Origin of the sequence: Pseudomonas syringae (assembly GCF_001698815.1) — a bacterium.
Lineage (GTDB): Bacteria > Pseudomonadota > Gammaproteobacteria > Pseudomonadales > Pseudomonadaceae > Aquipseudomonas > Aquipseudomonas syringae_A.
Window position 1 is genome coordinate 111,300 of sequence record NZ_LGSI01000073.1, and the last position, 57,671, is coordinate 168,970.

Consider the following 57,671-nt stretch of genomic DNA (forward strand, 5'->3'; position numbering starts at 1 on the left):
GTTGCGGTCGTGGTGGTCGAAGGTGAATTCCACCAGACGCTGGATGGCCTGCATGGGTTCCAGTGCATCCAGATTCAGCCCGGTTTCGGTGCGGCGAATATCGCCGTAGAGCTTCTCCAGCACTTCAGCGTAAAGCTGCTCTTTGCTGTTGAAGTAGTAATAGATCATCCGTTTCGAGGTATGCGTGCGTTCGGCGATGGCATCGACACGCGCGCCGGACAGTCCTTGCGCGACAAACTCGACAATGGCGGCTTGCAGGATGTTGTCACGGGTCTTTTCCGGGTTGTTCTTGCGGCCCTTGACGGGTACCGGCAAAGGCGCCTCGGCGAGACTGTCTTCGGTAGTTTTCATTATTGATTCACGGTTCGGATAAACGATTGGCCGCGTGCATTATGCAGGCGACTGCGCCAAAGATCCCGTCCCTGACGCAGCCGTTCAATCAGCTACTCAATCAAAGTCGGGCTTGCCGTGCCGCGCCGCTGCGAGCCTTGGCCATCGCCGCCAGCCGCACGGCCACGTTTGCGGCGCCATAACCGACATATCCGTTCTTGCGCTGCAGGATTTCGAAGAAGAATCGATCATCGAATGACTCGGTGTACACATGAAACAATTCGCCACCTTGGGCATCACGGTCGTACAGCACGTTGTAATACGCCAATTCGCTGAGAAATTCGTCGTCGAAATCGAAACGCGCGGCCAGATCGTCGTAGTAATTGAGCGGGATATCCAGCAATTGCACGCCCGCCTCTTTCGCGCGGCTGACCTGGACGAAGATGTCCTCGCAGTCAAAAGCGATGTGGTGCACACCGGAGCCGCGATAACTCGACAACGCGTGGGAAATCGCCGTGTTGCGGTTTTCCGAAATGTTCAGCGGCAAGCGCACCGTGCTGCACCGGCTGCGCAGCGCCCGGCTTTTCACCAGCCCGTAAGGGTCCGGCAGCACCACTTCGTCGTCGGCCTCGAAATCCAGCACGGTTTTATAGAACAGCACCCAGCTGTCCAGGCTGTCAGCCGGCAGGGCCATGGCCATGTGGTCGATGCGCTGCAAGCCACCGCCCTGTTCAGCGTCAGGGTTGATGATGAAATCGCTGTCGTAGATCGACTGGCCCGGTTGAGCCGGCTCGACAAGATAAATCAGGCTGCCATCAGGTGCGCGCACGGCGAGAATTTCCCGCTCATTGGGCCCGACCAGACCGCGATAGGGCTGACCTTTGTAGACCCTGGCCCGCTCCAGCGCCGAAGCGCCGTCGTCGACCCGTAATGCGGTGGCGCACAACGAAGGACCGTGGGCTTCGAAGAAACTGTGGGCAAACGAATAGGGCTCAGCGTTGAGCACGATTTTGATATCGCCCTGCCCCAGCAGGCTGACGGCTTTGGAGCGGTGCTGGCCCAGTTTGGCGAACCCGAGGTTTTCCAGCCAGCCGGAGAGTTTCGCGCCCTGGGCGTCGTCCACGGCGAACTCCAGGAACTCGACGCCGTTGTAGGTACTGGCGGGCGGCGGACTGAACAGCAGGCCCTGAGGTATCGCCTGTTCTTGTTGCAGCTGCTGCTCAAGCAACAAGCGGGTCTTCTCTTCCAGGTACAGCAATGAGCGCAGACCATCGGCGGCGTTGGCCCGAGGCGGTGCGGCGCGGAAACCGTCGTTGAAAATTTCCAGGGACAGCGGGCCCGTGTAACCACTTTGCAGGATAGGCGCGAGAAAACCCGGCAGATCGAATTCGCCCTGACCGGGGAAGCAGCGGAAATGCCGGCTCCACTCCAGGACATCCATGGCCAGTAACGGCGCGTCGGCCATCTGCACGAAGAAAATCTTCTCGCCGGGGATTTGCGCAATGCCGCTCGGATCGCCCTTGAGCGACAAGGTGTGGAAACTGTCGAGCAATACGCCGAGTGCCGGATGATCGACCTGACGCACCAGATTCCACACCTGTTGCCAGGTATTCACATGGCGACCCCAGGCCAGCGCTTCATAGCCGATGCGCAACTGTCGGGCACCGGCACGTTCGGCCAACAGGCTCAGGTCATCACGCAGAATGTTTTCATCGCCAAGGGAATCAGCGGCGGCGTTGCTGCACACCAGCACCAGATCGGTGCCCAGTTCCTGCATCAGATCGAACTTGCGCTCGGCGCGGTCGAGATTGCGTTGCAGACGTTCCCGGCGACAGCCTTCAAAGTCGCGAAATGGCTGGAACAAGGTGATGGCAATGCCCAGATCGGCACACAGCTGCCGAACATGGCGCGGGCTGCCGTCGTAATACAAAAGATCGTTCTCGAAAATCTCCACCCCGTCGAAACCGGCGGCAGCAATGGCTTCAAGTTTTTCCGGCAGGGTTCCGCTCAAGGAAACGGTGGCAATCGAACGTTGCATGCTTGCACTCCTTTGAGGTCGCGACCTCTGCGGATCGCGTGTTGATGCTTCTGAGCGAATTATTCGCCTCGCAAACCGCTACCGCAAATAAAATGTACCAACTGGTTAGTTTTGCGTTCGATAATCGCCCAAAACCCTTTTCAGCCAATTGACGGTGCTGGCCGTGATGCCCAAGATCAGCTCCACATTGTCGGACAAGGTTAATCCTGACGTCGTAACCGCTCATGTAGGCAACGTTGCAAGCTGCCTCAAATGCTTGGTTCAAGCAGTCCCATAACAATTTCAATAAGACGGTCAATCGCCATGAACGCTCAACACAACAGCACTATTTGCCCTTGCGGCCCCCCGCCCCGATCATCGGCCTCGTCGACCCAATCCGTTGAATGCGCTTTTATTACCCGCCCGACGGGTATCGGATCGCGCTTCGCCTGATTAAAATCCAGCGCCCTCGAAGAGTGGCCCTTGCAGGATTGACGCCTGCGGGATCGCCCACGGCCCGTCAACGGCCCTGATTCGAGTCGCCTTTTCAGTTCGATCGTGGCCCATGCCGCGGTCCTTGAACGGATGGCCAGACCATGCTTTCGACACATTCCTCTGCAACGGCGGCCAAGACCGCGCACCCTCACGCCGGTATCGGCGAGAAAATCCGTGGCGCCATGGCCGTGGGCAAAACCCGCTGGGGCATGCTCGCCCTGGTGTTCTTCGCCACGACGCTGAACTACATCGACCGCGCCGCGCTGGGCGTCATGCAGCCCGTACTTGCCAAGGAGATGGGCTGGACGGCGATGGACTACGCCAACATCAACTTCTGGTTCCAGGTCGGCTACGCTGCAGGTTTCCTGTTGCAAGGCCGCTTTATCGACAAGGTCGGCGTCAAACGCGCGTTCTTCCTGGCGGTATTACTCTGGAGTGTTGCCACTGGCGCCCACGGCCTGGCGACTTCGGCAGCCGGATTCATGGTCTGTCGCTTCATTCTCGGCCTGACCGAAGCCGCCAACTATCCGGCCTGCGTGAAGACCACCCGGCTGTGGTTCCCCGCTGGCGAACGCGCCATTGCGACTGGCATCTTCAACGCCGGCACCAACGTCGGCGCCATGGTGACCCCGGCCCTGCTGCCAATCATCCTGACCGTTTGGGGCTGGCAGGCCGCGTTTCTGTGCATGGGACTTCTCGGTTTGAGCTGGGTGGTGATCTGGCGTCTGAAGTATTTCAATCCGGACGAGCATCCAACCGTCAGCCAGGCTGAACTGGACTACATCCACAAGGCCGTCGAACCCGAGCCGGTCAAGGTTCCGTTCACACACATCCTGAAAATGCGCGGCACCTGGGCCTTCGCCCTGGCGTACTCGCTGACCGCTCCGGTGTTCTGGTTTTACCTGTACTGGCTGCCGCCCTTCCTCAATCAGCAATACAACCTGGGGATCAGCGTCACACAGATGGGTATTCCGTTGATCCTTATCTGGCTGACGGCGGACTTCGGCAGCATCGGCGGCGGGATTCTTTCGTCCTGGCTGATCGGCCGTGGCATGCGCCCGATTACCGCGCGATTGCTGTCCATGCTGGTATTTGCGATCACCATCATCAGCGTGATCTTCGCTGCCAACGCCAGCGGCCTCTGGGTCGCGGTACTGGCTATCGCCCTGGCAGTGGGTGCGCATCAAGCCTGGACCGCGAACATCTGGAGCCTGGTGATGGACTACACGCCCAAGCATCTGATCAGCACGGTATTCGGCTTCGGCGGCATGTGCGCAGCGATTGGCGGCATGTTCATGACTCAGATCGTCGGAGCCGTCCTGACGGCGACCAACAACAATTACAACGTGCTCTTCACCATGATCCCGGCCATGTACTTCATCGCCTTGATCTGGATGTACTTCATGGCACCGCGCCAGGTACCGACCATCAAGGAATAAATCGCTGCACCTTAAACAAGGCCGCTTATTGCAAGCGGCCTTGTTTATGGCAAAAAAACATCACAGGGAAATATCCGACAAACATTTCTCTCAGAAAAAACTGACAAACAACTGGAAATTTTCCTTGCCGATCAGTGAAGCTTGGCGCCGGTATCTGCCCCTCGCTTCGAGCGTGGGCATCTGCGCCCAAGCCTCGACTGAATGGACTCAAGGAACTCCACATGTTTGCCACGCGCTGGACCAGCCTGACGCTACTGACCCTGGGCTACGGCCTCGCCATTGCCTATGGTCATTTCAGCCTGCCGGTCGTCGTCACCTTTGCGCTGTTGATCATGGCCGGGATCTGCGTTACGCAGTTCAAACAGCGCGCGGTGATGGGCTTTGGTCATTGTCTGTTCATCGCGCTGGCGATAGCACTGGCCAGCCACTGGCTGCCGGGTTTCTTCAGTGAACGGGTAATAGCGGCGCAACGACTGACGCCACAGTCCGCACCTTTTTCCATGTACCTGAATCTGGATAAACCGCTGATCGGATTCTGGATCCTGCTGGCCTGCCCCTGGCTGCTGCGCAACGTTGCCATCGGGCAAATTGTCAAGACGACATCATTGACGCTGCCGGGCACCGCGTTCGCCTGTTTGAGCACCGCAATGGCATTGGGGCTTATCGGCTGGGACCCTAGCTGGCCAGCGAAAAGCTCACTGTGGCTGGCGAACAATCTGTTACTGGTGACCCTGACCGAAGAACTGCTGTTTCGCGCTTATATTCAGGGCGGCCTGCAACGGTTGTTCAAACCGCTGCGTTATGGGAGCACACTGGCGCTCGGCTGCGCAGCACTGCTTTTCGGAGTGGCGCATTTTGGCAGCGGTTGGCAATGGGTCCTGCTCGCTGGCCTGGCGGGCGTTGGCTACGGCCTGGCCTTTCGCTTCGGTGGATTGCCGGCAGCGGTCATTACCCACTTCGGCGTCAATCTCGTGCATTTCAGCTTTTTCACTTACCCCATGTTTGATCGGTAGGCTGCCTGTTAGCGCAAGTGGCTCAGGTGACTCGTCGGTCATTTTGTCGATCAGCTCAATATATCGGTACCAGTGCCGATAGTATCCCAAAGCCTAGCGGATCGAAGCTCATGCGTAATAACCAGCCCATCACTCAACGTGAACGGACCTTTCCGGCCAATCAGCGGTTGATCTCAACCACTGACGCCCGTGGTGTCATCACCTATTGCAACGACGCTTTCGTTGAGATCAGTGGCTTCTCCCGGGAAGAACTGCTCAAGTCGCCACACAATACCGTTCGCCATCCCGACGTGCCTGCCGCCGTTTTCGAACATATGTGGACGACACTGAAAAGCGGTCAACCGTGGATGGGCATCGTCAAGAATCGCAGCAAAAATGGCGACCATTACTGGGTCAACGCTTATGTCACACCCATGTTCGAGAATCAGCAGGTGGTCGGCTTCGAATCGGTTCGGGTCAAACCCACCACCGAGCAGGTTCAACGCGCCGAGTCGCTGTATGGCCGTCTGAACAACGGCAAGTCGGCGATTCCAGGTCGGGATAAGTGGCTGCCGGTGCTACAGGACTGGCTGCCGTTCATCATGGTCAGCCAGCTGAGTTTCCTGATCGGCGTGTGGCTCAATTCCCACTGGGGTTTCGCCTTGGCCGCCGGGCTGTCGGTACCGCTGGGCCTGCTGGGCCTGACCTGGCAACAGCGGGGCATCAAGCGCTTGCTGCGTCTGGCGGAACAAACCACATCCGACCCGCTGATCGCGCAAATGTACACCGACAGCCGTGGCCCGCAGGCGCGTCTGGAAATGTCGATCCTCAGCCAGGAGGCGCGGATGAAAACCTGCCTGACGCGCCTGCAGGACACCGCCGAACAACTCAACGGCCAGGCACGTCAGTCCAATACCCTGGCCCACGCCAGCTCCTCCGGCCTGGAGCGTCAGCGGATCGAAACCGAGCAAGTGGCCACCGCCATCAACCAGATGGCCGCCACCACTCAGGAAGTCGCCAGCCATGTACAGCGCACCGCTGACGCCACGCAGCAAGCCAACGAGCTGACGCGTCGCGGCAGAGACATCGCCGGGGAAACCCGCGAAGCCATTCAGCGCCTGTCCACTTCCGTGGGCGAAACCGGCCTGACCGTGACCCAACTGGCTAAAGACAGCGACGAGATCGGCGGCGTGGTCGACGTCATCAAAGGCATCGCCGACCAAACCAACCTGCTGGCCCTCAACGCTGCCATCGAAGCTGCACGCGCCGGGGAAATGGGCCGTGGCTTTGCGGTCGTCGCCGACGAAGTCCGTCAACTGGCGCAACGCACCACCGAGTCCACAGGCCAGATCCACGGCCTCATCGCCAAGCTGCAACAGACCGCCAACGCCGCCGTGCAAACCATGAACTCCGGCCATCGCCAGGCCGAAGAAGGTGTCGCCAAGGTTCTCGAAGCGGATCAGGCATTGATCGGCATCAGCGAAGCCGTGGCCCACATCACCGACATGACCACCCAGATCGCAGCCGCGACCGAAGAGCAAAGCTCGGTGGCCGAAGAAATTAGCCGCAACATCGCCACCATCTCCCACCTGGCCGACCAAACCTCCGAAGAAGCACTACGCTCGGCAACCCTGAGCGGCGAACTGACCAGCACTGCCCATTCGCAGTATTCGTTGGTGGAGCGGTTTAATAGGTAGTTTCCGCACGCAATAAAAGAACCCCAATGAACCTGGTTTATTGGGGTTTTTTGTTGGGTTTTTTTGAGTTGCAGTTTGATTAATTAAGTGTGGACTACACGATTGAGGAAGTGAGTTGTAGGGCTGTTCTGAAAGTAAATAGTTAGTGGGTTTTTGGGTGAGTCGGGTGTTGACGGCTAGTGCTGATTGATATTAGTTGGATTTCAGGTTGAGTGATTGGTGACTGCCTGAGGGTGGAACGCTTGACCTTTGAATCTAATTAATTGTGCAGACATTACTGCGCACGATGGAGAACGACATGAACAAAAACAACGAACTTCTCGCACCTAATGTACCCGCCGCAGAGACCGACGGACTTATCAAATTAAGCGATCTCACTAGCGACTTGATTGTCACTCTACCGGTGTGGCCTTTCGCGATGCCCGACGATGGATTTCAACTGACTCTGGATGAAACGCCTGTGGGTACGAAGATCGTACTCCCTGATCCAGTACCTGATGAGGGGACTGTACTGACGGCGGCAATTCCCCTCACAAATCTGGACCAAGATAAGAGCTATGCGGTTGGCTACTTAGTGATTGCATCACCTGGAGGTGGTGGCCGGCCTTCTGAGCAAACTTCGATTCGTATTGATCGCACGCCAGCCGGCGGACCGCTGCTCGCCCCCCTACTTCTGCCGAGTATTTCGCTGGCGAATGTCACCGGTAAAATCCCCGGCTATATCGGCATGGAAGTGGGTGACACCATTCAGACCCTCTGCAATACAGCCGAAGGCCCCGCCTACATTATCATCGCCGAAAATCTGACCACGCTACCCATCGAGATCACCTTTACCCGTGAATTCCTCGAAAGCCTTCAAAGCAACAAGGTCAACATTACCTATCACGTCACAGACCGAGCGGGTAATCAGTCGATGTTCGCGCAATCTGTAGAACTGACTTTAGGGGGCGACGATGCAACACACCTAAACCGACATTCGAATCAAAACGATAAAACCACCGCACATACCTATGCCCTTGATGCCCCCAGCATTCCAGTCGCACAAGCTGATGGCTTGATCGCCGTCGACGATTTGAACAGCAACATCATTATCTATTTCCCCGTCTGGCTCGGGGCACACCTCGGCATCGACACCAATCAACTGATGATCAACGGAGTGTTGGTGGGCGACCCGGTAACGGTTCCCGATGAGGCCACCGAGTTTTCGCTCACTATCCCGCTGGCGACCCAACTCAAGGAGGATGGCAACTACGATATCGGCTACCGGGCGACCAGCGTCATCGGTGGGACGCCCAACGACTCAGAAGTCACCACCATCCGCATTGACCGCACCGCCCCCGGCGCTGCAATGCTCGCGGCCTTGGTATTCCCCCAGGTCAACTTCGGCGACAGGTTGATCGGCCGGATGCCGGGTTACGCTGGCATGGAGGTAGGCGATCTTATTCAGACTATTTGCAATGGTGCCAATGGTCCTTCTTATCTGATTCAGACCGAGGACCTGACCAAGTCCATGGAAATCTCCTTCCCTCGGGAATTCTTGCAAAGTCTCGAAAGCGACGAGGTCAACATCACCTACCAGATCACCGACCGTGCCGGTAATCGCTCCATTCTGGCGGAGCCAGTTGATTTAATACTGCAATCTTAATCAAGATAAACACCCATATGTATTAAATCTTGCTGATCCTGCACGCGCTTGCGTGCAGGATCAGTATTAATCCGTTGAATGAAATTTCCTAGGACCATAAAACACCAAAATTCGGCCATCAGCATTAGTTCGTCTCCGGCAACAATTGTAGTACTTGACCTACAGATATACCTCTTAGGCTCCTACAACTACTTTCAAGACAACAGATTTACCCCCTGTAATTCCTGCACTATACCTAAAACTCACAACTGAAAGAATCGCCCTTTTATGTCGTTCAAGGAAACAATAAAAAAGTCAGCAGCGCGAGTTTTCGGAGAAACATCCTGACTTGACGACCGAGCGCTGAAGCAATGTAATGCGCCAAAAAAAACCGCCACGAGCGGCACTGATGAGTTTCATTACCGGACCATAGCCAATAACAAATTAAGGATTATCATATGGATGAAACGCCTCCAACCAATAACACCGACAAGAACAAGCAGCAGGAAACACCCAGCGCCAATGTCGATAAACCACAAGCCCAGCCAACATTTGGGGATATCTCAGATAGTCTGAAAGCGCCTTTTCTGCCGCATGTAAAACCCGACGCAATCAGTTATGAGGAAGTGCACACGGGTGTCTGCGTCCATATTCCAGGATCAGCGAAGATGTTGTTCGGCGACGAGCTGGTGTTCTACTGGGGCGTCAACAGTTCCTCGACCCCCATATTGCTCAAGCACGTGAACTCAAACAGCGTGGTGCGCGTGCTGTGCATCAGTTATCACTTTATTGAGTGCGTGCAATACGGGTTGGTGGATCTGTACTTCGAGGTTTATCGAGATCAGCAGTTGATCGGCACCTCGCCAGCACTGGTGGTCACGGTCAACCGCAACTCACCGGTGACTCCCAGGCAACGGCAACGCAAGCGCAATATGATCCGCAGGTACGCAAAAAAACCTGATAAAAACCGCTTCTGAAAAAAAGAACCCCGGTGTGAAACGCACCGGGGTTCTGGAGGAAGAAATACCGTCCCGTAGGACTTATGAAAACCAAGCGATGCCGCCGTCTCAAAGAAACGGCGGCATCCTTTTCCAGCGCCTAATACAGCGCGACTGCCTAGAACGCCAACTTCAACCCGACATTCGCCCCCCATGGCTGCTCGACGTTTTTGCCTTTCATGTAATCAAAGTCGGCATGCAGTTGCAGCCGCTCCGACAGCGATACGGAAACCCCCGCGCCCAACTCGGCACGCGAGCCAGACAAATCATTGCCGAAGCGCTTGTCGTTGACCTTGACGTCATTGCTGCGCGAAAACTCCTGCGCCATGGCCACCCGAAGATAAGGTGTCAGCACGCCGCCATCCTTAAGGGTGATGCTGCGTCCGGCCGAAGTCCCGACTTTGCCCAACGTTGATTGCGTACGCTCGTTGTTGGCCTGCATGCCGTTGTCCAGCGTGTAGCTGTCGCCTTGCACCCACACGCTGGACAGCTGCGCGTAAGGTTCGAGGAAATAGCCATCGGCAAAGTTGATGTGCCTGCCAAACTCCAGCGAGCCACCAACAGCGCTGCTTTCATAGTCGCCCTTGGCCTTGGTGCCATCGCTCATGGCCACTTTCGACTCGTTGCGAAAGCGGTTGAGCTTGAGCACGCCGTCCAGGTAGTAGCCAGCGTCAAGCAGCCAGGTGCCGTAACCGCCGACGTAGTAGCTGTCGACATTGCCGGTGGTGCCGCGACTCAGGTCCAGGTCGTTTTTGCTGTAACCAGCCATGACGCCCAGCGACAACTCGCCGATGCCCACTTGCAGCGGCGCATCAACACCCAGGGTCAAACCGCTTTGCTTCTGCTGGTAATCCACACCATCGCCGGTCGAGGCATTGAACCGACTGCCATAGCTGCGCATCCATGCGCCGCCCAGTGGCTTGCCGCGCACCTCGCCCATGCGACTGCGCAAGGTAGTCAGCTCGCTGTTCCAGATGTTCGGCGCCGCGTTGAACAGCGCCAACACACTTTGCGTCGACGGGCTGATGGTCTTGCCGGAACCGACAATGAACCAGTCATCGCCGCGTTGCTCCAGCTCGTAGGAATACACCCCAAGATCCGCCTTGCCACCCAGCAGACCAAACTGCGCATCCCCGCCCGCAGTATCCACCACCATCAAGGGCTCAACTTCAGGCGTCACCAACTCCAGCCCGGTGTTTTGCACCTTCAACGTGTGATTACCGTTGGCCTGACCGTTCACCTTGAGCAAATCCCCGGAATGGTTATCCAGGTTTATGCGCATATCGAACGTGCCACTGCCGGACAACTCGCCAAGGGTCAAGGTCTTGAAAGCCCCCTCGCCAAAACTCACCCGCCCGCCATTCATGGACAAAGCCTTGACGCTGCTGTCATCCACCATCTGCCAACTCGCCCCGGAATTAATTGCCAACGTGTTGCTGTTGATAATATTGCCGGTGAGTTGCGCGTAGTTTTGCAGGGCGACGTTTAGGGTGCTGGTGTCATCGGCGATGAGGTTGCCGTTTAGGCGACTGTCGTCGACTGTAAAGTTGGCGGTGCTCCGGTCTTCCACTTCCAGTAGATTGCCGTTCCCGGCTATCAGCGTTGTATTGTTCTTAATATTGATGTTGGCGGTATAGGGAACAGTAAAACTGGCTGAAGTATCGACTTTGATGGCAGCTCCAATTTTAGACTCCACAATGGAGTCATCCACGGTCAACCAGCCGGTATGTGATGACGCAGAGTTACCGTCCGCATAATTCAGATAGGCGCCATTTTCCCTGCCTACGATGTGACTTTTTCCGACTATATTCATAGTCGCACCAAAGACACCAACCCCCCACCCTCCCCTTGATACCGTAGCCTCCAGGGACTCCACCTGGGTATCGACAATATCTAGATTCCCACCGTTAGTAACGCTAACCGCCATTCCCGAACCACTGATCAAGCTGTTGGAAATATTGCCTCGTGCGCCATTTCCAACTACGACAGCCGGCAATTGAGTTGAATTCACGACAACAGAGTTCGCAATACTGAGCACTCCACCATGCTGAAGCCTCACTGACCCTTCCACCCTGGTATTATTCTCCAACGATACATTAGACCCCCAACTTTCAACCGTATAAACGGTTGCGCCATCGGCGTTCAGTTCGCTGCCATTGATTAACTTGTAATACTGCTCAGCGACGCTTGTAGAATCCAGATTCACTACGCCGTGATCGATGGTTTCTTTTGTTTGCATTTCCGCTTTCACGGCAGTATTAAGCGAGCAAATAACAACACCCAAACCCACGGACTTTAAAGCACTCGTTCCAATAGAAATCCTCACCACCACTCTCCTTTCAATTGAGCGGCAATTATCAGGCAAGAAAAATCTTACGACGTCTTAGGACCAATGCCAACTCGTAGGACATTTCCTAAAGAAACATCAAATGAGTCCTACATACCTTTACAAGACACTGACATTGACGAAACCATCACCACCCAAACTACAAGAACATGCTTTTTCCTACCAGAAAAAATGGTGAAAATTATTTACCCAAAAAACCCTTGACGACGTCGGCAATTTCCTATTAGTTAGTTTTAGATAGTCACAGACTATCAATACGACAAACTATCAACACGGCGTAAATACACTTGCGTGGTTATCTACGTAGATGCCTTACAGTCGTGGCGACCATAAATCAATAGTTGGAGATTCATCATGTGTAATTCACATCGCCGCTCAGTAACCCGCAGTGCCAGAAAAGCGGATCCGGTTCTTGCGCAGCCAATTGTGCCTGTTGCAGATGAAGTCGACGGGCTCATCAAGACGGCAGATCTTGACCGCGACGTTGTCGTCAACTTTCCGGTGTGGGATGGCGCGGATTTCATGGACAGATATGTACTGGCTCGAGACGGCGCTGAAATTGGTACGCCTAAAAACCTGGATCCAGTGCCTCCAGTTGGGACCATCCTCACGTTAGAAATACCCGTAGCAACCGAACTGACTGAGGATGGCCTGCATTCTTATACTTATCTTGTATCCAGCTTTCCGGGGGGAAACGGTTCACACTCCCCAGAAGTAACGGTATTAATTGACCGTACCCCGCCTGGCGCGCATCAACTGGGGCATATGGATTTCCCCGATGAAGCCAAGGATGGTCTGACTGCTGCAGAACTCAACGACATGGGCAACGTACTGACTGGCCAGATCCTCGGTTATACGGGACTTAGCCGTGGCGACGTGATCAAGACCTATTGGGGTGACGTCGCTGGGCCTGAGGTCGAATTACAAGGCGACGAGGATGGCAGCCAGCCGATCGAAGTACTTTTTGACAAGGCGTTCCTGACATCGTTGGGTAATTCTGCGGGAGCCACTTTTTACCGAGTGATGGATCGTGCCGGTAATCTTTCTGGAGAATCGCGAAAGCTGACTATCCCGCTGTTCCTGACGGAAATCACCCCCGACCTGCCACCACCTGTTATCGACGCTTTTGATGGCACGATTGATTACAACGAAGCCAAGGCTGGCGTGGAAGTCAAAATCCCCACTTCAGATGTGCTTGAAGAAGGGGATGAGATTGTACTCAACTGGGGCTCCCAAGCTATCGGCCCATACCCAATAGCTCCGGGAGATATTGGAGAACCTTTCGTACTGATTTTCGATGTAGCTTACGAGACCATTGAACTGGCTGGTGATGGTTTGCGCCAACTCAAGTATGACGTTGTACGAAACAGCCAGATTGTGGGTTTTTCGGAACAACTCGAAGTGAACGTCAATGTGGAGCTGCCCGTTCCTGGCAACCTCGACAAACCTACCATCCGAGGTGCCAGCAGCATCCCGAGCAATGAAGATAACTTCATTGACGTTGAAGATTTCGAGCTTAATGCAACAATTATTATCAATTGGAACAGCGGCTTCAAAGCGGCTCAGATCATCAACATTTACTGGGGTGGGCAGGAGGTTCTTGCTGCGCCGTATGTAATCACCAATACCGATGTTGCAGCGGGGCGGTCGTTATTGTTGACTGCGTTGAACAGCAAATTCAAACCAGTCGGCGCAGGCAACGATATCAGAGTTTTTTACACCGTTGCCAGCACAGGAAACCCAAACGCCTCCACATCCCCAGAACAAAGCATTATCGTTCAATCCAAGGATGAGTTGCCAGGCGGACCAGATGGCCCAGACGCACCCGAGTTCACAGCACTTAATGAAAACGGCGCAATTAACGTCGAGTTATCAGTCAACGGAGCGCCAGTTTTTATTAAACCTTACACCAACATCGCGTCAGGCCAAACGATTGTATTCACATACGAAGCCTACAACAAACTCGTGGGAGGCGAACAGAAATTTATCTGGACACACACCTCACTACCACTGAGTGAGGAGGAAGCAACCGCGGGCTACAACTTCGCTGTTCCGCTCGCTCAACTGACTAACCATTGCTATGGTCACGCGGAAGCATTTTTCCAAGTACAAAGCGATAAGGGTCAAGGTAATTCGAAACGAGCCAGCGTATTTGTTGACCTACGCGTTGCAGGTGTTTGCTCTTAAAGTTCTTATATCAATCACCTCAAACAACCAGGAAAACACATGAATCACGCACCCGTATTTACTTCAACTAATCAAAATGGCGCCATCAATCAAAAGCTTTCCCTTCAAGGAGCCCCCGTCTTCATCAAGCCCGTTAAAGGCATGAGACTTGGTCAAAGAATTGAGTTCACTTACGAGGCGTATGACAAATTAGACGAAGGCAATAAAAAATTCGTATGGACCTTCCTCTCTCAGGGACTGACCGAAAGAGAACTGCGTGGAGGCTATCACTTGAATCTACCTCGAGAACAGCTTATCAAACACTGTTTCGGCCACGGCGAAGCGTTTTACGTAATCCATGACGAGCAGCAACCCTCCCACCGCAGCCATATATGGGTTGACTTGCGCCACGGCGGCTCTTGCGAATAACCACATCTGACGAGACGGGATTCACCCGTCTCACTAAAACAATAAGGAAACAACATGAACACAGTCAAAATGCTAAATTCACTCCCAAAACCTACCATCCGCAGCCACAACGAAAGTGGCGTAGGTGATGTTGACGTTGCCGATCCAACCAAGCCATTGGAAGTTCTTATCGGCCCATTGGACATGAACCCCAAAGACCGTATTGATCTGTTCTGGGGCGCTAATGAGGAGCCTGTCGATAGCTACATACACTCACCCGATGCCCCGAATACCAATGGTATTTTCTCTCTCTATGTCGATACTCACTGGATACAGCCAGGCGTAGCAGAAGTATTTTATAGTTACACGCCATTCCCTTCTGGTATTCCGGACACATCCGAATCAACCTCAGTCATCGTCAAATTGTCGATCCCTGGCGGGCGTGATCCTGACCCCGAAAGTCCCTACCAAAACGAAGCCCTCCTAAAACCCAGCATTTTCCCCGCTGGCATCATCACCTCCCCGGATGGGGTGAGTGTGATTCTCATGCCCTATCTGAACATGGAAACAGGCGACAAGGTGACGGTGTCGTGGAACGGTGAGTTTGTCCCGCACACCATTGAGTCCGAGGATCAAGTCGGCCATCCCGTGGTGGTGCCAGTGCCGAGGACGATTATCGAAATGGCCGGGGATTCGGACATGCTGGAGGTCCGGTACGAAGTGCGCGACATCGTTAATAACTGGTCGCGCTGGTCGCTGCCGACCTTTGTTGAAGTGGAAGCCGGCAATTCCAGCTTGCCAGCAGTGATTACCCCGCAGGCGCCAAATTCGGTGCTGGATCTGGACCGGCTGGCTGGCAATCCGGTTCAGGCATTGGTTGTGGCGTATCCGGAAATGGCGGGCAGTGACGAGATCACATTGGTCGTGGAGCGCAATACCGCCGAAGGCATGGCGCTGGAGCCTTTCGTGATCACCAAGACGGTGCAGAACCCATCGAGTTTCGTGGAGTTCTTCGTGCCGTTCGAGCAGTTCGTGCCGATTACCCAAGGCCGGGCGCGCCTGAAATATACGGTGGAGAAAGCCAGCGGCGCGATGTTGCGCTCCAAGAGTCTGTCGCTGACGGTTATCGGCGAGGTCCAGGAGCTGCAAGCACCGAAGGTCCCGGCAGCACAAGACGGTGTGCTTGACCCGGCTTCGCAAAATGTCGTCTCACTGGTGCCGCCGTATTACTTCATGGCGGATGGCAATGACGTGACCTTGGTGTGGTCCGGCAAAACGGCCAGCGGTGCGAATGTGTTGCACGAGGAACTGAGGACGTTGAGCCGCGACGATGTCGGTAAGACCCTTGAATATCGTATCCCTCAGGACAAGGTCAGCGTGCTGGCCGGAGGCACGGTGCAGGTCTATTACACGGTCAACACCTTCACCCGCGCGTTCTTCAAATCGCCGGTACTGGACTTGAAAGTGAGTCAAGACACCAGCGTGCCATTGCCCGCGCCGAGCGTGGATCACGTCAGTGCCGACGGCGTGCTCGACCCGGCGAACATCGGCCCGGAAGCCATCGTGCGTATCCAGCCTTACACCGGGATGGCGATCCGCGACAAAGTCATCCTGCATTGGGAAGGCCGCGCGCCTGATGGTGTGTACAGCACTTATACGGTGCTCAATAGCGGCACGGTAGACCGCGAAGTGGTGTTCCGTGTGCTGAAAAGTATTGTCGTCGCCAGCCTCGATGCGCGGGTCAACGTCTGGTATGAAGTCGAGCGCAACGGCCAGACCTATCGCTCCACCAGGCTGGCGTTTGTTGTGCAGGAAACCGTGGTGACGCCGCTTCCTGTACCCCACGTCAAGGAAGCAAGGGGCGACACTCTTTACCTTGCCGACACTGCAAATGGGGCGACTGTGGTCGTTCAAACCAGTGCGAATCTGAAGCGAAATGATTGGGTGCGGGTCGACGTCAAGGGCACCAACGCCAGCGACAGCAAGGAAAAAGTCATTCAGGAGGGTGATGTCGGCAAAGAGCTGTCGCTGGTATTTGCCGGTGCGGTGATCGCCGCCAACGTTGGCCAGACCATTGAGGTGGCTTACAGCGTGCAGCGCGCGTCAGGCGTTGTGCAGACTTCGCCCTCGCTGCTGCTGAAAGTGGTGGGCAGCCTTAGTAACCTTTCCGCTCCGCTCATGGATGGTGTCGGGCCAGACGGTATTCTCGTGCCCTCTAAAATCCCCGAATCCGGCGCAACCGTGCGGGTTGCCTATCAAGACATGCAGCCCACGGACAGCGTAATCGTCAGCTGGAAAGGCGTGAGCGCACACGACACCCCGCCACAGGTGGTGGGCAGTGCAGCGCAACTGCAATTCAACCTATCCAAATCCCTCATCACTGCCACCGCCGGCCACCCTGCAACAGTCACTTACACCGCGACCCGCGCCTCCACAGCGGTGGTTTCCACTCCGTTGCAGCTGAGCGTCAGCCCGTTGCTGGAGTTCGATGCTTCGCCCGTCACGCTGCCCGGCAAAATCTATTTGCTCCCCGGTGCGCCCGATCTGCTTCCCGCTTTTCCGGACGGCACAACGGTGCAGCGGGTTGCCAGTGGCGGTCAGGCGCCTTATGTGTACAGTTCAAGTGACCCATTGGTGGCCGTGGTTGACCAAACCGGGCTGACTTCGGTGCGCGGAAGGGGTGAAGCAATCATTTCGGTAACGGATTCGCTGGGCATAACCGCGAGCTACACGGTTACGGTAACCGGCGTGATTCACTGCATCGGCCTGGGCAACGGAACCTCCAACCCTATCTTCATCGCCGCCGCCAATGCCGGTGCACGGATTCCCTCCATCGAGGAACTGCGGGAGATATTCCACGCTTACGGCAGTCGCTGGCCGATGGGCAATAACACGTACTGGTCTTCGAGCATCACTTCCCAGAGTTTGCTGGGAACCTGGTATTGGGTGAAAAACCTGGTGTTGGGGCAGGAAGTCCAGACCAAGCACTCGCAGTACAGTAATGGTGTTGGCCTGCGCTAGCATGACCCAAGCTCAATCCTGAATTACATGGGGCGTCATTCATGAATGGTGACGCCCTTTTAGATAACGTCAATCCAGTGCGTCAAGAGCATGATCATGAGCAACCCTGCAAAGCCAGCCAAGCGTTCCATTCCGCCCGCCCACTGCACGGGAAGTTTCGCGGCGGCTGTCAATCAGCGGCCCATGGTCATCAAGTCTTTACGCGCCCGGCTGACACTTCGGCCTGAATTGGCCGAAGCGCCGAGGCACTGGATCTGGAAGATCATCGCCGAAGGCAAGGTGGGTCAGAAGCGAACAAGTATCGGTTTGTTCTTCGACCGGGATTTGCCCGCCGGCACTTATGATCTTGTCGTCAATGAGCACATCAAGATTGTCTATAACGAGAGTCCTGGCAGGCGCAACGTGGTCTATCACTCGGCCAACTTGCAGACCGGTCAGTTCACCCTTCTCGAAACCGACGTAGCACGGCAGCAGATCAAAGGGCTTTTCAGTTTCGGCATGTCCGCCATTGACTTTGAAGTCAGCGACGGTGTGTTCGATCTGCGATGCCGGTGAGTCATTCAGCCAGCAGGAACTGCCCGATACGCTCGGCCGTATTCGCCAGGCACTCTTCATAAGTAACGCCCGAGGCTTTCAGCGGTTTGAGATCGTGATTGGCGGTGGGTAACCAGAGTAATTCAATCGACTTCGATAACGCATAGCCTTCGACCGCCTCGCGGTTACCCAATGCGTCTCGCTCGCCTTGCACGATCAGGCTCGGGGTTTTCAGTTCGGCCAGATGCGCGACCCTTGGCTTTTCCGGCTTGCCCACTGCATAGAACGGATAGCCCAGACACACCAGCGCATCAGCGCCCAATTCATCAACGACCAGACTGGCCATGCGCCCGCCCATGGATTTGCCGCCAATGGCCAGGCTTCCAGAGACATGAGGTCGCAGGCTGGCATACACCAGCCGCCAGCTTTCAAGCAGCTGCGCCTGTTGATTGGGCGGGCGTCTGCGACCGTCGATGCGGCGCTGGGCCATATAAGCAAACTCGAAACGCAAGACGTTGACGCCTTGTGCGGCAAGGCGTGCCGCCATGTCGTTCATGAAACCACTGTCCATGGGCGCGCCGGCGCCATGGGCCAGAACAAGCGTCGCCGTTTTGCTGCCTGAATGCCCTTCTGCCCGGTTCCACAACCAGCCATTGTCCTTTGCCAGTTGCGCGCATTGATCCTCGTCAATACAGGCATTTTGCCCATTGCTCATGCTTGCCTCGCTTTTGATGAGTCTGCCAATAACCCGGAGCTATAACCGTGCGTAATGGCCCCGACCTAGCTGGATGGGAAATACACCTAAATGAACACTACTAACAGCACCGCCTACAACTATCAGGTGGTCCGCCAGTTCGTCATTATGACGGTGATCTGGGGGATTGTCGGGATGGGACTTGGCGTCTTCCTCGCCGCCCAACTGGTTTGGCCTGAACTCAACTTCGACCTTCCGTGGACAAGCTTTGGTCGCTTGCGTCCACTTCATACCAACGCCGTGATCTTCGCATTCGGCGGCTGTGCATTGTTTGCCAGTTCCTATTACTCGGTCCAGCGCACCTGTCAGACCCAGCTGTTTCTTCCCAAACTGGCGGCCTTCACGTTTTGGGGCTGGCAACTGGTCATCCTGCTGGCGGCCATCAGCCTGCCATTGGGTTACACCAGTTCCAAGGAATACGCCGAACTGGAATGGCCAATCGACATTCTGATCACCATCGTCTGGGTGGCTTACGCCATCGTGTTTTTCGGTACCGTGGCCAAACGCACGACCAAGCACATCTATGTCGGTAACTGGTTCTTTGGTGCGTTCATCCTCACGGTGGCGATCCTGCACATCGTCAATAACCTTGAACTGCCGGTCAGCCTGACCAAGTCCTATTCGCTGTATTCCGGCGCGACCGATGCGATGGTGCAGTGGTGGTACGGGCACAACGCTGTGGGATTCTTCCTCACCGCTGGCTTCCTGGGGATGATGTATTACTTCGTACCCAAGCAGGCCGAACGCCCGGTTTATTCGTATCGGTTGTCCATCGTGCACTTCTGGGCGCTGATCACCCTGTATATCTGGGCCGGTCCGCACCACTTGCACTACACCGCACTGCCGGACTGGGCGCAGTCGCTGGGCATGGTGATGTCGCTGATTCTGCTGGCACCAAGCTGGGGCGGCATGATCAACGGCATGATGACCCTGTCGGGCGCCTGGCATAAGTTGCGCAGCGACCCGATCCTGCGTTTTCTGGTGGTGTCCCTGGCGTTCTACGGCATGTCGACCTTTGAAGGTCCGATGATGGCGATCAAGACCGTCAACTCGCTTTCCCACTACACCGACTGGACCATCGGTCACGTTCACGCCGGCGCCTTGGGCTGGGTAGCGATGATCTCCATCGGCGCTCTGTATCACATGATCCCGAAAGTCTTCGGTCGGCCACAGATGCACAGCATCGGCCTGATCAACGCGCACTTCTGGCTCGCGACCATCGGTACGGTGTTGTACATCGCTTCGATGTGGGTCAACGGCATTGCGCAGGGCCTGATGTGGCGTGCGGTGAACGAAGACGGCACCTTGACTTACTCCTTCGTCGAAACCCTGGTGGCCAGCCACCCTGGCTTCATCGTGCGGATGGTCGGCGGCGCGATCTTCTTCAGCGGCATGTTCCTGATGGCTTACAACACTTGGCGCACCGTGCGGGCTTCCAACCCTGTCGACGCTGCCGCCGCTGCGCAGATGGCCTGAGGAGTCGACCATGAGACATGAAGTAATCGAAAAAAACGTCGGCCTGCTGATGATTCTGATGGTGCTGGCCGTCAGCATCGGCGGCCTGACCCAGATTGTGCCGCTGTTCTTCCAGGATGTGACCAACAAGCCGGTCGAGGGCATGAAGCCCTACACCGCGCTGCAACTCGAAGGTCGCGACATCTATATCCGCGAAGGCTGCGTCGGTTGCCATTCACAGATGATCCGTCCGTTCCGCGCCGAGACCGAACGCTACGGCCACTATTCGGTTGCCGGGGAAAGCGTCTGGGATCACCCGTTCCTGTGGGGTTCCAAGCGTACCGGTCCGGACCTGGCCCGGGTTGGCGCCCGGTACTCGGATGACTGGCACCGCGCGCACTTGTACAACCCGCGCAACGTCGTGCCTGAGTCGAAGATGCCTGCTTATCCATGGCTGGTGACCCAGCAACTGGACAGCAGCCATACCGAAGCCAAGATCAAGGCCATGCGCACCCTCGGCGTGCCTTATACCGATGCCGATATCAGCGGCGCCGTAGCGACCCTCAAAGGCAAGACCGAGATGGATGCGCTGGTTTCTTATCTGCAAGTGCTAGGCACTTCGATCAAGAGCAAGAGGTGAGCCATGGATATTCAAGACTTGCGCGGCCTCGGCACGCTGGTGGTGGCAATCGCATTTATCGGCCTGTCGCTCTGGGTTTTCAGCAGCCGACGCAACTCGGAATTCGCTGAAGCGCGCATGGCACCGTTCGCCGATGAACCTTTGCCGACACCCGTCAACGAGCAACTTTCACAAGAGCGACTCTCCAAACAGCAGTCTGTCGCGCGGAGTAAACAGTCATGACCACCTTCTGGAGCACCTACATCTGCGTGCTGACCATTGGCAGCCTGATCGGCCTGACCTGGCTGTTGATCGGTACCCGCAAGGGCGAAACCAAAGGCAGCACCGACCAGACCATGGGCCACAGCTTCGACGGCATCGAGGAGTATGACAATCCGCTGCCCCAGTGGTGGTTCATGCTGTTCGCCGGCACGCTGGTGTTTGCGGTGGGTTATCTGATCCTGTATCCGGGTCTGGGCAACTGGAAAGGCGTACTGCCCGGCTACGAAAATGGCTGGACCGGCGTCAACGAATGGCAGAAGGAAATGGACAAGGCTGACGCCAAATTCGGACCGATCTTCGCCAAGTTTGCCGCGATGCCGGTGGAGGAAGTGGCCAAGGATCCGCAGGCCCTGAAAATGGGCGGCCGCCTGTTCGCCTCCAACTGCTCGGTCTGCCACGGCTCGGACGCCAAGGGCGCTTACGGCTTCCCGAATCTGGCTGACGATAGCTGGCGTTGGGGCGGCGCGGCCGACACCATCAAGGCCACCATCATGGGTGGGCGCGTGGCAGCGATGCCAGCCTGGGGGCCAGTCATTGGCGAAGAAGGCGTGAAGAACGTTGCCGCTTACGTGCGCCACTCCCTGGCCGGTTTGCCTCTGGCCGCGGATGACACCGCGAACCTCGAGGCCGGACAGCAAGTGTTCAGCTCAACCTGTGTAGCGTGTCATGGTGCTACAGGCAAAGGCACCGAAGCGATGGGCGCCCCAAACCTGACGCAGCCGGGCGGTTTCATCTACGGTACCAGCCTGGCTCAACTGCAACAGACCATCCGTCTTGGTCGCCAAGGTCATATGCCTGCTCAGGCCGATTTGCTGGGCAATGACAAAGTGCAGTTGCTCGCCGCTTATGTTTACAGTTTGTCCAAGGGTCCTGATCAACTCGCGGCCAAGGTAAAACAGGCGGAGTAACGATTCAGCAACATGCTGGATCCCACGAACGCCGCACCCTGCAACGGGGTGCGGCAGTTCCCTGGCCATACGCGACCAAGTGTCGCACCCCTCGTTAGTACAGCTTCCCACTCCTGGCTTTCGGGTCTAAGCTTGCCCGCATAGTGGACTGGCAATAGCTGGCCACAGGCCAAGTGAAAGGAATGTGTCCGACATTCATACAGGCAAAGCCTGACAGGCTGATTCATGGTCTGCTCGAGCCTTGCCCCGTATGCAGCCAAAATGTCCGCCACTCACGCGCCCTATTTCACAAGACCTGTCTCCCCCGCCTTTTTCAGTCTGCTTGGACACGATAATTCGTGTGCCTTGCGTTCGAGATATGCCTGAAAGGGCCGTAGTTTCAGCTTCGGATAGCATGTGCAACGCCCTTTTTGCGTTGCATCGACCAATGCCCTCCCCATACCTGCGCCCGTGGCAACTCGGATAACAGTACCTCTAATAAATATCCAAACCGTGGAACCTTAGAATGAGCACAGCAATCAGTCAGACTGCTTATAACTATAAGGTCGTTCGCCAGTTCGCCATCATGACGGTGGTCTGGGGAATCCTTGGCATGGGATTAGGTGTCTTCATTGCCTCACAACTGGTGTGGCCTGATTTGAACCTCGGCCTTGAATGGACGACGTTCGGACGCCTGCGCCCGCTGCACACCAACCTGGTGATTTTCGCCTTCGGTGGCTGTGCGTTGTTCGGCACTTCCTATTATGTCGTGCAGCGAACCTGCCAGACGCGGCTCATCTCCGACAGCATGGCGGCCTTCACCTTCTGGGGCTGGCAAGCGGTGATCGTCGGCGCAATCATTACCTTGCCACTGGGCTATACGACCACCAAGGAATACGCCGAACTGGAATGGCCGATTGCCATTCTGCTGGCCATTGTCTGGGTGACTTACGGCGCGGTGTTCTTCGGCACCATCGTCAAACGCAAGACCAAGCATATCTATGTCGGCAACTGGTTCTACGGCGCATTCATCGTCGTGACCGCGATGCTGCACATCGTCAACCACATGTCGCTGCCGGTCAGCCTGTTCAAGTCGTATTCGGCTTATTCGGGTGCCACGGACGCCATGATCCAGTGGTGGTACGGCCACAACGCGGTAGGATTTTTCCTGACTACCGGCTTTCTGGGGATGATGTACTACTTCGTTCCCAAGCAGGCCGAACGTCCGATCTACTCCTATCGCCTGTCCATCGTGCACTTCTGGGCGTTGATCACCCTGTACATCTGGGCTGGTCCGCACCACTTGCACTACACCGCATTGCCGGATTGGGCGCAGTCGCTGGGCATGGCGATGTCGATCATTCTCCTGGCACCCAGCTGGGGCGGCATGATCAACGGCATGATGACCCTGTCGGGCGCCTGGCATAAGTTGCGCACCGACCCGATCCTGCGCTTTCTCGTGGTGTCCCTGGCGTTCTACGGCATGTCGACCTTTGAAGGCCCGATGATGGCCATCAAGACGGTCAACTCGTTGTCGCACTACACCGACTGGACCATTGGTCACGTTCACGCCGGTGCGTTGGGCTGGGTGGCGATGATTTCCATCGGCGCCCTGTACCACATGATTCCGAAAGTCTTCGGTCGTCCGCAGATGCACAGCATCGGTCTGATCAACACGCACTTCTGGCTCGCGACCATCGGCACGGTGCTGTACATCGCTTCGATGTGGGTCAACGGTATTACCCAAGGCTTGATGTGGCGTGCGATCAACGACGACGGCACCTTGACCTACTCGTTTGTCGAAGCCCTGCAAGCCAGCCATCCGGGCTTCATCGTCCGGGCCGTGGGCGGTGCATTCTTCGCCAGCGGCATGCTGTTCATGGCTTACAACGTATGGCGCACCGTCCGTGCTTCCGACCCGGCTGAAGCAGAAGCCGCCGCCCAGATCGCTGTCGTTGGAGCTCACTGATGAAGCATGAAGTCGTCGAGAAGAATATTGGCCTGCTGGCCTTCTTCATGGTTATCGCCGTCAGCATTGGCGGCCTGACCCAGATCGTGCCGCTGTTTTTCCAGGACGTGACCAATAAGCCGGTCGAGGGCATGAAGCCGCGCACCGCACTGGAAGTCGAAGGTCGCGACGTGTATATCGCCAACGGCTGTGTTGGCTGCCACTCGCAGATGATCCGGCCGTTCCGCGCCGAGACCGAACGCTACGGCCACTATTCGGTTGCCGGGGAAAGCGTCTGGGACCACCCGTTCCTGTGGGGTTCCAAACGCACCGGTCCGGATCTGGCGCGAGTCGGCGGACGTTACTCTGATGACTGGCACCGCGCGCACTTGTACAACCCGCGCAACGTCGTGCCTGAATCGAAAATGCCCGCCTACCCCTTCCTCGTCGAGAAAAAGCTCGACGGCAAGGAAACCGCGAAGAAACTCGAGGTCCTGCGCACGCTGGGCACGCCTTACACCGACGAAGATATCGCCGGCGCCCAGGCGGCCGTGAAAGGCAAGACCGAAATGGACGCACTGGTGGCCTACCTGCAAGGCCTTGGCACCATCATCAAAAGCAAAAGGTGATCTTGATGGATATCGGGATGATTCGAGGCCTTGGCACCTTGGTGGTGATGGTGGCCTTTATCGGTCTGGCGCTCTGGGTGTTCAGCCCTCGGCGCAAGTCAGAGTTTGAAGACGCGACCTTGCTGCCCTTCGCGGATGATCCCGAAGCCATCAAGAACGTCGAGCAAGCGCAAGCTTCCAGGAGCAACAAATGAGTACGTTTTGGAGTCTGTACGTCACAGTCCTCACCCTGGGTACGATCTTCGTCCTGACCTGGCTGTTGCTGTCCACCCGCAAGGGCCAGCGCAACGAAGCCACGGAAGAAACCGTTGGTCATTCCTTCGATGGCATCGAGGAGTACGACAACCCGCTGCCCAAGTGGTGGTTCATGCTGTTCGTGGCCACCATCATCTTTGCCTTGGGTTATCTGGTTCTGTATCCGGGGCTGGGCAACTGGAAAGGCCTACTGCCGGGTTATGACTACCTGGATAACGACAAGAAGACCGAGTTCTCCAATGGTCAGGCCGGCTGGACCGGCGTCCACGAATGGGAAAAGGAACTGGCGCGCTCCGATGCGCGGTTTGGGCCGATCTTCGCCAAATTCGCGGCCATGCCGATTGAAGAAGTCGCCAAAGACCCGCAAGCACTGAAAATGGGCGGTCGGCTGTTCGCCTCCAACTGCTCGGTGTGTCACGGCTCGGATGCCAAGGGTGCCTACGGTTTCCCGAACCTGACCGACGCCGACTGGCGCTGGGGCGGCGAGCCTGAAACCATCAAGACCACCATCATGGGTGGCCGGCATGCGGTCATGCCGGCATGGGGCGAAGTGGTCGGCGACCAAGGCGTGCGTGATGTTTCAGCTTATGTGCTGACGCAACTGGATGGCCGCAAATTGCCGGAAGACGCTAAAGCCGATCCGGCGGCCGGGCAGAAAATCTTTGCCGCCAACTGCGTGGCTTGCCACGGTCCGGCGGGCAAAGGCACGCCGGCAATGGGCGCGCCTGACCTGACGCATCCGGGAGCATTCATCTACGGTTCGAGCTTCGCGCAACTGCAGCAGACCATCCGTTACGGTCGTCAGGGCCAGATGCCAGCTCAGGAAGCGATACAAGGCAACGACAAGGTTCACCTGCTGGCGGCTTACGTGTACAGCCTTTCCCATGGGGAAAAGCCGGCGCAGGCCGAGTAGGCCAGACGGTCTTCATCCACCATCATCGCGTAGGACCGGCTTTAGCCGGGAGAATGCCCTCCCGGCTAAAGCCGGTCCTACGGCCGTTACCGGTAGCGATCCAGCCAAAAAAGCTGCACATCATCTACTAGTCAATTGATCCAGATCAGCATCTTCTACAATTTCCTACACCAAGATGCGCGGCGACCCAATGCGACCAGAGGTCGCACCCCTCAGCCATGTGTGCAGGCGTATGATTAACGCCATAACAGCACTCTTCTGACCACAGTTGGCATGTACTGACTGAGGCATTTTTCCACTGCCGTGGGATGCACCGATGAGCAATCAGATTCCCGTACACAATGTCACGCCACCACCGAAAAACGATAACAACTCGGTGGATCTCTACGCTGCGCGCGAAAAAATCTATACCCGTGCCTTCACCGGCCTGTTCCGCAACCTGCGCATGGTTGGCGGCGCTCTGCTGTTCCTTATCTATTTCGGAACCGTATGGCTGAACTGGGGCGGGCATCAGGCAGTGTGGTGGAACCTGCCGGAGCGCAAGTTCTACATTTTCGGGGCAACGTTCTGGCCTCAGGACTTCATCCTGCTGTCGGGCATTTTGATCATCAGCGCCTTTGGTCTGTTCTTCATTACGGTGTATGCCGGGCGCGTCTGGTGCGGCTATACCTGCCCGCAAAGCGTCTGGACATGGATCTTCATGTGGTGCGAAAAAGTCACCGAAGGTGATCGCAACCAGCGCATCAAGCTCGACAAGGCGCCAATGAGTGCCAACAAACTCGTGCGCAAACTGGCCAAGCACACTCTGTGGTTGCTGATCGGCTTGGTGACCGGCCTGACTTTCGTCGGCTACTTCGCGCCGATCCGCGACCTGACCACCGAATTGCTCACCGGCCAGGCTGATGGCTGGGCGTATTTCTGGGTCGGCTTCTTCACCCTCGCCACGTACGGCAATGCCGGATGGCTGCGCGAACAGGTGTGCATCTACATGTGCCCTTACGCGCGCTTCCAGAGCGTGATGTTCGACAAGGACACGCTGATCGTCTCCTACGACCCACGTCGCGGCGAGAAACGTGGCCCGCGTAAAAAAGAAGCGGACTACAAAGCTGTGGGCCTCGGTGATTGCATTGACTGCACAATGTGCGTGCAGGTCTGCCCGACCGGGATCGACATCCGCGACGGTCTGCAAGTCGAGTGCATTGGTTGCGCGGCCTGTATCGATGCCTGCGACACCATCATGGACAAGATGAACTACCCGCGCGGTTTGATCAGCTACACCACCGAGCACAACCTGTCCGGGCAAGTCACCAACAAGCTGCGGCCGCGCCTGATTGGCTACGCGCTGGTGTTGCTGTTGATGGTCGGCTTGCTGGTGTCGGCCTTCGTCATGCGCTCGCTGGTGGGTTTCGATGTCAGCAAGGACCGCGTGCTATACCGGGAAAACGCTGAAGGGCGGATCGAAAACGTCTACAGCCTTAAAGTCATGAACAAGGATCAGGTCGACCACACCTACATTCTCGATGCCACCGGCCTGCCGGATCTGAAGCTGCAAGGACGTCGTGAATTCAAGGTCGCGGCGGGCGACATCTTCACCATGCCGGTGGAACTGTCGAGCGCCCCCGAGAAGCTGCCGTCGAGCACCAACGAGGTCACCTTCATTCTTCAGGACGCCGATAACGGCGGCACGCACGCTGAAACCAAGAGCCGGTTCATTGGCCCACAAGTACGTTAAGAGATGCCTGTCATGTCAGTCGCAACTGCTTCAAGCCCTTGGTACAAGCACATCTGGCCATGGATCATCATCGGCATCCTGGCCTGCTCGGTGACGCTGACCCTGTCCATGGTCACGATTGCCGTGAATCACCCGGATAATCTGGTCAACGACAACTATTACGAGGCTGGCAAAGGTATCAATCGCTCCCTCAACCGCGAACTGCTGGCCCAGACCCTCAAGCTGCGCGCCAATGTGCATCTGGATGAACTGACCGGCGAAGCCGAGCTGCGCCTGAGCGGCGACAGCCAGCCGGAAACCGTTGAGCTGAACCTGATTTCACCGACCCAGCCGGAAAAGGATCGCAAGGTCATCCTGACCCGCAGCCCATCGGATGCCGGACGCTACATCGGCCAGTTGAGCGACAAGGTCGAAGGCCGTCGTTTCGTTGAGCTGCTCGGCGTGCAGGACGGCCAGACCTGGCGCCTGTTTGAAGAGGAACAAGTCAGCCACGACAAGGACCTGGCCCTGGGCGACGAGCCGATTCAAGGCGCTGAAGATTTGAAGAATTGACTTGAGAGTGGCAAGAACCCGTTGGAGCGAGGCTTGCCCGCGAAGAGGCTGGTACATTCAACACAGATTCGCGTGTCGAATATCGCCTTCACGGGCAAGGTGGATCGCCACCCCGGTCACTCCAACAGGGCCAATGCTCACCATCCGGCTGCCTAGATGACTCAACCAACCCCCTGCTACCACTGCGCCCTGCCCGTCCCGGCGGGCAGCCGTTTTACCGCTGTCGTGCTCGGGCAAACGCGGGAAATGTGCTGCCCTGGCTGTCAGGCCGTGGCCGAAGCTATTGTCGCTGGCGGCCTGGAAAGTTATTACAGCCATCGCAGCGAAGCCTCGGCCAACCCCGAAACGCTGCCGGTGCAGCTGGTCGACGAACTGGCGCTGTATGACCGCCCCGACGTGCAGGCGCCCTTCGTTCGCCATGACGGCGAGCTGTCGGAAACCACACTGTTGATGGAAGGCATCAGCTGCGCCGCCTGCGGCTGGCTGATCGAAAAACATCTGCGCAGCCTGCCGGCGGTGGCCGAAGCACGTCTGAACCTGTCCAATCACCGCTTGCATGTGCGCTGGGCCGATAGCCAGTTGCCGTTGAGCCAGGTGCTCAGCGAACTGCGCCATATCGGCTACGTCGCCCATCCGTACCAGGCTGATCGCGCGGCCGAGCAACTGGCCGGCGAGAATCGTCTGGCCCTGCGCCAACTGGGCGTTGCCGGCCTGCTGTGGTTCCAGGCGATGATGGCAACCATGGCCACCTGGCCGGAATTCAACATCGATCTCAGCCCGGAGATGCACACCATCCTGCGCTGGATCGCGCTGTTCCTGACCACGCCGATTGTGTTCTACAGCTGCGCACCGTTCTTTCGCGGTGCCATGCGCGATCTGCGCACCCGGCACCTGACCATGGATGTATCGGTATCGCTGGCCATTGGCAGCGCCTACATCGCTGGCATCTGGACCGCGATCACCGGCAATGGCGAATTGTATTTCGACGCGGTCGGCATGTTTGCGCTGTTCCTGTTGGCTGGCCGCTATCTGGAGCGTCGCGCTCGGGAGCGCACCGCTGCTGCAACGGCGCAACTGGTTAACCTGCTGCCCGCCTCGTGCCTGCGTCTGAGTGCGGACGGCCAAAGCGAACGCATCCTGCTCAGTGAACTGCGCATGGGCGATCACGTGCTGGTGCATCCCGGTTCGGTGCTCCCGGCGGATGGCCGCATTGTCGAAGGCCAGTCCAGCGTCGATGAATCATTGCTGACCGGCGAATACCTGCCGCAACCTCGGCAGTCCGGGGATGCAGTCACTGCTGGCACGCTGAATGTCGAAGGCGCGTTGACCGTTGAAGTCCTGGCGCTGGGCCATGACACGCGGCTTTCAGCCATCGTCCGCCTGCTGGAAAGAGCCCAGGCAGACAAACCGCGACTCGCGGAAATTGCCGACCGCGCGGCGCAATGGTTCTTGCTGATTTCATTGATTCTGGCGGCGGCCATCGGCTTGCTATGGTGGCAGATCGACGCGTCCCGGGCGTTCTGGATCGTCCTCGCCATGCTGGTCGCCACTTGCCCATGCGCCTTGTCACTGGCGACCCCGACGGCACTGACCGCTGCCACGGGCACACTGCACAAACTCGGTCTGCTGCTGACCCGTGGCCATGTGCTGGAAGGCTTGAATCAGATTGATACGGTCATTTTCGACAAGACCGGAACCCTGACCGAAGGCCGCCTCGTATTACGCAGCATCAAAACCCTGGGCAAGCTGGATGCGGACACATGCCTGAGCCTGGCTGCGGCCCTGGAAAATCGCTCCGAACACCCCATCGCCCGAGCGTTCGGGCGCGCACCGATCGCCGCTGAAGATGTTCATAGCCAGCCGGGATTGGGTCTCGAAGGCGTGGTCGACGGACAGCGGCTGCGCATTGGTCAACCCGAATTTGTCTGCACCCTCAGCGCCAGCGCTATTCCGCCGATGCCCGGTGATGCAGGCCAGCATTTATTGCTGGGCGACAGCCATGGGCCGTTGGCCTGGTTCATCCTCGATGACCGCTTGCGCGACGATGCGTTCGAATTGCTGCAAGCCTGCAAGGCCCGTGGCTGGAAAACACTGTTGTTGTCGGGGGATAGCTCGCCGATGGTCGCCAGTGTCGCGGCGCAACTGGGCATCGACGAAGCGCGGGGCGGCTTGCGTCCGGACGACAAACTGGCGGTGCTGCAACAACTGCACAGCCAGGGCCGTAAAGTGTTGATGCTTGGCGATGGCGTCAACGATGTGCCGGTGCTGGCCGCCGCCGATATCAGCGTTGCCATGGGCTCAGCCACCGATCTGGCAAAAACCAGCGCCGATGCGGTGTTGCTGTCCAACCGTTTGCAGGCGCTGGTCCAGGCCTTCAGTCTGGCGCGGCGCACCCGCCGGGTAATCATCGAGAATCTGTTGTGGGCCGGGCTGTACAATGGCCTCATGTTGCCGTTCGCGGCACTGGGCTGGATTACCCCGGTCTGGGCAGCCATCGGCATGTCGGTCAGTTCGTTGACCGTGGTGCTCAATGCCTTGCGCCTCACGCGAATGCCAGGCGTTCAGACGCCAGCGGTTGCCATCACCCGTCCGTTGCCGACATGAAACGGCGACCGGCTTCGGAGGCTTTATGCCAGCGCTTTACATCATGATCCCGGCGGCACTGCTCATCGTCGCCATCGCGATCTACATTTTCTTCTGGGCCGTGGACAGCGGCCAGTACGACGACCTCGACAGCCCGGCCCACAGCATCCTGTTCGACGACCAGGACCCGAATCATCAGGCGGCGGTGGACGAGGCTGCGCATAAGGGCCAGCAGCAGAGGAAAGATGAAACTGATGTGTAATTACGGCGGATATGTGGGAGCGAGCTTGCTCGCGAAAAGGCCGGTACCCCCTCTACATTTCCCTCTTCCCAGGTACCGCTTTCGCGAGCAAGCTCGCTCCCACAAAGATCTCCAACAGGTCAGCTACTCATGACTGACCTCGCCCCGCTCCTCGTCTCGGCTGTCATCCTCGGCCTGTTGGGCGGCGGGCATTGTCTGGGCATGTGTGGCGGCTTGATGGGCGCGCTGACGCTGGCGATTCCCAAGGAGCAACGCAGTCGACGCTTCCAGCTGCTGCTGGCCTACAACCTCGGTCGAATCCTCAGTTACGCAACCGCCGGGCTGCTGATCGGCATGGCCGGCTGGGCGATGGCCAACAGTCCGGCGGCCATGGTGCTGCGTGTCATCGCCGCGCTGCTGTTGATTGCCATGGGTTTGTACCTCGCCGGTTGGTGGAGTGGCCTGACACGCATCGAAAGCCTCGGACGCGGCCTGTGGCGCCACATTCAGCCGGTTGCGAGCAAACTGCTGCCCGTATCGAGCCTGCCCAGGGCAATGTTGCTGGGCGCGCTCTGGGGCTGGTTGCCGTGCGGATTGGTCTACAGCACGCTGTTATGGTCGGCCAGCCAGGGCAATGCGCTGGACAGTGCACTGTTGATGCTGGCATTCGGCTTGGGAACCTGGCCGGTGCTGCTGGCGACGGGCCTGGCTGCCGAACGGATGACGGCATTGCTGCGCAAGCGCGGGGTGCGGATGACCGGTGGTTTGCTGGTGATTCTGTTTGGTATCTGGACCTTACCCGGTCCGCACCAACATTGGCTGATGGGGCATTGACCCACATCAACACCCAAATCGATTGCGCTCCCTAGACTGACCGGCACTGCCAGTCTATCCGGGGAACGCCCGCATGCTCGAAGCAATTCAATGGGATTCTGATCTGATACGCCGCTACGACTTGGCGGGGCCGCGCTACACGTCCTACCCCACAGCCGTGCAATTTCAAACACAGGTGGGAGCATTCGACCTGCTCCACGCTCTGCGCGACAGCCGCAAGGCCATGCGCCCCTTGTCGCTCTATGTCCACATCCCGTTCTGCGCGAACATTTGTTATTACTGCGCCTGCAACAAAGTCATCACCAAGGATCGCGGCCGAGCTCAGGCCTACCTACAGCGTCTTGAGCACGAGATCCAGATGATCGCCTGTCATCTGGACCCAGGCCAGGTGGTGGAGCAACTGCACTTCGGCGGCGGCACGCCGACGTTCCTCAGTCATGACGAGTTGCGCCAGTTGATGGCCCAGCTACGCAAGCATTTCAATCTGCTGGAAGATGACTCGGGCGACTACGGCATCGAGATCGACCCACGGGAAGCCGACTGGTCGACCATGGGCCTGTTGCGCGAACTCGGTTTCAACCGGGTCAGCCTTGGCCTGCAGGACCTCGATCCGCAGGTGCAACGCGCGGTCAATCGCCTGCAGAGCCTGGAAGAAACCCAGGCCATCATCGAAGCGGCGCGCACCCTGCAATATCGCTCGGTGAATATCGACCTGATCTACGGCTTGCCCAAGCAAACACCCGATGCCTTCGCCCACACCGTCGACGAAGTCATCACCCTGCAACCGGACCGGCTTTCGGTGTTCAACTACGCGCACCTGCCGGAACGCTTCATGCCGCAGCGCCGTATCGAAGCCGCCGACCTGCCCTCACCGGAAAACAAGTTGCTGATGCTTGAGCAAACCATCGAGCAGCTGACCAAGGCTGGTTACCGTTACATCGGCATGGACCACTTTGCCCTGCCCGATGACGAGCTGGCCGTGGCCCAGGAAGAATTGACCCTGCAACGCAACTTCCAGGGTTACACCACTCATGGCCATTGCGACTTGATTGGCCTGGGCGTTTCCGCCATCAGCCAGATCGGTGATCTGTACAGCCAGAACAGCAGCGACCTCAATGATTACCAGAACCTGTTGGCCAGCGATCAACTGGCGACCAAGCGCGGGCTGATCTGTACGGAAGACGATCGCGTGCGCCGGGCGGTGATCCAACAGTTGATCTGCCATTTCAGCCTGGACTTCGCCGACATCGAAGCCGAATTCGAGATTGATTTTCGCGCTTACTTCAGCGAGCTGTGGCCCGAGTTGGCGACCATGGCCACAGACGGCTTGATCGAGCTGGACACCGACGGCATTCGTGTCATGCCGGCCGGTCGCTTGTTGGTGCGGTCGGTGTGCATGGTGTTTGACGCACATCTTTCGCAGCAGAATCGCCAGCGCTTTTCACGGGTGATATGACACGGGTGATCTGAGCGGATGGCTGCACCACTTCCAGCAGCAGGCGTGGCGCTACATCTTGGCCATGACCAGCATGCTGGCTTTCATTTTGTCAGCCGAACCGAGCTTGAGCTTGCTCATGACCGCCGACAAATCCGACGTGGTGTTGCTGATCTGACGCTGATAAATCGCCGATACCGTTTGCAGGGCCGAGACTTTGGCCTGGCGCATGTCCGGCGTCAGGTACTTGTCCTTCATGGCCGCCTGCAACTCCTTCTCCAGCCGGTCCATGCCTTTCTGGGATTCGCGCACGGAGGTCAGGATTTTTTGCACCGAATCCGGCAGGCCGCTTTCGGCAATGTCGGGATTGGTGGAACGCGCCAGCGCAGCCCGGGCCTGACCCGCAGCGGACAAAGTGACCTGCACGCTATCGCTGGTTTTGGTCGCACGGGTTGCCGTGTTGTCGGCGGCCGGTTCGTTGGAGCTGGTTTGTGCAGGCTTATTGGCGCTTATAAACGCGTTACTGATGGCGGTAAGTGTTGGTGACCACATGAGTGCAAACCCCTGATCAGAAAGCCGATGATCCCAGAACTATCGGCCGATTCGCCAAAACTTGATGCCGGGCATGTTTAATGGTGCTGGCCGGAATCGCTGCGGGTGAGTTACCCTTATAACTTATGTGTGTTTTCCCACAAGGATTAAACCAATGTCCGAGCCAGTCAAGTTGCGTGCTCATACCCAGGCTCACTGCAAGGATTGCAGCCTGGCTCCCCTTTGCCTGCCACTTTCCTTGAACCTCGAAGACATGGACGCGCTTGACCAAATCGTCAAGCGTGGCCGCCCGCTGAAAAAAGGTGAGTTCCTGTTCCGTCAGGGCGACACCTTTGTCTCGGTGTACGCTGTACGTTCCGGCGCACTAAAAACGTTCAGTATCAGCGACAGCGGTGAAGAACAGCTGACCGGTTTCCATCTGCCCAGCGAACTGGTGGGCATGTCGGGCATGGATTCAGAGGCTTACCCGGTATCGGCGCAAGCGCTGGAAACCACGTCAGTCTGTGAAATTCCGTTCGAACGCCTGGACGAGCTGTCGGTGCAGTTGCCGCAGCTACGTCGCCAGTTGATGCGGGTCATGAGCCGGGAAATTCGCGACGATCAGCAAATGATGCTGCTGTTGTCGAAGAAAACCGCCGATGAACGCATCGCGACTTTCCTCGTCAACCTGTCCGCCCGCTTCCGCGCGCGGGGTTTCTCGGCCAACCAGTTCCGCCTGAGCATGTCGCGTAACGAAATCGGCAATCACCTGGGCCTGGCGGTGGAAACCGTGTCTCGGGTGTTCACGCGTTTCCAGCAGAACGAGCTGATTGCAGCCGAAGGCAAGGAAATCCAGATTCTCGATCCTATCCAGCTGTGCGCACTGGCCGGCGGCGCTATCGAAAGCTGAGAGTGCGATCCAGAGCGGGCGGCTTTAGACTAGGCGCGCTATTCATCCCTGCCCTGGATCACCTTTTATGACTGCCGACGAATTCAGCTTCAAATCCCTGATCCGCCCTGTTGTGGACTTCCCCAAGCCAGGCGTGATCTTTCGGGACATCACCCCGCTGTTCCAGTCGCCCAAGGCCACGCGCCTGATCATGGACAGTTTCGTGCAGCGCTACATCGACGCCGACTTCACGCACATCGGCGCGATGGACGCCCGGGGCTTTCTGATCGGCTCGATCATCGCCTACGAACTGAACAAACCGCTGATCCTGTTCCGCAAGCAAGGCAAGCTGCCTGCCGACGTCTTGTCCGAGGCGTACCAGACCGAATATGGCCAGGCGTACCTGGAAGTTCACGCGGACAGCCTGTGTGAAGGCGATTCAGTGGTGATGTTCGATGACCTGATCGCAACTGGCGGCACCTTGATAGCAGCCGCCAACCTGATCCGCCGCATGGGCGCCGAAATCCATGAAGCCGCAGCGATTATCGACCTGCCTGAACTGGGTGGCTCGCAACGCCTGCAAGCCATGCAGATCCCAACGTTCTGCCTGACCGAGTTCGGGCTGGCCGAATAGTGGGAGCGAGCTTGCTCGCGAATAGGCATTCAAATCCGGCAAACCTTTCGTGTCGGACCACCTTCGCGAGCAAGCTCGGCTCCTACAGATTCAGTATTCGAAAGCCTACAAAGCTATCGGCTTACGCCCCGCAAATGAATGCGCCAACGTCCCGCCGTCCACCAGCTCCAGTTCGCCACCCAGCGGTACGCCGTGGGCGATGCGTGAGGTGATCAGGCCTTTGTTGGCCAGCAATTGCGCGATGTAATGCGCCGTCGCTTCGCCTTCCACAGTGGGGTTGGTGGCCAGAATGACCTCGGTGAAGGTGCCTTGCTCGGTGATGCGCGCCAGCAGTTGCGGAATGCCTATGGCTTCCGGCCCCAGGCCATCGAGAGGCGAAAGGTGGCCCTTGAGCACGAAATAACGTCCGCGATAGCCGGTCTGCTCCACCGCATACACGTCCATCGGGCCTTCGACCACGCAGAGCAGCGTATCGTCGCGACGCACGTCGGCGCATTGCGGGCAGAGGTCGTCTTCGGTAAGCGTACGGCACAACCGGCAATGGCCGACGCCTTCCATCGCCTGGCTCAATGCCAGCGCCAGACGCGAACCGCCGCTGCGGTCGCGCTCAAGCAGTTGCAGCGCCATACGTTGCGCGGTCTTTTGGCCGACACCCGGCAAGGTGCGCAGGGCATCGATCAACTGGCGAATCAGTGGGCTGAAGCTCATGGAGAAAGGTCCGACAAAAACACAAGACGCGGTTTATACCCGCGCCCTGTAGGCAGCGTCAATTCACGCGTTGGAAACCTTGATCACTAACTTGCCGAAGTTGCGCCCTTCGAGCAAACCGATGAAGGCTTCAGGGGCCTGCTCCAGACCTTCCACCACATCCTCGCGGAATTTCACCTTGCCGTCAGTCACCAGCGGCAGCATTTCGGTAATGAACTCGTCTCGACGATGGCCATAAGCCTCGTAGACGATAAAGCCCTGCATGAGCGCGCGCTTGGTCAGCAGCGTGCGCATCAGCAACGGAAGCTTGTTCTCGCCTTCTGCAACACCTTGAGCGTTGTACTGGGCAATCACGCCACACAGCGGAATGCGCGCTCGCGGATTGAGCAACGGCAATACCGCATCAAAGACTTTGCCGCCGACCAGCTCGAAGTAAATATCGATACCGTTGCCACAGGCTTGCTTGAGTTCATCGGCAAAATTCTCGCTCTTGTGATCGATGCAGGCATCGAAACCCAGCTCATCGACGACATAGCGGCATTTATCGGCACCGCCCGCGACTCCCACGACCCGCAAGCCTTGCAACTTGGCCACCTGCCCCACCACAGAACCCACCGCACCGGAGGCCGCTGCCACCACCAGGGTTTCCCCGGCTTTTGGCTTGCCGATGTCCATCAGCCCCATGTACGCGGTCATGCCGGGCATACCCAGCACACCCACCGCCATCGATTCGCTGGGCAGGCCTTTGGGCACCGGTTGCAGCAGCGCGCCGTCGCTGATGCTGTGGGTCTGCCAGCCGGTCTGACCGACCACCAGATCGCCCGGCTGGTAGTTCGGATTGCGTGACTGCTCGACGACGCTCACCGCGCCACCTTCCATGACGGCGTCGATTTCCACCGGATCGGCGTAGGACGGCGCGTCGCTCATGCGGCCGCGCATGTACGGATCCAGCGACAGATACAAGGTGCGCAGTTGGACCTGACCGTCTTCCAGATCAGGCAATGCCTCACGCTCGAGACGAAAGTTTTCCGGGGTTGGCGCACCGGTCGGACGCGAGGCCAGAACGATGCGCTGATTGAGGATTAATTCTTGGGTCATCGCAGGGACTCCTTGGTGATGATTTCCACGGGTATGCAGAGCAGACCATCATGCATGGCGGGCGTTCGGTCGGATTGACCTGCGCCAACCCATTGCACGTCGCGCAGAAACAAAAATGCCAGGCACTTGGCCTGGCATTTTCGACACGCGGGTTCAATCAGAACGGCAGTTTCATGCCCGGTGGCAATTGCATGCCTGCGGTCATGCCTGCGGTTTTTTCCTGGCTGGCCTGTTCGATCTTGCGCACCGCGTCGTTGACGGCGGCGGCGATCAGGTCTTCCAGCACTTCCTTGTCTTCCTGCATCAGGCTGTCGTCAAGATTGATGCGCTTGACGTCATGACGACCGGTCATCACCACGCTCACCAGGCCTGCGCCTGATTGGCCGGTCACTTCGGCGTTGGCCAGTTCTTCCTGCATCTTGGCCATTTTTTCCTGCATCTGCTGTGCCTGCTTCATCAGGCCGGCCATGCCACCTTTCATCATGGGATATCTCCTCGCAAATCGATGTAGTTATCTGACGCGACACATTTGGGCGCCGCGCCGTCTGTTAAAGAGTCTGAGCCACCGGGGCATCTACAGGTTTAATCGTATCCTCCCGGATCACCGCGCCAAACTGTTGCAGCATCTGCTGGATGAACGGATCACCGTGGATCGATGCTTCGGCCTGCCGTTGACGCTCACCGCGCAGACGCGAGGCTGCCTGGGCCGGGGTTTCCTGCTCAGGCTTGATCAACTCGACACGCAAGTTGATGGTCCGGCCGCTGTACTGATTCAATGCGTCGTTCAGACGACGATGCTGAGTCGCGTTGTACAGCGCGCTGTGCGCCGGGTCCAGATGCAGCAGCCAATCGTCGCCGTCCATCGCGATCAATGTACAGTTGGCGGCGATGCTGCCGGTCATGCCCGAAATCGGCAGCTTGAGGAACATCTGCAGCCATTCCAGCGCCAGCCCGGTTGCTGGCATCAATGCCGGAGCGGGTTCTGCTTCGACCTCTTCGGCGACGCTTTCGTGCGCCAGTTCATCAAGATAACTGTAGGACGCTGGATCGATATCCACATCCGGCTCGACATAATCGTCGTCCATCGGCGGTTCGTCGTCGCGGTCCATGGGCGCGGGCACGTAAGCGTGTTCGGGGATCGATTCCCGCACGGCCGGAGCTTCCACAATGGCCGGGGCCTGCTCAGCAACGGCTTCGGCCTGCGCTGTTTCAACTTCAGGCGCATCCGGCACCGGCACCGGCGTCGCGGGTGCCGGAGTCGGCATCGGCGTCAGCTCGGGCTGCTCGGCCACGGTATCGAGCATCGGTTCCGGAACGGATTCTAGAACCGGCTCAGGCTCGGCTTCGGGGTCCGCTAGAATCTCTGCCGCCAGCTCTATTGCCGGTGGCGATGCCTTGGGTTCGTTCCACGGCAGGTCGATTTCGGGCTTTTCAACCGCTGGCTGAACAACCGCCGCCGCGCTGACCGGAGCCGGGGCGCTGACTGGAACGGGAGTTACTACCGGCGCGACAACTGCCGCACCGGCCACTGTTGGTCGGGAATCAACTGTGGCCTGATTGATCCCCACTGACTTTAACGGCTGACTCGGCGCTTCCGTGCTGTCCGCAGGCCGGAACGCCAGCATGCGCAGCAGGACCATTTCGAAGCCGCCGCGCGGATCAGGTGCCAAAGGCAGGTCGCGACGGCCGATCAGGCCCATCTGGTAATAAAACTGTACGTCTTCGGCAGGCAACGCCTGGGCCAGCGCCAGCACCCGATCACGATCGCCGTGCCCGTTGTCGATTGCTTCCGGCAATGCCTGGGCGATGGCGACGCGATGCAGCACATTGAGAATTTCCGAGAGCACGCCGTTCCAGTCCGGGCCTTGCTCGGAAAGATGGCGTACCGCTTCCAGCACACTGCGCGCGTCACCGTCGATCAATGCAGTCAACACGTCGAACACCTGACCGTGGTCCAGCGTGCCGAGCATGGCGCGGACGTCGGTGGCCATGACTTTGCCTTCACCGAAGGCAATCGCCTGATCGGTCAGGCTCATGGCGTCGCGCATCGAACCATCGGCGGCGCGCCCAAGCAGCCAGAGTGCATCGTCTTCAAACGGTACATTTTCCACGCTGAGCACGTGAGTCAAATGCTCGACCACGCGTTCAGGTGTCATGTTCTTCAGCGAAAACTGCAGGCAGCGCGACAGGATGGTCGCCGGCAGCTTTTGCGGATCGGTGGTCGCCAGAATGAATTTGACGTAGGGCGGCGGCTCTTCGAGGGTCTTGAGCAGCGCATTGAACGAATGGCTGGAGAGCATGTGCACTTCGTCGATCAGATAGACCTTGAAGCGTCCGCGACTCGGCGCGTACTGCACGTTGTCCAGCAATTCGCGGGTGTCTTCGACCTTGGTGCGGCTCGCGGCGTCGATTTCGATCAGGTCGACGAAGCGGCCCTCGTCGATTTCCCGGCATACCGAACAGGTGCCGCACGGCGTCGACGTAATGCCGGTTTCGCAATTAAGGCATTTGGCTATGATCCGCGCTATGGTGGTTTTACCCACACCGCGCGTGCCGGTGAACAGATAGGCATGGTGCAGCCGCTGACTGTCCAGCGCATTGATCAGGGCCTTCAACACATGAGTCTGGCCGACCATTTCGCGAAACGAGCGCGGACGCCATTTACGTGCAAGAACCTGATAACTCATCGAAAACCGTCGCAACTGGGAAGCGGAAGACCGCTAATGCTAGCGGAGCAAGGGCAAAATTGCATCTGGTGTCATTTCTAATCTGTCCTTCCCACTCAAATGAATGGCATATCTGTCGCAACAGTACCTATCATCAGCTTCATATTGCTCACCCTGAGGGGCTTCATGCGCGATTTGGTCTTGAGCGTCTTGCTGGTGGCTTCCGGTTCCAGCTTCGCCGCTGAGACGCCCTTGCGCTTTTCTATCGCCGATAGCTGGTCAATGCCGTTGGTGAATATCGTCAACAACCAGCCCAATGACGGGATTCTGTTCGACATCATGCAGAGTCTCGCGGCCCAGGTCGGGCGTACTGCCGAATATCACGTACTGCCCCGACTGCGGGTTCAGGCGGCGCTGGAGCGCGGCGACGTCAATGTTCGGTGCTACGCGGCGCAGGCCTGGACAGCCGGGCTTTCGGGGGATTACACCTGGAGCCTGCCGATCCTGATTCAGCGTGACGTGCTGGTGGCCGTGAACGAGGACCGCAGAATCACCAATCCTGCGCAACTTGCGCCCGGTGAAGTGATTGGCACAGTCCTGGGTTATAGCTATCCGGTGCTGCAACCCTTCTTCAATCGGCACCAGCTGATCCGCGAAGACGCCCGCAATCAGGATCAGGTCCTAAAGAAACTTGCGGTCGGGCGCTATCAATATGCAGTGGCCAATAAAATGGCTTTGGACTGGTACAACCGCATCCATCCCGGCAACCCACCGCTGCGCACCGAGGCCTACCTCACCGAACAACCGGCAGGCTGCATTGTGCGCAACGATCCGGATATTCCGGTGCAACGCCTGTTGCGCGTGCTGGTGCGCATGTCGGTATCCGGCGAACTGCAACGGATCATCGACAAATACACCGCACCGTTGCCCAGAGCGGCCGCCTCACTGTCGCAATAACGTCATAAAGCCTCGTTAGGCTCCTGCGAAACATCCTGCAACAATTTCGCAGCGAGCACGCATCAGCATGAGCGACCACCCGGACGACAACAACAAACCCGACGTCAGCAGACGGCGCTTCCTCGGCGGCGTCGCCGTGTTGGGCGCAAGCGCGACGCTTGGCAGCTACGTAAAAGCCGACGCGCTTGCGACTGCAGCGCCGGCCGCTCCCCTCAGCGGCGCGGCGCTGGACAAGGCACTGAGCGACAACGTGAAAACCGTGGTGGTGATCTACGCCGAGAATCGCAGCTTCAACAACCTGTTCGGCAATTTTCCGGGGGTAGAAAAGCCGCTGTCCGCGCTCAAACCCGAGGATTACCAGCAACGCGACCGCGATGGCACGCTGCTACAAAGCCTGCCGCCCGCCTGGGGCGGCGTGTTGCAGGTCGGACCGCAGACCGTCGATGGCGTGACTTATCCGGTCGGCGGCCAATTCCAGGAAAACCTGCCCAATGCGCCCTACCCGCTCAAGGGAATGGATGGCGAAGACTTGCCGTTCGGCCTGGTGACCAGGGACTTGTGGCATGTGTTCTATCAGAACCAGATGCAGATCAACGGCGGCAAAAATGACCGGTTCGTCGCCTGGGCCGATGCGGGCGGCTTGACCATGGGCCACTATGCGCAAAGCCAGTATTCGTTACGCCTGTGGGACGTCGCCAAAGAGTTCGTGCTGTGCGACAACTTCTTTCAGGGTGCTTTCGGCGGCTCGTTCCTGAACCACCACTACTTGATTGCCGCCACCGCGCCCTTCTATCCGAACGCTGCAACCTCGGCGGCGAAATCGCAGATCGCCGCGCTGGAAAGCGACAACCCCCGTGACACACGGCTCAAACCGCTGGAGAAATCACCCGCCAGCGCCATGACCGGGCCACCGCAATTCGGCCCCAGCGCGCTGACGCCGGATGGCTATGGCGTCAACACGCTGGCCCCACCGTACTGGCCGACCTGGCTGCGCGATCCGGAAAAGCCGGACTACTCCAAGCCGGACCTGCCTAACGTGCTGGTGCCACAGAGCCATGAACACATCGGCGACAAACTAAGCCGGAAAAACGTCGATTGGGCGTGGTACGCCGGTGCCTGGCAAGTCACCCTCGACCAGTACAAGGATTCCACCGGTATCCCGAAGATCCCCAACTTTCAGTACCACCACCAGCCGTTCAATTACTTCGTCCAGCAAGGCCCGCAGAACCCGGCTGAGCGCAAAAAGCGCCTGCGGGATGGCGGTCTTGGGGATGAATCGCGCAGCAATAAATTCCTCGCCGACGCCGAAGCCGGAAAATTGCCGGCGGTCACCTTCTACAAGCCGCAGGGCAATCTCAACATGCACGCCGGCTACGCCGATATCGCCGCCGGAGATCGTCACATCGACCGCGTCATCAAGGTGCTGCGCAACAGCCCGCAATGGGAAAACATGGTGATCGTCATCACCGTGGATGAAAACGGCGGCTGGTGGGACCACGTTGCGCCGCCCCAAGGCGACCGCTGGGGACCAGGCTCCCGCGTGCCGGCGATGGTGGTTTCGCCGTTTGCCCGCAAAGGCACGGTGGATCACACGGTGTATGACACCGCCTCTATCCTGCGTCTGATTACGCGTATTCACGGACTGGAAAAACTCAACGGCCTCCAGGAGCGGGACAGCGCGATGATCGCGCGCGGCCAGGCACCCATGGGCGATCTGACCAACGCGCTGCAATTTCCCACATAAGCAGCTGACAACCCTGTCGGCTGCCGAGGCAAGCGGCCGACTTGTGCCCTGAGCGCCGAACGTATTCCTTACAAGGTTCCAATAACCTTGCAAGGAATGCAGGCATGAACCCGTCAACAGCAACAGCTCCGACCCCGACTTTCAAGGATCGCGACAGCACCGACCTGATCGTCGTCCACTGCTCGGCGACCAAAGCCTCAGCCGACATCGGCGTACGCGAAATCACCCAGTGGCATATCCAGCGCGGCTTTGACACCGTGGGCTACCACTACGTCATCCGCCGCAACGGCGAACTGGAAACCGGTCGCCCGGAAAGCGCCATCGGTGCCCATGTACGCGGACACAACAGCAACTCCATCGGCGTTTGTCTGGCGGGGGGCGTGGATGCGAACAACAAGCCCGAGAACAACTTCACCCCGGAACAATTCGCCAGTCTTGAGACCCTATTGCGCGAGCTGGGAAAACGCTATCCGCAGGCGAAGATTCTTGGGCACCGCGACCTGTCACCCGACAAAAATGGCGACGGCAAAATCACCCCGAACGAATTCATCAAGGCGTGTCCGTCGTTTGATGTGGCGCAGTGGCTCAAGGATCTGTAGATGCTTTGTTGCAGAGTCTGATGCCTGGTTACGCCATTCCCTGTGGGAGAGGACTTGTCCTCGATGGCGCCTTCCCGGACAAGTCCGGTCCTACCTGCACAAGACCGGTACAGACTGTGTGAAAACGTCACGAGCGATGACAAGACAAGGCAAAAACAGGCGAAAAAGCGGAGTCTAGGTGTTCTAAATGAGCATTTTTCGCCTGTTTTTAACGCAGTATTGTCGAGCGCAGTAGTTTTCACACAGTCTGGGTAGGAGGGGACTTGTCCCCGAAGAGCAATCTGCCTGAACCACTGCTATCGAGGACAAGTCCTCTCCCACAAAAGCCCTTCCCCCCTCCCGCTATTTCAGGCGACGTAATTGGGGACAAGCGCCAACAGATCCGTCGAGCCGACATCGACGCCTGCTTGCGTGAGCAGCGTCGTTGCCTGCCCGCGATGGTGCGTCTGGTGATTGAAAAAATGCGTCAGCAGGCCGTAGAAATTCCTGTCCGCCTTGATGCCCGCAGTGTTGCTGTACGACAAAACCGTATCCAGATCGGCTTCGGACAACTCAGCCGTCCACTCGACAATCACTTGATCAAGCATCTGCCGCCGGGCCAGCAGCGCGCCCAGCTCGGTGAACAGCAACTGACTCAGCGCCTGCGGGTCTTCCAGATGTTTGATCGGCTCAAGGCTCGGGTGATCGGCCGGATGGCGGGCAAAGCGCTTGAGCCAGATGGTATCGGCGACAACCAGATGATTCAGCGTGCCAAGGATCGAACCGAAAAACGCTTTGCGATCGGCACACAGCTCGTCACTGCAAAGGCCGGCCGCAGCCTGATAAACCTTTTCGTTCATCCAGCGGTTGTAGTCGGCCATCAGCTGCAAATGTTGGATTCGGTTCACGGCACAATTCCCATGGCGAAGTACCTTTATGCGAGACGCTAATGAGTCTGGACGATGCTGTCCATCGTATTGCCGGAGGCTAGATTATCTAGAGGGGTACAGCGAAAGGATTCGGGTATTGCGAAGGGGCGTTATGGAGGCAACCCCACCAGCCACACCCCGGCACACAATGTTCCCGCTGTGGCTGCTTCCTTCCGGATCTGACCAGGTTCACGGGTAATCGTTGCGGGGGGACCGATGGGGTCACCATAACGACGCTCGCCTGTCGGCAAGCCGCGCCATTGTACCGGTCTGACGCGAAGTTACAACCCGTTACCCGGATAAAAAACTCGATAGCGCTCAAGCACTTGTGTGAAGGCTGCGCGCTGGGTTGCTCCTTGCCGGTCTGCCACACCCGCACGCACCCGCCAACACTCAGCCGGGCGACACCCTGGCCGCGTTGGAAAAGCAGGTGTTTAACCTGAGCGGGCCTTTTCACTAATTGTCATAATGCGCACCGACTACATTTCCTGTCAGACGGGGCGTTCAATCAGTGATGAAAAACCAGGTTGTGAGTTACCAGACGCTGACCGAAGCTCAGCGAAAGCAGCTCGACCTGCTGGAGATCTTGCCTGAGCAGATTCCGTTCTCGGGCGATATTTACTGCGCGTTGAATACGCTGCTGATCCGGTCGACTGCTGATATTGAAGGATTCGTCCTGCTGGAGGATGACCAACCGGTAGGATTCTTCATGCTCAAACGTGGGGAGTTTCTACCGGCTTGGGCGACCCAGGGTTCGGCTACGCTGCACGCCCTTCAAATTGACCGACGCGTTCAAGGTAAGGGGCTGGGCAAGGTTTTTCTGCAAGGCCTGCCAGACGCCGTTCGAGCGAAGTGGCCGGATATCCAGCAAATAATGCTCTCGGTGGACGCCGATAATCTGCCCGCGCTGAATCTGTATCTCGGCCAGGGCTGGATCGATACCGGCGAAGCGTACAAAGGCCGGATCGGATATGAGCGACGTCTGGTGCTGAGCCTGTAGCACAAGATCCGTAGGACCGGCTTTAGCCGGGAGACCGCCCTCCCGGCTAAAGCCGGTCCTGCCAAATGACGTCACCCGGCCGTTCCCACGGAATAACGCGGTGATTCAGATGGCATCTGATCACTGCGCCTGCAGCGCCTCATCCGCCTTGCCGCCAGCATCCTGGATCACCAGATGGATGAAATGCAGCTTGGTGATGACCGCCGGTGACAGAACGAACGGATAGAAATCCGGCTGTCCCATGCTGCGTGACAGCTCATTGAGCATGCCCGCCAGTTCGATCCAGGCATTGACGAACGACAGGAACGCCGGGCCGCCGGGATGCTGCGGGTCGTACAGCGTCTCCAGCGGGAATGGCTGGTAATCCAGATCCATGTCGCGGGCACTCATGCCGAAACCCAGCGCGGTATCGACCGCATCCATCATGTGCAGGTAGTGCGCCCAGGTTTCCGCCCAGTCTTCCCACGGATGCATGGTGGCGTAGGCGCTGACGAAGCCCTGCTGCCAGTCCGCTGGAGCGCCATGCTGGTAATGGTGATCCAGGGCATCGGCGTAGCTGGCGCGATCATCGCCGAACAGGCTACGAAAACCGTCTTGCCAGTAAGTGTCGGCGATCAAGCGATCCCAATAGTAGTGCCCAACTTCGTGTCGGAAATGTCCCAGCAAGGTCCGGTAAGGTTCGTGCATCTGCACCCGAACCTTCTCGCGATGATCGTCGTCAGCTTCCTTGATATCCAGCGTGATCAAGCCATTGGCATGGCCGGTGGTGGGCAGCTTGCCTTCCAGATCCACGCCGACGAAATCAAAGGCAAGACCGCGTTCTTCGTCCCGAGTCTTGGGAATGACCTGCAAGCCCAGCGAGATCAGCTGCGCGACCAGGCGGCGCTTGGCGGTTTCGACCTTGCACCAGCGTTCGCCGTTTTCCGCTACCGACAGATCGGGAATGGTCCGGTTAAGGCTGCACGCGATGCAGAATTCCCCGGTGTTGTGCTCGGAAAACAGCCAGTTGCAGGCCGCCGGTGTGCTGAGGTTGGCGCAACGTCGATAGAGCCCGGCGCCGGGCTCGTCGCTCAAGCGCCAGGTGTTTGCTTCAGGACCGGGCTCCAGCGCACTGAGGCGGCCTTGCTCCGGCAAATAGCCCAGCGCTGCGGAACAAGACAGGCACTGGGTATTGGGAAAGAAGATCGACTGCCCGCATTGGCACTGCCAGACCTTGCTGGCGCGCTTGGTTTCGCCGACAAATGGCGCGGCAATACGTGAACTGAGTTGCTCGAAAAACCGGTACATGACGATCTCCTTGTAAGCGTGCAAGCACTAGATCATCGGCGTTTGCGGGGGTTCCATGATTTAACAAAGTACAGATCCCGCGAGGTTCGCAGGACCGGCTTTAGCCGGGAGAGCGCCCTCCCGGCTAAAGCCGGTCCTACGGTATCGCCACCAGACGTTGAACGCTCAATCCGCCTTGATGCCATGCTTGCCAAGGAAAGCCACAAACGCCTCTTCATCCAGCACTTTGAGTCCCAGTTCATTGGCCTTGGTCAGTTTCGACCCGGCACCCGGCCCGGCGACTACCGTATGGGTCTTGGCGGAAACCGAGCCGGAGACTTTCGCGCCGAGGCTTTCGAGTTTTTCCTTGGCAATGTCGCGGCTCATCAGTTCCAGCGAACCGGTCAACACCCAGGTCTGCCCGGCCAGCGGCAAGCCTTCGACGACTTTTTTCTCGCTCTGCCAATGCATGCCGAAGTCTTTGAGCTGCGCTTCGATGGCCAGGCCGTGCGCGGCGCGCTCAGGGTCGTCGAAGAAATCCCGTACGGCCTTGGCTTGCTTCTCGGGCAATGCCTGGCGCATGTCCAGCCAATCCGCGTCGATCACCGCTTGCAGCGAGCCGAACTTGTCGGCCAGTTTCTGCGCCGCACCGGGGCCAACCGCCGGGATGTTCAGCTTGTCGATCAAGCCACCCAGGGTCGCGCTGGCGGCGAATTCCGCGCCCAGCTCGCCCTGATCCTGCAACTCCAGGCCGCGCTCACCCAGCAGCGCGTCAATGACGTTGCGGTTGTGCTCGTCTTCGAAAAAGCTGTGGATCTCGTGGGCCACTTCCAGGCCGACATCCGGCAGGTAGGTCAGGACTTCCGGCAATGCCTGCTTGACCCGCTCCAGCGACGCCAAAGAGCGCGCCAGCACCTTGGCGGTCTCCTCGCCGACATCAGGAATGCCCAGCGCATAGATGAAGCGCGCCAGGGTCGGGCGCTTGCTGTCTTCGATGGCCTTGAGCAGCTTATTGCTGGAAATTTCCGCGAAGCCTTCCAGATCGACGATCTGCTCGAATTTCAGGCCATACAGGTCCGCCGGGGAACCGATGAGCTTCTCGTCCACCAATTGCTCGATGGTTTTGTCGCCCAGGCCTTCAATGTCCATCGCCCGTCGCGAAACATAGTGAATGATTGCTTGCTTGAGCTGCGCCCCGCAGGCCAGACGTCCCACGCAGCGATACACCGCGCCTTCGCTGACGGTTTCCTTGCCCTTGCTGCGCTTGATCAACTGCGTGCGTTCCACATGGGAGCCGCACACCGGGCAGGTCTGGGGAATTTCGACGGGGCGGGCGTTTTCCGGGCGTCGTTCAAGCACCACTTGCACGACTTGCGGGATCACGTCGCCAGCACGGCGGATAATCACGGTGTCGCCGATCATCAGGCCCAAACGCGCGACTTCGTCCATGTTGTGCAAGGTTGCATTGGCAACGGTAACGCCCGCAACCTTGACCGGTTTCAGGCGCGCAACCGGCGTGACCGCACCGGTACGACCCACCTGAAACTCGACGTCCAACAGTTCGGTGAGTTCTTCCATGGCTGGGAATTTATGGGCGATGGCCCAACGCGGCTCACGGGCACGAAAACCCAGTTCGCGCTGGGAAGCCAGGCTGTTGACCTTGAACACCACGCCGTCGATTTCATAGCTCAGCGACAGGCGACGCTCGCCAATGTCGTGGTAATACGCCAGGCATTCATCAATGCCGTTGGCCAGTTTCAGTTCGCGACTGACCGGCATGCCCCATTTCTTGAGTTGGTTGAGGTTGCCGATGTGCGTGTCGGCGAACTCCTCGGACACCTGGCCCAGACCGTAAGCGCAGAATTCCAGCGGACGATTGGCAGTGATCTTCGAATCCAGCTGGCGCAGGCTGCCAGCAGCGGCGTTACGCGGATTGGCGAAGGTCTTGCCGCCGACTTCCAGCTGGCTGGCATTGAGCCGCTCGAAACCGGCCTTGGACATGAACACTTCGCCGCGTACTTCCAGCGTCTGCGGCCAGCCGCTGCCATGCAACTTCAGCGGGATATTGCGCACGGTCCGCACGTTGACGCTGATGTCTTCGCCGGTGGTGCCATCGCCTCGGGTTGCGCCACGCACCAACGCGCCATCGCGATACAACAGACTGACCGCCAGGCCATCGAGCTTCGGCTCGCAGCTGTATTGCACCTTGGCGCCTTCGTTCAACAAATCCCCAACCGGCAAATCGAGGCCTTCGGTGACACGGCGGTCGAACTCACGCATGTCGTTTTCTTCGAAGGCGTTGCCCAGGCTGAGCATCGGGACTTCGTGGCGCACTTGAGTAAACGCCGAAAGCGCCGCGCTGCCGACCCGCTGGGTGGGCGAATCCGGGGTGACCAAATGTGGATTCTCCACTTCCAGCGCCTTGAGCTCGTGGAACAGCCGGTCGTATTCCACGTCCGGAATGCTCGGCTCGTCGAGCACGTGGTAGCGGTAGTTGTGTTGGTCCAGCTCTGCACGCAGTTCGAGGATTCGGGTTTCGGCGGCTTTCATTCGGTGTTCTCTTAAAATGCAAAAGAGCAGCCTGGGCTGCTCAAATGGTGTTGCTGCTCGGACCTGAACCTTGTGGGACCGGCTTTAGCCGGGAAGGCGATGTACCAGACGCAAAATAGACGTCGGATGAACCGCCCTCTTCCCGGCTAAAGCCGGTCCTACGAGGTCAACGACGCTGAGTCAACGCGCGGCGTTCGAATTCCACGATGCGCTGACGATAATGCTCGATGGTCTGCGCGGTCATGACGCTACGCTGGTCGTCTTTCAGTTCACCGTTGAGTTCATGAGCCAGCTTGCGAGCAGCAGCAACCATGAGATCAAAAGCCTGCTTTGGATGACGCGGGCCTGGCAAACCGAGGAAGAAGCTTACGGCGCGGGTGCTGAAATGGTCGATATCGTCCAGATCGAAAACGCCCGGTTTGACCGCGTTGGCCATGGAAAACAGCACTTCGCCGTTGCCCGCCATGCTTTCGTGACGATGGAAAATGTCCATCTCGCCGAAACGCAGGCCACTTTCCAGAATGTTCTGCAGCAGGGCCGGACCCTTGAAGCCGCTTTCGTCACGGGAAATCACGCTGATCACCAGCACTTCTTCCACCGGCGGCAAATCCTTGTCTTCGGTGATGCGCTGCTTCGGCTTGTCGTCCGGGAACTCGTCGTCGCGCCCGGTGAACAGGCTTGGGCCGTCCAGATCGAGGTTCAGGTCGCCCTGCTGCGGCTCGTCCTTGCGCTTGTTGCTGCGTTTGTTGTCACGCGGGCTCGCGCTCATCGACGGCAGGTCGTGCTCGTCAAGTTGCGGCTCCTTGTGGGTATCCAGCACGCGCGGCGGGCCAAGCACCTCGGCGGACGAAGTTTCATCATCGTCCGGCAGGTTGGAAAAGCTCCGGTCGAGCCTGAATTTCAATTTACCTTTGCCGCCGCGCATACGGCGCCAGCCATCGAAAAGAATACCGGCAATGACAATAATGCCGATGACGATCAGCCACTCGCGCAGACCGATTTCCATGTAATCCCGTGCCTCTAATAAAGAATGCTGAAAATAAGGGCCTAAACCCCTTTAAAACGTGGTGCCAAGTCTATGTTCTGACTGGCAATTTGCCCACGCGAAAAGAAAAAGTGGACATTAAGCTAGCACGACCAAAGGCAACTTTACACCGTCTGATACATCTGGTTTGCGCCAGAAGCGTTATCTACCGCACAGACCTCTGCATAACGCGCTATCAAAGCGCCATTTTCGCGCCTCGGACGCTCCGCAAATCAGGCATCTACCAACGCCATCGCCTCCTCCACATCCACCGCCACCAGCCGCGAACAACCCGGCTCGTGCATGGTTACACCCATCAGTTGATCAGCCATTTCCATGGCGATCTTGTTGTGGGTGATGTAAATGAACTGCACTGTCTGCGACATCTCCTTAACCAGTCTGGCATAACGTCCGACGTTGGCATCGTCCAGTGGTGCATCCACTTCGTCGAGCATGCAGAACGGTGCCGGATTGAGTTTGAAAATGGCAAAAACCAGAGCCAAAGCGGTCAAGGCCTTCTCACCACCGGACAACAAATGAATGGTGCTGTTCTTCTTGCCGGGGGGACGCGCCATGATTGTCACCCCTGTATCGAGTAAATCTTCGCCCGTCAGTTCCAAATAAGCAGAGCCACCACCGAAAACTTTTGGGAAAAGTGCCTGAATTCCGCTATTTATCTGATCGAAGGTCTCTTTGAAGCGATTGCGAGTCTCCTTGTCGATCTTGCGAATCACGTTTTCCAGCGTATCCAGCGCCTCCACCAGATCGGCGTTTTGTGCATCCAGATAGCGTTTGCGTTCGGACTGTTGCTGATACTCATCAATCGCTGCGAGGTTGATCGCGCCCAAGCGCTGAATACGCGCACTGATGCGTTCCAGTTCTTCTTCAGCGTCTTTTTCGTTGGCTTGCGGCGTGAGCGTCGCGAGGACGCCGTGCAAGTCATAACCGTCTTCGAGCAATTGATCCTGCAAGGTTTTGCGCCGCACCGTGAGCGACTGCCATTCCATGCGTTGCTGCTCCAGCTGACCGCGCAGCAACTGTGATTGCTGTTCGGCCTGGGTCCGACGTTTTTCGGCGTCGCGCAATTCCCGGTCGGCGTCTTCCAGCGCGATTTTCGCAGTACGCATTTCCTCGTCGACGACCATGCGCCGTTCGAGCAGCTCTTCAAGCTTGAGCCGCAGCTCTTCGAGCGGCGCTTCGCCCTCTTCCAGATTCAGGTTCAGTTGCTCGCGTTTTTCAGTCAGGCGCTCGGATTGCATTTCCAGCCGCTCCAGCGCCTGGCGCGTGGAATCGTGCTGCGCGCGCAACGAACCCAGACGAACTGCCAGCTGATGGGCATGATCCTTGTGCTGCCGGGCTTCCTGGCGGACGCGATCCAGACGTTCGCGCAGGCTGTCGCGCTGGGCCTGAAGCAGCTCGCGCTGTTCGGTATCCAGCGCCATGGCGTCCAGCGCGTCCTGCAATTGCAGGCGCGATTCGCCAAGGCTTTCATGTTCGATGGCGCGCTGCTCACCCAGTTCGGCCAGCTCTTCGTCCAATCGCGTGCGGCGCAAGGTCAGCTGTTCGACCTTGGCCTTGGCCGCCGAAAGCTGCGCGGTGAGTTCGCTCTGTTGCCGGGTTTCGTCCTGCACACGGCGACGCAACTGTTCACGGCTTTCTTCCTGCAACGACTGTTGTTCGCGCAAGGTCAGCAATTGTTCTTCAAGGGCGGCCAGCGTGGCTTCTCGTTCGTCGCGCTCAAGGCCCAGGCGCTGCAACTCCTGACCACGGGCCAGCACGCCGCTTTGCGCTTCGCTGGCGCGCCGGACCCGCAGGAAATGTCGGCCGACCCAATAACCGTCGCGACTGATCAGGCTTTGTCCGGCCGTCAGCTGACCGCGCTGGGCCAAAGCGTCGTCAAGGGTTTCCACAGGTTTGACCTGGCCGAGCCAGATCGACAGGTCCATGGCGCTGTCGACTTTTTCCAGCAGGCTGCCGGGGATGCGCACGGCGTCCGCCGACGGATTGATCAAGCGCAAATCGCCCTGCTGAAAACCGGCCAGATCCAGCCCGTCGAAGTCATCGACCAGGACCGCCTGCAAATCGGCGCCGAGCACGGTTTCCACCGCCAGCTCCCAGCCCGCCTCGACCCGCAAGCCTTCGGCCAGACGCGGGCGCTCGGCCAGATCGTGTTCACGCAGCCATTCGGCGGTGCCGGTGTCAGGGTCCAAAGCCGCTTGTTGCAAGGCTTCCAGTGACGCCAATCGTCCATTGAGCCGTTGCAGTTCGCCCTGGGCCTGTTGCTGCGCCTGATTGGCCTGTTGCAGTTCGCTACGCAGCTGCTCGACGCGTTCGACGGCCTGTTCTTCGCCGATGTGCAGCTCTTCAAGGGTCATTTCCCGGGTGGCGAGGTCTTCGCTGAGTTCCAGGATCACCGCATCTTCCGGCGCAGCGGCGAGCAACTGACGCTCTTCGCCCAGACGCCGCTGGCGCTCGCCCAGGCGCTCCATGCTCTGTTCCAGCTGCTGGATCCGCGATTGCTGCACTTCGGCCTGACGCGCAGGTTCGGCAGACTTCTGATTGAACGTCTCCCATTGCTCCTGCCAGCCATGCATCACGGTTTCTGCGTCTTCCAGGGAAGCAGCGGATTCCTCGGCGGCGGCGCTGGTCATTTCCTGCTCAGGCTCAAGCATTTCCAGCTCTTCGCCCAAGGTCGCCAGCAAGGTGCGGTCGTGGCCCAGATGCGATTCGGTTTCCAGCCGCGCGCGCTCGGCCTCACGCAAATCGTCCTGCAATTGGCGCAAGCGCTGCTGGCCGTGCTGGATGCTCTGCTCGATCCGTGCAATGTCGCCGCCCACCGAATAAAAGCGCCCTTGCACCAGATTGAATCGCTCGGACAGGTCGTGATGCCCGTCTCGAAGGCGCTCAATGCTCGCATCGGCGCTGCGCTGGTCGGCGACCAAGGCTTCGAAACCCACTTCCTGATTGCCGATCACCGCTTCGCGCTGGCCGACCTGGTCGTTCAACGCCTGCCAGCGCAAGGCCGACAACTGGGCCTTGAGCTGGCGCTCTTCGCCTTTGTATTCCTGATACTTCTCGGCGGCCTGGGCCTGGCGATGCAAGCGTTCAAGCTGACGCTCCAGCTCTTCGCGCAGGTCGGTCAGGCGGGCGAGGTTTTCGTGGGTGCGGCGAATGCGGTTTTCAGTCTCGCGACGGCGTTCCTTGTACTTGGAGATGCCGGCCGCTTCTTCGATGAAGTTACGCAGGTCCTCGGGCTTGGCTTCGATCAGCTTGGAGATCATGCCCTGCTCGATGATCGAGTAGCTGCGCGGCCCAAGGCCGGTGCCGAGGAAGATGTCGGTGATGTCCCGGCGACGGCACTTGGTACCGTTGAGGTAGTAGCTGTTCTGGCTGTCGCGGGTCACTTTGCGGCGAATGGAAATTTCCGCGTAGCTGGCGTATTCGCCCACCAGCGTGCCATCGGAGTTATCGAACACCAGCTCGATGCTCGCCTGGCTGACCGGTTTGCGGGTCGTGGAGCCGTTGAAGATGACATCGGTCATCGACTCGCCGCGCAGGTTCTTGGCCGAGCTTTCGCCCATGACCCAGCGCACGGCGTCGATGATGTTGGATTTGCCGCAGCCGTTGGGGCCTACGACTGCCGCCATGTTGCTGGGGAAGTTCACCGTGGTGGGGTCGACGAAGGACTTGAACCCCGCCAGCTTGATGCACTTCAGGCGCATGGGGTCAGCTCGCTCCCAGCGCCGACAGCACCAATTGGCAACTGCGCTGGCCGTAGCGGGTCAGCACGACGCGAATCTGTACGGCATCGCGGGCCACAACGGCATCCAGCAACTGCGCGAACAGCGTCAGGTATTCGCTCATCTCCGCCTTGCGTTGCTCCAGCGCCAGGTAATAGCTGCGGCTCATGGAAGGCTGCAGATTCTCGACGGTTTCCTGCAGATACGGGTTGTCGGCGAACGGGAACGCGGCGCGCATGACATTGAAGCTGTCTTCGACGAAGGTCTTGACGTCGCCGCGCTCGAAGCTGGCAATCAGGCGCTGCTGGATCTGCAGGAACGGCGCGAGGTCGGCCGGCTCCTGCCAGCGTTCGGCCACGGCCAGGGCGAGCAGAATGTACAACTCGCTCATCAGCGTGCAGAGGCTCTGCACGTTATGCGCATTGAGTTCGGTAACCTGGGCGCCACGGCGCGGCAGGATCGCCACCAGATGGCGGCGTTCGAGAATCAGCAGTGCTTCGCGCACCGAGCCACGGCTGACGTTCAGTGCCAGCGTGACCTTTTGTTCCTGAATGCGCTCTCCGGGCTTGAGTTCACCACGGATGATTCGCTCGGCAAGATGATGAGCGATTTGCTCGGCGAGGCTATCCGGCGCCTTGAACGTCATGACTATCCTAAATACTTGTTAAAACCAAGCCGCGAAGTGTATCGCAACCAAGGCCCATGGCGCAGGGCCATGCACGTGGAAACTGGCACGAAATAAGCAAAACTTTGAACAGCGTCGTATCCGTTTATTGCAACCGGAGCACACCGTTAATCGGCAAATGATCAAAAAGTGATTTTTCCTGACTCAAAGGTCAGAATTTTTATTGACCGAAAAGTCAGAGCTGATAGATTCAGCGTCATGTTCGATTACAAAAAAAGTGCAGAGGGCCTTCCGTGATCCAATTTCTTTTAAACAACGAGCTGCGCACCGAGCATGCTCTGGACCCGAACATGACGGTCCTCAATTACCTGCGCGAACACCTGCACAAACCCGGCACCAAGGAAGGCTGCGCCAGTGGTGATTGCGGGGCCTGCACGGTGGTGGTCGGTGAACTGGCCAGTGATGAACAAGGCGAACAGAGCCTGCGTTATCGCAGCCTGAATTCGTGCCTGACCTTCGTGGCTTCGCTGCACGGCAAACAACTGATCAGCGTTGAAGACCTCAAACATCAGGGCCAACTGCACAGCGTTCAACAAGCCATGGTCGATTGCCACGGCTCGCAATGCGGGTTTTGCACGCCTGGCTTTGTGATGTCGCTGTTTGCCCTGCAAAAGAACAGCACCGCAGCCGACTCGCATCAGGCCCACGAAGCGCTGGCCGGCAATCTTTGCCGCTGCACCGGTTATCGGCCGATCCTCACGGCCGCCGAACAATCGTGCAGCAATCGCCAGCCTGACCAGTTTGATCAACGCCAGACTGAAACCATCGCCCGCCTGCGCGCCATTGCGCCCACGCAAACCGGCGAGTTGAACAGTGGCGACAAGCGCTGCCTGGTGCCGCTGACGGTCGCCGATCTGGCGCAACTCTACGAATCCTACCCGCAAGCGCGGCTGCTGGCGGGCGGCACCGATCTGGCGCTGGAAGTCACCCAGTTTCATCGTCCGCTGCCGGTGATGATCTACGTCGGCAACGTTGCCGATTTGAAGCGAATCGAATATTTCGACGACCGGCTGGAGATCGGCGCCGCGACGTCGCTAACCGACTGTTACGCGGCGTTGCGAGCCGAGTACCCGGACTTCGGTGAATTGCTGCAGCGCTTCGCCTCGTTGCAGATCCGTAATCAGGGCACGCTGGGCGGCAATATCGGCAACGCCTCGCCGATTGGGGATTCCCCGCCGCTGTTGATCGCCCTTGGCGCGCACATCGTGCTGCGCAAGGGTGAGACGCGGCGCACGTTGGCGCTGGAAGACTACTTCATTGATTACCGGGTCACTGCGCGTCAGGAAAGCGAGTTCATCGAGAAGATCATCGTGCCCAGGGCCAACGGCAAACAGGTGTTCCGCGCCTATAAAGTGTCGAAACGGCTGGATGACGATATTTCTGCGGTGTGCGCGGCGTTTCGCCTGCATATCGAGAACGGCGCCATTGCCGATGCGCGGGTCGCCTTTGGTGGCATGGCGGCGATCCCGAAACGCGCGGCAGCCTGTGAACAGGCGCTGATCGGCGCGCCCTGGACCAACGCCACGGTCGAACGCGCCTGCGCGGCACTGGCGGAAGATTTCACGCCACTGTCGGATTTCCGCGCCAGCAAAGAATATCGCTTGTTGAGTGCGCAGAACCTGCTGCGCAAATACTTCATCGAGTTGCAATCGCCGCACATCGAAACGCGGGTGACTGATTATGTCTAACCATCCAGCTCCAAGAACCCAAGCGGAAATGATCGCCCTGTTTCAGCAGGACCTGACCACCGGCGTCGGGCGCAGCGTCAAGCACGACAGCGCTGACAAACATGTGTCCGGCGAGGCGGTGTATATCGATGACCGCCTGGAATTCCCCAATCAATTGCATGTGTACGCACGCCTGTCCGACCGCGCCCATGCGCGCATTGTCAGCGTCGACACCGCGCCCTGCTACGCCTTTGAGGGCGTGCGCATTGCCATCACGCACGAAGACATTCCCGGCCTGAAAGACATCGGCCCGCTGTTGCCTGGCGATCCTCTTCTGGCCATCGACAAGGTGGAATTCGTCGGCCAGCCAGTGATTGCCGTTGCCGCGCGCAGCCTGGACATCGCGCGTCAGGCAGCGATGGCGGCCGTCATCGAATACGAAGACCTTGAGCCGGTGCTGGATGTAGTCGAGGCGCTGCGCAACAAGCATTTCGTACTCGACAGCCACACGCATCAACGAGGTAATTCCGCTGGTGCACTGGCCGCTGCGACCCATCGCATTCAAGGCAATCTGCACATCGGCGGTCAGGAACACTTTTATCTGGAAACGCAGATTTCCTCGGTGATGCCCACCGAAGATGGCGGCATGATCGTTTACTGTTCGACGCAAAACCCCACCGAAGTGCAGAAGCTGGTCGCTGAAGTGCTCGATGTGTCGATGAACAAGATCGTCGTCGACATGCGGCGCATGGGCGGCGGTTTTGGCGGCAAGGAAACCCAGGCGGCGAGCCCGGCGTGTTTGTGCGCCGTGATCGCACGCTTGACCGGGCAGCCGACCAAAATGCGCTTGCCCCGCGTCGAAGACATGCTGATGACCGGCAAACGCCATCCGTTCTATATCGAGTACGACGTGGGCTTCGATGGCAACGGGCGTCTGCACGGCATTCAGCTGGAACTGGTCGGCAACTGTGGTTATTCGCCGGACCTGTCGGCGTCGATTGTCGATCGGGCGATGTTCCATGCCGACAACTCGTATTACCTGGGCGACGCCACCATCAATGGCCATCGCTGCAAGACCAACACAGCTTCGAACACGGCGTATCGCGGCTTCGGTGGGCCGCAAGGCATGGTCGCCATCGAAGAAGTGATGGACGCCATCGCCCGTCACCTGGGCAAGGATCCGCTGGAAGTGCGCAAGGCCAATTACTACGGCAAGACCGAGCGCAACGTTACCCATTATTACCAGACCGTCGAGCACAACATGCTCGAAGAAATGACCGCCGAACTGGAAGAAAGCAGCCAGTACGCCGCGCGGCGCGAAGCGATTCGCAGCTACAACGCCAACAGCCCGATCCTCAAGAAAGGCCTGGCGCTGACGCCGGTGAAGTTTGGCATTTCGTTCACCGCCAGCTTTCTCAATCAGGCCGGTGCGCTGATCCATATCTACACCGACGGCAGCATTCACCTGAACCACGGCGGCACGGAAATGGGCCAGGGCTTGAACGTCAAGGTTGCGCAAGTCGTCGCCGAGGTGTTTCAGGTCGACATTGATCGCATTCAGATCACCGCGACCAACACCGACAAAGTGCCCAATACTTCGCCGACTGCCGCGTCCAGTGGCGCTGACCTGAACGGCAAGGCGGCGCAGAACGCGGCGGAAATCCTCAAACAGCGTCTTGTGGAATTCGCCGCCAGGCACTTCAAGGTCGAGGAAGCGGACGTGGAATTCCGCAACGGCCATGTTCGCGCCGGGGAGCAAATCCTGTCGTTCGAGTCCCTCGCGCAATTGGCGTGGATGGGCCAGGTGTCGCTGTCCAG

General features: G+C 58.3%; 46 protein-coding genes and 1 other RNA gene (2 of these 47 cut by a window edge). 31 read left to right on the forward strand and 16 right to left on the reverse strand.

The window, feature by feature from the left end:
- Nucleotides 1–351, reverse strand: the 5' portion of a protein-coding gene (locus AFK24_RS27920) for a TetR/AcrR family transcriptional regulator (protein ID WP_065836314.1). The gene continues 321 nt to the left of window position 1, outside the view; 351 of the gene's 672 nt are visible here — the first part of the coding sequence; its start codon is at nucleotides 349–351; its stop codon lies beyond the left edge, outside the window.
- A 100-nt stretch (nucleotides 352–451) separates the two neighbouring features.
- Entirely contained in the window at nucleotides 452–2,368 is a 1,917-nt protein-coding gene (gene quiC, locus AFK24_RS27925; RefSeq protein ID WP_065836315.1) for a 3-dehydroshikimate dehydratase QuiC, read from the reverse strand.
- 575 nt (nucleotides 2,369–2,943) lie between these two features.
- On the opposite strand from quiC, the gene AFK24_RS27930 reads away from it, so the two are divergent.
- From AFK24_RS27930 to AFK24_RS27950, 5 genes are all read left to right on the forward strand, one after another.
- Nucleotides 2,944–4,281 (forward strand): MFS transporter, encoded by a 1,338-nt coding sequence (locus AFK24_RS27930; protein WP_065836316.1) that lies wholly within the window; start codon nucleotides 2,944–2,946, stop codon nucleotides 4,279–4,281.
- Nucleotides 4,282–4,502: 221 nt separating this feature from the next.
- Nucleotides 4,503–5,294 (forward strand): CPBP family intramembrane glutamic endopeptidase, encoded by a 792-nt coding sequence (locus AFK24_RS27935; protein ID WP_065836317.1) that lies wholly within the window; start codon nucleotides 4,503–4,505, stop codon nucleotides 5,292–5,294.
- A gap of 110 nt (nucleotides 5,295–5,404) precedes the next feature.
- On the forward strand, nucleotides 5,405–6,970 hold the full coding sequence (locus tag AFK24_RS27940; protein ID WP_065836318.1) for a methyl-accepting chemotaxis protein: 1,566 nt from the start codon (nucleotides 5,405–5,407) through the stop codon (nucleotides 6,968–6,970).
- 298 nt (nucleotides 6,971–7,268) lie between these two features.
- Complete coding sequence (locus AFK24_RS30330) at nucleotides 7,269–8,615, forward strand: hypothetical protein (protein WP_080482353.1); 1,347 nt, start codon at nucleotides 7,269–7,271, stop codon at nucleotides 8,613–8,615.
- A 437-nt stretch (nucleotides 8,616–9,052) separates the two neighbouring features.
- Nucleotides 9,053–9,571, forward strand: coding sequence for a hypothetical protein (locus tag AFK24_RS27950; protein WP_240500469.1), 519 nt, complete (start codon nucleotides 9,053–9,055; stop codon nucleotides 9,569–9,571).
- 139 nt (nucleotides 9,572–9,710) lie between these two features.
- Here AFK24_RS27950 and AFK24_RS27955 read toward each other — a convergent pair whose 3' ends face one another.
- A complete protein-coding gene (locus tag AFK24_RS27955; protein ID WP_240500473.1) occupies nucleotides 9,711–11,519 on the reverse strand; it encodes an autotransporter outer membrane beta-barrel domain-containing protein in 1,809 nt (602 codons plus the stop codon).
- 774 nt (nucleotides 11,520–12,293) lie between these two features.
- On the opposite strand from AFK24_RS27955, the gene AFK24_RS27960 reads away from it, so the two are divergent.
- From AFK24_RS27960 to AFK24_RS27975, 4 genes are all read left to right on the forward strand, one after another.
- Nucleotides 12,294–14,126: a hypothetical protein gene (locus AFK24_RS27960; protein ID WP_065836319.1), complete on the forward strand. Its 1,833-nt coding sequence runs from the start codon at nucleotides 12,294–12,296 to the stop codon at nucleotides 14,124–14,126.
- 39 nt (nucleotides 14,127–14,165) lie between these two features.
- The gene (locus AFK24_RS27965) at nucleotides 14,166–14,534 is read left to right on the forward strand and encodes a hypothetical protein (protein ID WP_065836320.1); all 369 of its coding nucleotides are present in this window, start codon (nucleotides 14,166–14,168) and stop codon (nucleotides 14,532–14,534) included.
- A gap of 54 nt (nucleotides 14,535–14,588) precedes the next feature.
- Nucleotides 14,589–17,534 (forward strand): hypothetical protein, encoded by a 2,946-nt coding sequence (locus AFK24_RS27970; RefSeq protein WP_065836321.1) that lies wholly within the window; start codon nucleotides 14,589–14,591, stop codon nucleotides 17,532–17,534.
- Between the two features lie 96 nt (nucleotides 17,535–17,630).
- Complete coding sequence (locus AFK24_RS27975; protein ID WP_065836322.1) at nucleotides 17,631–18,089, forward strand: hypothetical protein; 459 nt, start codon at nucleotides 17,631–17,633, stop codon at nucleotides 18,087–18,089.
- 1 nt (nucleotide 18,090) lies between these two features.
- On the opposite strand, the gene AFK24_RS27980 is transcribed toward AFK24_RS27975, so the two are convergent.
- Nucleotides 18,091–18,783 carry an alpha/beta family hydrolase gene (locus AFK24_RS27980; RefSeq protein WP_065836323.1) on the reverse strand — a complete coding sequence of 231 codons (693 nt, stop codon included), beginning with the start codon at nucleotides 18,781–18,783 and terminating at the stop codon, nucleotides 18,091–18,093.
- 90 nt (nucleotides 18,784–18,873) lie between these two features.
- On the opposite strand from AFK24_RS27980, the gene ccoN (AFK24_RS27985) reads away from it, so the two are divergent.
- From ccoN (AFK24_RS27985) to hemN, 14 genes are all read left to right on the forward strand, one after another.
- A complete protein-coding gene (gene ccoN, locus AFK24_RS27985; RefSeq protein ID WP_065836324.1) occupies nucleotides 18,874–20,298 on the forward strand; it encodes a cytochrome-c oxidase, cbb3-type subunit I in 1,425 nt (474 codons plus the stop codon).
- A gap of 10 nt (nucleotides 20,299–20,308) precedes the next feature.
- A complete protein-coding gene (gene ccoO / locus AFK24_RS27990; RefSeq protein ID WP_047577850.1) occupies nucleotides 20,309–20,917 on the forward strand; it encodes a cytochrome-c oxidase, cbb3-type subunit II in 609 nt (202 codons plus the stop codon).
- Nucleotides 20,918–20,920: 3 nt separating this feature from the next.
- The gene (locus AFK24_RS27995; RefSeq protein WP_047577851.1) at nucleotides 20,921–21,139 is read left to right on the forward strand and encodes a CcoQ/FixQ family Cbb3-type cytochrome c oxidase assembly chaperone; all 219 of its coding nucleotides are present in this window, start codon (nucleotides 20,921–20,923) and stop codon (nucleotides 21,137–21,139) included.
- Nucleotides 21,136–22,086, forward strand: a complete 951-nt coding sequence (gene ccoP, locus AFK24_RS28000) for a cytochrome-c oxidase, cbb3-type subunit III (protein WP_065836325.1) — start codon at nucleotides 21,136–21,138, stop codon at nucleotides 22,084–22,086. The genes AFK24_RS27995 and ccoP (AFK24_RS28000) overlap by 4 nt, the downstream gene beginning before the upstream one ends.
- A 505-nt stretch (nucleotides 22,087–22,591) precedes the next feature.
- Entirely contained in the window at nucleotides 22,592–24,034 is a 1,443-nt protein-coding gene (gene ccoN, locus AFK24_RS28005) for a cytochrome-c oxidase, cbb3-type subunit I (RefSeq protein ID WP_065836326.1), read from the forward strand.
- Nucleotides 24,034–24,642 (forward strand): cytochrome-c oxidase, cbb3-type subunit II, encoded by a 609-nt coding sequence (gene ccoO / locus AFK24_RS28010; protein WP_065836327.1) that lies wholly within the window; start codon nucleotides 24,034–24,036, stop codon nucleotides 24,640–24,642. Before ccoN (AFK24_RS28005) ends, ccoO (AFK24_RS28010) begins: the two co-directional genes overlap by 1 nt.
- 5 nt (nucleotides 24,643–24,647) lie before the next feature.
- Nucleotides 24,648–24,836 (forward strand): CcoQ/FixQ family Cbb3-type cytochrome c oxidase assembly chaperone, encoded by a 189-nt coding sequence (locus AFK24_RS28015; RefSeq protein ID WP_020292821.1) that lies wholly within the window; start codon nucleotides 24,648–24,650, stop codon nucleotides 24,834–24,836.
- A complete protein-coding gene (gene ccoP / locus AFK24_RS28020; protein WP_065836328.1) occupies nucleotides 24,833–25,810 on the forward strand; it encodes a cytochrome-c oxidase, cbb3-type subunit III in 978 nt (325 codons plus the stop codon). The genes AFK24_RS28015 and ccoP (AFK24_RS28020) overlap by 4 nt, the downstream gene beginning before the upstream one ends.
- A gap of 316 nt (nucleotides 25,811–26,126) precedes the next feature.
- The gene (ccoG, locus tag AFK24_RS28025; protein WP_065836329.1) at nucleotides 26,127–27,542 is read left to right on the forward strand and encodes a cytochrome c oxidase accessory protein CcoG; all 1,416 of its coding nucleotides are present in this window, start codon (nucleotides 26,127–26,129) and stop codon (nucleotides 27,540–27,542) included.
- Nucleotides 27,543–27,554: 12 nt separating this feature from the next.
- Nucleotides 27,555–28,094 carry a FixH family protein gene (locus AFK24_RS28030; protein ID WP_065836330.1) on the forward strand — a complete coding sequence of 180 codons (540 nt, stop codon included), beginning with the start codon at nucleotides 27,555–27,557 and terminating at the stop codon, nucleotides 28,092–28,094.
- A 156-nt stretch (nucleotides 28,095–28,250) separates the two neighbouring features.
- Complete coding sequence (locus AFK24_RS28035) at nucleotides 28,251–30,698, forward strand: heavy metal translocating P-type ATPase (RefSeq protein WP_065836331.1); 2,448 nt, start codon at nucleotides 28,251–28,253, stop codon at nucleotides 30,696–30,698.
- A 25-nt stretch (nucleotides 30,699–30,723) separates the two neighbouring features.
- A complete protein-coding gene (gene ccoS / locus AFK24_RS28040) occupies nucleotides 30,724–30,939 on the forward strand; it encodes a cbb3-type cytochrome oxidase assembly protein CcoS (RefSeq protein WP_065836332.1) in 216 nt (71 codons plus the stop codon).
- Between the two features lie 129 nt (nucleotides 30,940–31,068).
- Nucleotides 31,069–31,752, forward strand: a complete 684-nt coding sequence (locus AFK24_RS28045) for a sulfite exporter TauE/SafE family protein (protein WP_065836333.1) — start codon at nucleotides 31,069–31,071, stop codon at nucleotides 31,750–31,752.
- 73 nt (nucleotides 31,753–31,825) lie between these two features.
- The gene (hemN, locus tag AFK24_RS28050) at nucleotides 31,826–33,208 is read left to right on the forward strand and encodes an oxygen-independent coproporphyrinogen III oxidase (protein WP_065836334.1); all 1,383 of its coding nucleotides are present in this window, start codon (nucleotides 31,826–31,828) and stop codon (nucleotides 33,206–33,208) included.
- Nucleotides 33,209–33,259: 51 nt separating this feature from the next.
- On the opposite strand, the gene AFK24_RS28055 is transcribed toward hemN, so the two are convergent.
- Nucleotides 33,260–33,739, reverse strand: a complete 480-nt coding sequence (locus tag AFK24_RS28055) for a hypothetical protein (protein WP_080482354.1) — start codon at nucleotides 33,737–33,739, stop codon at nucleotides 33,260–33,262.
- 154 nt (nucleotides 33,740–33,893) lie between these two features.
- On the opposite strand from AFK24_RS28055, the gene fnr reads away from it, so the two are divergent.
- Entirely contained in the window at nucleotides 33,894–34,628 is a 735-nt protein-coding gene (gene fnr / locus AFK24_RS28060; protein WP_065836335.1) for a fumarate/nitrate reduction transcriptional regulator Fnr, read from the forward strand.
- Nucleotides 34,629–34,695: 67 nt separating this feature from the next.
- Nucleotides 34,696–35,241 carry an adenine phosphoribosyltransferase gene (locus AFK24_RS28065; protein WP_065836336.1) on the forward strand — a complete coding sequence of 182 codons (546 nt, stop codon included), beginning with the start codon at nucleotides 34,696–34,698 and terminating at the stop codon, nucleotides 35,239–35,241.
- A 105-nt stretch (nucleotides 35,242–35,346) separates the two neighbouring features.
- On the opposite strand, the gene recR is transcribed toward AFK24_RS28065, so the two are convergent.
- From recR to dnaX, 4 genes are all read right to left on the reverse strand, one after another.
- A complete protein-coding gene (gene recR, locus AFK24_RS28070) occupies nucleotides 35,347–35,949 on the reverse strand; it encodes a recombination mediator RecR (protein ID WP_065836337.1) in 603 nt (200 codons plus the stop codon).
- 63 nt (nucleotides 35,950–36,012) lie between these two features.
- Nucleotides 36,013–37,047, reverse strand: coding sequence for an NADP-dependent oxidoreductase (locus AFK24_RS28075; protein WP_065836338.1), 1,035 nt, complete (start codon nucleotides 37,045–37,047; stop codon nucleotides 36,013–36,015).
- A gap of 157 nt (nucleotides 37,048–37,204) precedes the next feature.
- Nucleotides 37,205–37,531 carry a YbaB/EbfC family nucleoid-associated protein gene (locus tag AFK24_RS28080; protein WP_020292807.1) on the reverse strand — a complete coding sequence of 109 codons (327 nt, stop codon included), beginning with the start codon at nucleotides 37,529–37,531 and terminating at the stop codon, nucleotides 37,205–37,207.
- A 64-nt stretch (nucleotides 37,532–37,595) separates the two neighbouring features.
- Nucleotides 37,596–39,734 (reverse strand): DNA polymerase III subunit gamma/tau, encoded by a 2,139-nt coding sequence (dnaX, locus tag AFK24_RS28085; protein WP_065836339.1) that lies wholly within the window; start codon nucleotides 39,732–39,734, stop codon nucleotides 37,596–37,598.
- Between the two features lie 165 nt (nucleotides 39,735–39,899).
- On the opposite strand from dnaX, the gene AFK24_RS28090 reads away from it, so the two are divergent.
- The 3 genes from AFK24_RS28090 (at nucleotide 39,900) to AFK24_RS28100 (ending at nucleotide 43,013) form a co-directional block, all read left to right on the forward strand.
- Nucleotides 39,900–40,670 carry a substrate-binding periplasmic protein gene (locus AFK24_RS28090; protein WP_065836340.1) on the forward strand — a complete coding sequence of 257 codons (771 nt, stop codon included), beginning with the start codon at nucleotides 39,900–39,902 and terminating at the stop codon, nucleotides 40,668–40,670.
- A 67-nt stretch (nucleotides 40,671–40,737) separates the two neighbouring features.
- Nucleotides 40,738–42,414, forward strand: coding sequence for an acid phosphatase (acpA, locus tag AFK24_RS28095; RefSeq protein WP_065836341.1), 1,677 nt, complete (start codon nucleotides 40,738–40,740; stop codon nucleotides 42,412–42,414).
- Nucleotides 42,415–42,518: 104 nt separating this feature from the next.
- Nucleotides 42,519–43,013 (forward strand): peptidoglycan recognition protein family protein, encoded by a 495-nt coding sequence (locus tag AFK24_RS28100; RefSeq protein ID WP_065836342.1) that lies wholly within the window; start codon nucleotides 42,519–42,521, stop codon nucleotides 43,011–43,013.
- A 347-nt stretch (nucleotides 43,014–43,360) separates the two neighbouring features.
- Here AFK24_RS28100 and AFK24_RS28105 read toward each other — a convergent pair whose 3' ends face one another.
- Both AFK24_RS28105 and ffs read right to left on the reverse strand, forming a co-directional pair.
- Nucleotides 43,361–43,900, reverse strand: a complete 540-nt coding sequence (locus AFK24_RS28105) for a DinB family protein (RefSeq protein ID WP_065836343.1) — start codon at nucleotides 43,898–43,900, stop codon at nucleotides 43,361–43,363.
- Between the two features lie 143 nt (nucleotides 43,901–44,043).
- An RNA gene (gene ffs, locus AFK24_RS28110) (signal recognition particle sRNA small type) lies at nucleotides 44,044–44,140 on the reverse strand.
- A gap of 295 nt (nucleotides 44,141–44,435) precedes the next feature.
- Here ffs and AFK24_RS28115 point away from each other — a divergent pair.
- Nucleotides 44,436–44,921 (forward strand): GNAT family N-acetyltransferase, encoded by a 486-nt coding sequence (locus AFK24_RS28115; RefSeq protein WP_065836344.1) that lies wholly within the window; start codon nucleotides 44,436–44,438, stop codon nucleotides 44,919–44,921.
- A gap of 120 nt (nucleotides 44,922–45,041) precedes the next feature.
- On the opposite strand, the gene AFK24_RS28120 is transcribed toward AFK24_RS28115, so the two are convergent.
- From AFK24_RS28120 to AFK24_RS28140, 5 genes are all read right to left on the reverse strand, one after another.
- Nucleotides 45,042–46,208: a zinc-binding metallopeptidase family protein gene (locus AFK24_RS28120; protein ID WP_065836345.1), complete on the reverse strand. Its 1,167-nt coding sequence runs from the start codon at nucleotides 46,206–46,208 to the stop codon at nucleotides 45,042–45,044.
- Between the two features lie 165 nt (nucleotides 46,209–46,373).
- Nucleotides 46,374–48,737 (reverse strand): NAD-dependent DNA ligase LigA, encoded by a 2,364-nt coding sequence (gene ligA / locus AFK24_RS28125; RefSeq protein ID WP_065836346.1) that lies wholly within the window; start codon nucleotides 48,735–48,737, stop codon nucleotides 46,374–46,376.
- 166 nt (nucleotides 48,738–48,903) lie between these two features.
- Nucleotides 48,904–49,743, reverse strand: a complete 840-nt coding sequence (gene zipA / locus AFK24_RS28130; protein ID WP_065836347.1) for a cell division protein ZipA — start codon at nucleotides 49,741–49,743, stop codon at nucleotides 48,904–48,906.
- 251 nt (nucleotides 49,744–49,994) lie between these two features.
- Nucleotides 49,995–53,483 carry a chromosome segregation protein SMC gene (smc, locus tag AFK24_RS28135; RefSeq protein ID WP_065836348.1) on the reverse strand — a complete coding sequence of 1,163 codons (3,489 nt, stop codon included), beginning with the start codon at nucleotides 53,481–53,483 and terminating at the stop codon, nucleotides 49,995–49,997.
- Between the two features lie 4 nt (nucleotides 53,484–53,487).
- Nucleotides 53,488–54,147 carry a GntR family transcriptional regulator gene (locus tag AFK24_RS28140; RefSeq protein WP_065836349.1) on the reverse strand — a complete coding sequence of 220 codons (660 nt, stop codon included), beginning with the start codon at nucleotides 54,145–54,147 and terminating at the stop codon, nucleotides 53,488–53,490.
- Between the two features lie 272 nt (nucleotides 54,148–54,419).
- Between AFK24_RS28140 and xdhA the strand changes: the two genes are divergently transcribed.
- Nucleotides 54,420–55,874 (forward strand): xanthine dehydrogenase small subunit, encoded by a 1,455-nt coding sequence (gene xdhA, locus AFK24_RS28145; protein WP_065836350.1) that lies wholly within the window; start codon nucleotides 54,420–54,422, stop codon nucleotides 55,872–55,874.
- On the forward strand, nucleotides 55,867–57,671 hold the 5' portion of the coding sequence (xdhB, locus tag AFK24_RS28150) for a xanthine dehydrogenase molybdopterin binding subunit (RefSeq protein WP_065836351.1). It continues 610 nt past the right edge of the window; 1,805 of the gene's 2,415 nt are visible here — the first part of the coding sequence; the start codon lies at nucleotides 55,867–55,869; its stop codon lies beyond the right edge, outside the window. Before xdhA ends, xdhB begins: the two co-directional genes overlap by 8 nt.

Bases quoted from the DNA above. Each gene is read 5' to 3' on its own strand.
- quiC (WP_065836315.1), bottom strand. From the start codon at position 2,368: ATGCAACGTTCGATTGCCACCGTTTCCTTGAGCGGAACCCTGCCGGAA.
- AFK24_RS27930 (WP_065836316.1), top strand. From the start codon at position 2,944: ATGCTTTCGACACATTCCTCTGCAACGGCGGCCAAGACCGCGCACCCT.
- AFK24_RS27935 (WP_065836317.1), top strand. From the start codon at position 4,503: ATGTTTGCCACGCGCTGGACCAGCCTGACGCTACTGACCCTGGGCTAC.
- AFK24_RS27940 (WP_065836318.1), top strand. From the start codon at position 5,405: ATGCGTAATAACCAGCCCATCACTCAACGTGAACGGACCTTTCCGGCC.
- AFK24_RS30330 (WP_080482353.1), top strand. From the start codon at position 7,269: ATGAACAAAAACAACGAACTTCTCGCACCTAATGTACCCGCCGCAGAG.
- AFK24_RS27950 (WP_240500469.1), top strand. From the start codon at position 9,053: ATGGATGAAACGCCTCCAACCAATAACACCGACAAGAACAAGCAGCAG.
- AFK24_RS27955 (WP_240500473.1), bottom strand. From the start codon at position 11,519: ATGGCGGTTAGCGTTACTAACGGTGGGAATCTAGATATTGTCGATACC.
- AFK24_RS27960 (WP_065836319.1), top strand. From the start codon at position 12,294: ATGTGTAATTCACATCGCCGCTCAGTAACCCGCAGTGCCAGAAAAGCG.
- AFK24_RS27965 (WP_065836320.1), top strand. From the start codon at position 14,166: ATGAATCACGCACCCGTATTTACTTCAACTAATCAAAATGGCGCCATC.
- AFK24_RS27970 (WP_065836321.1), top strand. From the start codon at position 14,589: ATGAACACAGTCAAAATGCTAAATTCACTCCCAAAACCTACCATCCGC.
- AFK24_RS27975 (WP_065836322.1), top strand. From the start codon at position 17,631: ATGAGCAACCCTGCAAAGCCAGCCAAGCGTTCCATTCCGCCCGCCCAC.
- AFK24_RS27980 (WP_065836323.1), bottom strand. From the start codon at position 18,783: ATGAGCAATGGGCAAAATGCCTGTATTGACGAGGATCAATGCGCGCAA.
- ccoN (WP_065836324.1), top strand. From the start codon at position 18,874: ATGAACACTACTAACAGCACCGCCTACAACTATCAGGTGGTCCGCCAG.
- ccoO (WP_047577850.1), top strand. From the start codon at position 20,309: ATGAGACATGAAGTAATCGAAAAAAACGTCGGCCTGCTGATGATTCTG.
- AFK24_RS27995 (WP_047577851.1), top strand. From the start codon at position 20,921: ATGGATATTCAAGACTTGCGCGGCCTCGGCACGCTGGTGGTGGCAATC.
- ccoP (WP_065836325.1), top strand. From the start codon at position 21,136: ATGACCACCTTCTGGAGCACCTACATCTGCGTGCTGACCATTGGCAGC.
- ccoN (WP_065836326.1), top strand. From the start codon at position 22,592: ATGAGCACAGCAATCAGTCAGACTGCTTATAACTATAAGGTCGTTCGC.
- ccoO (WP_065836327.1), top strand. From the start codon at position 24,034: ATGAAGCATGAAGTCGTCGAGAAGAATATTGGCCTGCTGGCCTTCTTC.
- AFK24_RS28015 (WP_020292821.1), top strand. From the start codon at position 24,648: ATGGATATCGGGATGATTCGAGGCCTTGGCACCTTGGTGGTGATGGTG.
- ccoP (WP_065836328.1), top strand. From the start codon at position 24,833: ATGAGTACGTTTTGGAGTCTGTACGTCACAGTCCTCACCCTGGGTACG.
- ccoG (WP_065836329.1), top strand. From the start codon at position 26,127: ATGAGCAATCAGATTCCCGTACACAATGTCACGCCACCACCGAAAAAC.
- AFK24_RS28030 (WP_065836330.1), top strand. From the start codon at position 27,555: ATGTCAGTCGCAACTGCTTCAAGCCCTTGGTACAAGCACATCTGGCCA.
- AFK24_RS28035 (WP_065836331.1), top strand. From the start codon at position 28,251: ATGACTCAACCAACCCCCTGCTACCACTGCGCCCTGCCCGTCCCGGCG.
- ccoS (WP_065836332.1), top strand. From the start codon at position 30,724: ATGCCAGCGCTTTACATCATGATCCCGGCGGCACTGCTCATCGTCGCC.
- AFK24_RS28045 (WP_065836333.1), top strand. From the start codon at position 31,069: ATGACTGACCTCGCCCCGCTCCTCGTCTCGGCTGTCATCCTCGGCCTG.
- hemN (WP_065836334.1), top strand. From the start codon at position 31,826: ATGCTCGAAGCAATTCAATGGGATTCTGATCTGATACGCCGCTACGAC.
- AFK24_RS28055 (WP_080482354.1), bottom strand. From the start codon at position 33,739: ATGTGGTCACCAACACTTACCGCCATCAGTAACGCGTTTATAAGCGCC.
- fnr (WP_065836335.1), top strand. From the start codon at position 33,894: ATGTCCGAGCCAGTCAAGTTGCGTGCTCATACCCAGGCTCACTGCAAG.
- AFK24_RS28065 (WP_065836336.1), top strand. From the start codon at position 34,696: ATGACTGCCGACGAATTCAGCTTCAAATCCCTGATCCGCCCTGTTGTG.
- recR (WP_065836337.1), bottom strand. From the start codon at position 35,949: ATGAGCTTCAGCCCACTGATTCGCCAGTTGATCGATGCCCTGCGCACC.
- AFK24_RS28075 (WP_065836338.1), bottom strand. From the start codon at position 37,047: ATGACCCAAGAATTAATCCTCAATCAGCGCATCGTTCTGGCCTCGCGT.
- AFK24_RS28080 (WP_020292807.1), bottom strand. From the start codon at position 37,531: ATGATGAAAGGTGGCATGGCCGGCCTGATGAAGCAGGCACAGCAGATG.
- dnaX (WP_065836339.1), bottom strand. From the start codon at position 39,734: ATGAGTTATCAGGTTCTTGCACGTAAATGGCGTCCGCGCTCGTTTCGC.
- AFK24_RS28090 (WP_065836340.1), top strand. From the start codon at position 39,900: ATGCGCGATTTGGTCTTGAGCGTCTTGCTGGTGGCTTCCGGTTCCAGC.
- acpA (WP_065836341.1), top strand. From the start codon at position 40,738: ATGAGCGACCACCCGGACGACAACAACAAACCCGACGTCAGCAGACGG.
- AFK24_RS28100 (WP_065836342.1), top strand. From the start codon at position 42,519: ATGAACCCGTCAACAGCAACAGCTCCGACCCCGACTTTCAAGGATCGC.
- AFK24_RS28115 (WP_065836344.1), top strand. From the start codon at position 44,436: ATGAAAAACCAGGTTGTGAGTTACCAGACGCTGACCGAAGCTCAGCGA.
- AFK24_RS28120 (WP_065836345.1), bottom strand. From the start codon at position 46,208: ATGTACCGGTTTTTCGAGCAACTCAGTTCACGTATTGCCGCGCCATTT.
- ligA (WP_065836346.1), bottom strand. From the start codon at position 48,737: ATGAAAGCCGCCGAAACCCGAATCCTCGAACTGCGTGCAGAGCTGGAC.
- zipA (WP_065836347.1), bottom strand. From the start codon at position 49,743: ATGGAAATCGGTCTGCGCGAGTGGCTGATCGTCATCGGCATTATTGTC.
- smc (WP_065836348.1), bottom strand. From the start codon at position 53,483: ATGCGCCTGAAGTGCATCAAGCTGGCGGGGTTCAAGTCCTTCGTCGAC.
- AFK24_RS28140 (WP_065836349.1), bottom strand. From the start codon at position 54,147: ATGACGTTCAAGGCGCCGGATAGCCTCGCCGAGCAAATCGCTCATCAT.